The organism is Allobosea sp. Root381 (assembly GCF_001429395.1).
Classification (GTDB): domain Bacteria; phylum Pseudomonadota; class Alphaproteobacteria; order Rhizobiales; family Beijerinckiaceae; genus Allobosea.
The window spans coordinates 54700-107996 of sequence record NZ_LMJT01000016.1 but is presented as its reverse complement, the minus strand read 5'-3'; the positions used below and the strand labels follow the sequence as shown (position 1 = coordinate 107996).

At 66.1% G+C, this 53297-nt stretch carries 61 protein-coding genes, 2 tRNA genes and 2 pseudogenes (1 of these 65 running past the window's edge); 30 read left to right on the top strand and 35 right to left on the bottom strand.

Going from position 1 to position 53297, the window contains the following annotated elements:
- A protein-coding gene (locus tag ASE63_RS15255; RefSeq protein ID WP_056802663.1) for a hypothetical protein crosses the window boundary here: on the top strand, nt 1-213 show its end. The gene continues 222 nt to the left of window position 1, outside the view; only the last 213 of its 435 coding nucleotides appear in the window; its start codon lies off the left edge, out of view; its stop codon occupies nt 211-213.
- Between the two features lie 378 nt (nt 214-591).
- On the opposite strand, the gene ASE63_RS26620 is transcribed toward ASE63_RS15255, so the two are convergent.
- A complete protein-coding gene (locus ASE63_RS26620; protein WP_082609969.1) occupies nt 592-1488 on the bottom strand; it encodes an AraC family transcriptional regulator in 897 nt (298 codons plus the stop codon).
- A 97-nt stretch (nt 1489-1585) separates the two neighbouring features.
- Between ASE63_RS26620 and ASE63_RS15245 the strand changes: the two genes are divergently transcribed.
- A complete protein-coding gene (locus ASE63_RS15245; protein WP_056802658.1) occupies nt 1586-2335 on the top strand; it encodes an SDR family oxidoreductase in 750 nt (249 codons plus the stop codon).
- A gap of 153 nt (nt 2336-2488) precedes the next feature.
- On the opposite strand, the pseudogene ASE63_RS15240 reads toward ASE63_RS15245, so the two are convergent.
- The 10 genes and pseudogenes from ASE63_RS15240 to ASE63_RS15195 all read right to left on the bottom strand — a co-directional run.
- A pseudogene (locus ASE63_RS15240) lies at nt 2489-2782 on the bottom strand (transposase); the annotation flags it as partial.
- A 203-nt stretch (nt 2783-2985) separates the two neighbouring features.
- Nucleotides 2986-3060, bottom strand: a tRNA-Glu gene (locus ASE63_RS15235).
- Between the two features lie 242 nt (nt 3061-3302).
- Nucleotides 3303-5105, bottom strand: a complete 1803-nt coding sequence (gene recJ, locus ASE63_RS15230) for a single-stranded-DNA-specific exonuclease RecJ (RefSeq protein WP_056802652.1) — start codon at nt 5103-5105, stop codon at nt 3303-3305.
- A gap of 150 nt (nt 5106-5255) precedes the next feature.
- Nucleotides 5256-5831: a hypothetical protein gene (locus tag ASE63_RS15225; protein WP_056802648.1), complete on the bottom strand. Its 576-nt coding sequence runs from the start codon at nt 5829-5831 to the stop codon at nt 5256-5258.
- Nucleotides 5832-5997: 166 nt separating this feature from the next.
- Nucleotides 5998-6996: a class II fructose-bisphosphatase gene (gene glpX / locus ASE63_RS15220; protein ID WP_056802644.1), complete on the bottom strand. Its 999-nt coding sequence runs from the start codon at nt 6994-6996 to the stop codon at nt 5998-6000.
- Nucleotides 6997-7042: 46 nt separating this feature from the next.
- Entirely contained in the window at nt 7043-8389 is a 1347-nt protein-coding gene (locus ASE63_RS15215) for a homoserine dehydrogenase (protein WP_056802641.1), read from the bottom strand.
- Between the two features lie 72 nt (nt 8390-8461).
- Nucleotides 8462-9277, bottom strand: a complete 816-nt coding sequence (locus tag ASE63_RS15210; protein WP_056802638.1) for a class I SAM-dependent methyltransferase — start codon at nt 9275-9277, stop codon at nt 8462-8464.
- Between the two features lie 104 nt (nt 9278-9381).
- Entirely contained in the window at nt 9382-9813 is a 432-nt protein-coding gene (locus ASE63_RS15205) for a hypothetical protein (protein ID WP_056802635.1), read from the bottom strand.
- A gap of 315 nt (nt 9814-10128) precedes the next feature.
- Nucleotides 10129-11349, bottom strand: coding sequence for an LL-diaminopimelate aminotransferase (locus ASE63_RS15200; RefSeq protein ID WP_056802632.1), 1221 nt, complete (start codon nt 11347-11349; stop codon nt 10129-10131).
- Between the two features lie 497 nt (nt 11350-11846).
- Complete coding sequence (locus ASE63_RS15195; RefSeq protein WP_210169319.1) at nt 11847-12290, bottom strand: hypothetical protein; 444 nt, start codon at nt 12288-12290, stop codon at nt 11847-11849.
- 34 nt (nt 12291-12324) lie between these two features.
- On the opposite strand from ASE63_RS15195, the gene phaC reads away from it, so the two are divergent.
- Nucleotides 12325-14148: a class I poly(R)-hydroxyalkanoic acid synthase gene (gene phaC / locus ASE63_RS15190; RefSeq protein ID WP_056802626.1), complete on the top strand. Its 1824-nt coding sequence runs from the start codon at nt 12325-12327 to the stop codon at nt 14146-14148.
- 41 nt (nt 14149-14189) lie between these two features.
- Here the strand turns inward: phaC and ASE63_RS15185 are convergent, their stop codons facing one another.
- A complete protein-coding gene (locus ASE63_RS15185) occupies nt 14190-14513 on the bottom strand; it encodes a hypothetical protein (protein ID WP_156410381.1) in 324 nt (107 codons plus the stop codon).
- A gap of 130 nt (nt 14514-14643) precedes the next feature.
- A complete protein-coding gene (locus ASE63_RS15180; RefSeq protein ID WP_162261781.1) occupies nt 14644-15993 on the bottom strand; it encodes an outer membrane protein transport protein in 1350 nt (449 codons plus the stop codon).
- Between the two features lie 427 nt (nt 15994-16420).
- On the opposite strand from ASE63_RS15180, the gene ASE63_RS15175 reads away from it, so the two are divergent.
- Nucleotides 16421-17269, top strand: a complete 849-nt coding sequence (locus tag ASE63_RS15175; RefSeq protein ID WP_056802617.1) for a fumarylacetoacetate hydrolase family protein — start codon at nt 16421-16423, stop codon at nt 17267-17269.
- Nucleotides 17270-17482: 213 nt separating this feature from the next.
- Here ASE63_RS15175 and argC read toward each other — a convergent pair whose 3' ends face one another.
- The 4 genes from argC to ASE63_RS15155 all read right to left on the bottom strand — a co-directional run bounded on the left by argC (nt 17483) and on the right by ASE63_RS15155 (nt 20919).
- On the bottom strand, nt 17483-18418 hold the full coding sequence (argC, locus tag ASE63_RS15170; protein ID WP_056802616.1) for an N-acetyl-gamma-glutamyl-phosphate reductase: 936 nt from the start codon (nt 18416-18418) through the stop codon (nt 17483-17485).
- A 407-nt stretch (nt 18419-18825) separates the two neighbouring features.
- The gene (gene speB / locus ASE63_RS15165) at nt 18826-19782 is read right to left on the bottom strand and encodes an agmatinase (protein ID WP_156410380.1); all 957 of its coding nucleotides are present in this window, start codon (nt 19780-19782) and stop codon (nt 18826-18828) included.
- A 15-nt stretch (nt 19783-19797) separates the two neighbouring features.
- On the bottom strand, nt 19798-20079 hold the full coding sequence (locus ASE63_RS15160; RefSeq protein ID WP_056802611.1) for a hypothetical protein: 282 nt from the start codon (nt 20077-20079) through the stop codon (nt 19798-19800).
- Nucleotides 20080-20163: 84 nt separating this feature from the next.
- Complete coding sequence (locus tag ASE63_RS15155) at nt 20164-20919, bottom strand: SDR family oxidoreductase (protein ID WP_056802607.1); 756 nt, start codon at nt 20917-20919, stop codon at nt 20164-20166.
- Nucleotides 20920-21063: 144 nt separating this feature from the next.
- Between ASE63_RS15155 and ASE63_RS15150 the strand changes: the two genes are divergently transcribed.
- Nucleotides 21064-22041: an SGNH/GDSL hydrolase family protein gene (locus ASE63_RS15150; protein ID WP_156410379.1), complete on the top strand. Its 978-nt coding sequence runs from the start codon at nt 21064-21066 to the stop codon at nt 22039-22041.
- Nucleotides 22042-22133: 92 nt separating this feature from the next.
- On the opposite strand, the gene rpsI is transcribed toward ASE63_RS15150, so the two are convergent.
- Nucleotides 22134-22613, bottom strand: a complete 480-nt coding sequence (rpsI, locus tag ASE63_RS15145; protein ID WP_056802602.1) for a 30S ribosomal protein S9 — start codon at nt 22611-22613, stop codon at nt 22134-22136.
- 2 nt (nt 22614-22615) lie between these two features.
- Nucleotides 22616-23077, bottom strand: a complete 462-nt coding sequence (rplM, locus tag ASE63_RS15140; RefSeq protein ID WP_056802598.1) for a 50S ribosomal protein L13 — start codon at nt 23075-23077, stop codon at nt 22616-22618.
- Between the two features lie 228 nt (nt 23078-23305).
- On the opposite strand from rplM, the gene ASE63_RS15135 reads away from it, so the two are divergent.
- Nucleotides 23306-24082 carry a substrate-binding domain-containing protein gene (locus ASE63_RS15135; RefSeq protein WP_056802596.1) on the top strand — a complete coding sequence of 259 codons (777 nt, stop codon included), beginning with the start codon at nt 23306-23308 and terminating at the stop codon, nt 24080-24082.
- 7 nt (nt 24083-24089) lie between these two features.
- Here ASE63_RS15135 and ASE63_RS15130 read toward each other — a convergent pair whose 3' ends face one another.
- Entirely contained in the window at nt 24090-24839 is a 750-nt protein-coding gene (locus ASE63_RS15130) for a sulfite exporter TauE/SafE family protein (protein ID WP_056802593.1), read from the bottom strand.
- 9 nt (nt 24840-24848) lie between these two features.
- Nucleotides 24849-25277 (bottom strand): PaaI family thioesterase, encoded by a 429-nt coding sequence (locus tag ASE63_RS15125; RefSeq protein ID WP_056802751.1) that lies wholly within the window; start codon nt 25275-25277, stop codon nt 24849-24851.
- Nucleotides 25278-25398: 121 nt separating this feature from the next.
- Between ASE63_RS15125 and ASE63_RS15120 the strand changes: the two genes are divergently transcribed.
- From ASE63_RS15120 to ASE63_RS15100, 5 genes are all read left to right on the top strand, one after another.
- Nucleotides 25399-26211, top strand: a complete 813-nt coding sequence (locus ASE63_RS15120; protein WP_056802590.1) for an enoyl-CoA hydratase — start codon at nt 25399-25401, stop codon at nt 26209-26211.
- Nucleotides 26212-26341: 130 nt separating this feature from the next.
- Nucleotides 26342-26872, top strand: a complete 531-nt coding sequence (locus ASE63_RS15115) for a CoA-binding protein (protein ID WP_056802587.1) — start codon at nt 26342-26344, stop codon at nt 26870-26872.
- A 263-nt stretch (nt 26873-27135) separates the two neighbouring features.
- Nucleotides 27136-28110 (top strand): tripartite tricarboxylate transporter substrate binding protein, encoded by a 975-nt coding sequence (locus ASE63_RS15110; RefSeq protein ID WP_056802585.1) that lies wholly within the window; start codon nt 27136-27138, stop codon nt 28108-28110.
- 19 nt (nt 28111-28129) lie between these two features.
- Complete coding sequence (locus ASE63_RS15105) at nt 28130-29353, top strand: FAD-dependent oxidoreductase (RefSeq protein WP_082609966.1); 1224 nt, start codon at nt 28130-28132, stop codon at nt 29351-29353.
- 72 nt (nt 29354-29425) lie between these two features.
- Entirely contained in the window at nt 29426-30703 is a 1278-nt protein-coding gene (locus tag ASE63_RS15100; RefSeq protein WP_056802579.1) for an O-acetylhomoserine aminocarboxypropyltransferase, read from the top strand.
- A 122-nt stretch (nt 30704-30825) separates the two neighbouring features.
- Here ASE63_RS15100 and ASE63_RS15095 read toward each other — a convergent pair whose 3' ends face one another.
- Nucleotides 30826-31896, bottom strand: a complete 1071-nt coding sequence (locus ASE63_RS15095) for a COX15/CtaA family protein (protein WP_082609965.1) — start codon at nt 31894-31896, stop codon at nt 30826-30828.
- Nucleotides 31897-32022: 126 nt separating this feature from the next.
- On the opposite strand from ASE63_RS15095, the gene ASE63_RS15090 reads away from it, so the two are divergent.
- Complete coding sequence (locus ASE63_RS15090) at nt 32023-32232, top strand: DUF2842 domain-containing protein (RefSeq protein WP_056802575.1); 210 nt, start codon at nt 32023-32025, stop codon at nt 32230-32232.
- Nucleotides 32233-32343: 111 nt separating this feature from the next.
- On the opposite strand, the gene ASE63_RS15085 is transcribed toward ASE63_RS15090, so the two are convergent.
- Nucleotides 32344-33399: a polysaccharide deacetylase family protein gene (locus tag ASE63_RS15085; protein WP_056802574.1), complete on the bottom strand. Its 1056-nt coding sequence runs from the start codon at nt 33397-33399 to the stop codon at nt 32344-32346.
- Nucleotides 33400-33531: 132 nt separating this feature from the next.
- Between ASE63_RS15085 and ASE63_RS15080 the strand changes: the two genes are divergently transcribed.
- Nucleotides 33532-34785: a GNAT family N-acetyltransferase gene (locus ASE63_RS15080; protein WP_082609964.1), complete on the top strand. Its 1254-nt coding sequence runs from the start codon at nt 33532-33534 to the stop codon at nt 34783-34785.
- Between the two features lie 50 nt (nt 34786-34835).
- On the opposite strand, the gene ASE63_RS15075 is transcribed toward ASE63_RS15080, so the two are convergent.
- Nucleotides 34836-35192, bottom strand: coding sequence for a DUF1801 domain-containing protein (locus ASE63_RS15075; RefSeq protein WP_056802569.1), 357 nt, complete (start codon nt 35190-35192; stop codon nt 34836-34838).
- 79 nt (nt 35193-35271) lie between these two features.
- Nucleotides 35272-37440: a GumC family protein gene (locus ASE63_RS15070; protein ID WP_056802566.1), complete on the bottom strand. Its 2169-nt coding sequence runs from the start codon at nt 37438-37440 to the stop codon at nt 35272-35274.
- Between the two features lie 187 nt (nt 37441-37627).
- Between ASE63_RS15070 and ASE63_RS15065 the strand changes: the two genes are divergently transcribed.
- Both ASE63_RS15065 and ASE63_RS15060 read left to right on the top strand, forming a co-directional pair.
- Nucleotides 37628-38188: a polysaccharide biosynthesis/export family protein gene (locus ASE63_RS15065; protein ID WP_056802563.1), complete on the top strand. Its 561-nt coding sequence runs from the start codon at nt 37628-37630 to the stop codon at nt 38186-38188.
- Nucleotides 38189-38207: 19 nt separating this feature from the next.
- Complete coding sequence (locus tag ASE63_RS15060) at nt 38208-39371, top strand: glycosyltransferase family 4 protein (protein WP_056802560.1); 1164 nt, start codon at nt 38208-38210, stop codon at nt 39369-39371.
- A gap of 12 nt (nt 39372-39383) precedes the next feature.
- On the opposite strand, the gene mdtI is transcribed toward ASE63_RS15060, so the two are convergent.
- On the bottom strand, nt 39384-39722 hold the full coding sequence (mdtI, locus tag ASE63_RS15055; RefSeq protein ID WP_244491417.1) for a multidrug/spermidine efflux SMR transporter subunit MdtI: 339 nt from the start codon (nt 39720-39722) through the stop codon (nt 39384-39386).
- A complete protein-coding gene (locus tag ASE63_RS15050; RefSeq protein WP_056802557.1) occupies nt 39719-40090 on the bottom strand; it encodes a multidrug efflux SMR transporter in 372 nt (123 codons plus the stop codon). The genes mdtI and ASE63_RS15050 overlap by 4 nt, the downstream gene beginning before the upstream one ends.
- Before the next feature lie 546 nt (nt 40091-40636).
- Here ASE63_RS15050 and ASE63_RS15045 point away from each other — a divergent pair.
- Genes ASE63_RS15045 through ASE63_RS15035 form a run of 3 tightly spaced genes read left to right on the top strand, consistent with a single transcriptional unit; the run spans nt 40637 to nt 44573 of the window.
- Nucleotides 40637-42190, top strand: coding sequence for an undecaprenyl-phosphate glucose phosphotransferase (locus ASE63_RS15045; protein ID WP_056802554.1), 1554 nt, complete (start codon nt 40637-40639; stop codon nt 42188-42190).
- Entirely contained in the window at nt 42187-43461 is a 1275-nt protein-coding gene (locus ASE63_RS15040) for an O-antigen ligase family protein (protein WP_056802551.1), read from the top strand. The genes ASE63_RS15045 and ASE63_RS15040 overlap by 4 nt, the downstream gene beginning before the upstream one ends.
- 17 nt (nt 43462-43478) lie before the next feature.
- Nucleotides 43479-44573, top strand: a complete 1095-nt coding sequence (locus tag ASE63_RS15035; RefSeq protein ID WP_056802548.1) for an acyltransferase — start codon at nt 43479-43481, stop codon at nt 44571-44573.
- 74 nt (nt 44574-44647) lie between these two features.
- Here the strand turns inward: ASE63_RS15035 and ASE63_RS15030 are convergent, their stop codons facing one another.
- Nucleotides 44648-45472, bottom strand: a complete 825-nt coding sequence (locus ASE63_RS15030; protein WP_056802545.1) for a methyltransferase domain-containing protein — start codon at nt 45470-45472, stop codon at nt 44648-44650.
- A gap of 202 nt (nt 45473-45674) precedes the next feature.
- On the opposite strand from ASE63_RS15030, the gene ASE63_RS15025 reads away from it, so the two are divergent.
- A tRNA-Pro gene (locus tag ASE63_RS15025) sits at nt 45675-45752 on the top strand.
- A 146-nt stretch (nt 45753-45898) separates the two neighbouring features.
- Here ASE63_RS15025 and ASE63_RS15020 read toward each other — a convergent pair.
- Together ASE63_RS15020 and ASE63_RS15015 are read right to left on the bottom strand one after the other, a co-directional pair.
- The gene (locus tag ASE63_RS15020; protein WP_056802542.1) at nt 45899-46360 is read right to left on the bottom strand and encodes a GIY-YIG nuclease family protein; all 462 of its coding nucleotides are present in this window, start codon (nt 46358-46360) and stop codon (nt 45899-45901) included.
- Nucleotides 46353-46628 (bottom strand): hypothetical protein, encoded by a 276-nt coding sequence (locus tag ASE63_RS15015; protein ID WP_156410378.1) that lies wholly within the window; start codon nt 46626-46628, stop codon nt 46353-46355. The genes ASE63_RS15020 and ASE63_RS15015 overlap by 8 nt, the downstream gene beginning before the upstream one ends.
- An 88-nt stretch (nt 46629-46716) precedes the next feature.
- Between ASE63_RS15015 and ASE63_RS15010 the strand changes: the two genes are divergently transcribed.
- Genes ASE63_RS15010 through ASE63_RS15000 form a run of 3 tightly spaced genes read left to right on the top strand, consistent with a single transcriptional unit; the run spans nt 46717 to nt 47746 of the window.
- Nucleotides 46717-47004, top strand: coding sequence for a hypothetical protein (locus ASE63_RS15010; RefSeq protein WP_156410377.1), 288 nt, complete (start codon nt 46717-46719; stop codon nt 47002-47004).
- An 11-nt stretch (nt 47005-47015) separates the two neighbouring features.
- Nucleotides 47016-47384 carry a hypothetical protein gene (locus ASE63_RS15005; RefSeq protein WP_156410376.1) on the top strand — a complete coding sequence of 123 codons (369 nt, stop codon included), beginning with the start codon at nt 47016-47018 and terminating at the stop codon, nt 47382-47384.
- On the top strand, nt 47381-47746 hold the full coding sequence (locus ASE63_RS15000; RefSeq protein WP_056802531.1) for a hypothetical protein: 366 nt from the start codon (nt 47381-47383) through the stop codon (nt 47744-47746). Before ASE63_RS15005 ends, ASE63_RS15000 begins: the two co-directional genes overlap by 4 nt.
- A 5-nt stretch (nt 47747-47751) precedes the next feature.
- On the opposite strand, the gene ASE63_RS27300 is transcribed toward ASE63_RS15000, so the two are convergent.
- Nucleotides 47752-47922, bottom strand: coding sequence for a hypothetical protein (locus tag ASE63_RS27300; protein WP_156410375.1), 171 nt, complete (start codon nt 47920-47922; stop codon nt 47752-47754).
- Between the two features lie 58 nt (nt 47923-47980).
- Between ASE63_RS27300 and ASE63_RS14995 the strand changes: the two genes are divergently transcribed.
- From ASE63_RS14995 to ASE63_RS14965, 7 genes are all read left to right on the top strand, one after another.
- A complete protein-coding gene (locus ASE63_RS14995; RefSeq protein ID WP_056802528.1) occupies nt 47981-48514 on the top strand; it encodes a hypothetical protein in 534 nt (177 codons plus the stop codon).
- Nucleotides 48511-48771 (top strand): hypothetical protein, encoded by a 261-nt coding sequence (locus ASE63_RS14990; RefSeq protein ID WP_056802525.1) that lies wholly within the window; start codon nt 48511-48513, stop codon nt 48769-48771. The genes ASE63_RS14995 and ASE63_RS14990 overlap by 4 nt, the downstream gene beginning before the upstream one ends.
- A gap of 16 nt (nt 48772-48787) precedes the next feature.
- Nucleotides 48788-49063, top strand: a complete 276-nt coding sequence (locus tag ASE63_RS14985) for a helix-turn-helix transcriptional regulator (RefSeq protein ID WP_056802521.1) — start codon at nt 48788-48790, stop codon at nt 49061-49063.
- On the top strand, nt 49056-49274 hold the full coding sequence (locus tag ASE63_RS14980; RefSeq protein WP_056802517.1) for a hypothetical protein: 219 nt from the start codon (nt 49056-49058) through the stop codon (nt 49272-49274). The genes ASE63_RS14985 and ASE63_RS14980 overlap by 8 nt, the downstream gene beginning before the upstream one ends.
- Nucleotides 49264-49917, top strand: a complete 654-nt coding sequence (locus ASE63_RS14975) for a hypothetical protein (RefSeq protein ID WP_056802515.1) — start codon at nt 49264-49266, stop codon at nt 49915-49917. The genes ASE63_RS14980 and ASE63_RS14975 overlap by 11 nt, the downstream gene beginning before the upstream one ends.
- Nucleotides 49907-50161 carry a hypothetical protein gene (locus ASE63_RS14970; RefSeq protein ID WP_056802512.1) on the top strand — a complete coding sequence of 85 codons (255 nt, stop codon included), beginning with the start codon at nt 49907-49909 and terminating at the stop codon, nt 50159-50161. The genes ASE63_RS14975 and ASE63_RS14970 overlap by 11 nt, the downstream gene beginning before the upstream one ends.
- 227 nt (nt 50162-50388) lie before the next feature.
- On the top strand, nt 50389-50721 hold the full coding sequence (locus ASE63_RS14965) for a hypothetical protein (protein ID WP_156410373.1): 333 nt from the start codon (nt 50389-50391) through the stop codon (nt 50719-50721).
- Between the two features lie 207 nt (nt 50722-50928).
- Here ASE63_RS14965 and ASE63_RS14960 read toward each other — a convergent pair whose 3' ends face one another.
- The 3 genes from ASE63_RS14960 to ASE63_RS14955 are packed head-to-tail and all read right to left on the bottom strand — an operon-like array spanning nt 50929 to nt 52293.
- Entirely contained in the window at nt 50929-51651 is a 723-nt protein-coding gene (locus ASE63_RS14960; protein ID WP_056802506.1) for an SOS response-associated peptidase family protein, read from the bottom strand.
- The gene (locus ASE63_RS27295; protein WP_156410372.1) at nt 51644-52039 is read right to left on the bottom strand and encodes a hypothetical protein; all 396 of its coding nucleotides are present in this window, start codon (nt 52037-52039) and stop codon (nt 51644-51646) included. The genes ASE63_RS14960 and ASE63_RS27295 overlap by 8 nt, the downstream gene beginning before the upstream one ends.
- On the bottom strand, nt 52036-52293 hold the full coding sequence (locus ASE63_RS14955) for a hypothetical protein (protein WP_056802503.1): 258 nt from the start codon (nt 52291-52293) through the stop codon (nt 52036-52038). Before ASE63_RS14955 ends, ASE63_RS27295 begins: the two co-directional genes overlap by 4 nt.
- 58 nt (nt 52294-52351) lie before the next feature.
- Between ASE63_RS14955 and ASE63_RS14950 the strand changes: the two genes are divergently transcribed.
- Complete coding sequence (locus ASE63_RS14950; RefSeq protein ID WP_056802500.1) at nt 52352-52606, top strand: hypothetical protein; 255 nt, start codon at nt 52352-52354, stop codon at nt 52604-52606.
- Nucleotides 52607-52891: 285 nt separating this feature from the next.
- Here the strand turns inward: ASE63_RS14950 and ASE63_RS28435 are convergent.
- Nucleotides 52892-53297: pseudogene (locus tag ASE63_RS28435) on the bottom strand (ATP-dependent DNA ligase); the annotation flags it as partial.

The window sequence follows — 53297 nt, the reverse complement described above, 5'->3', positions numbered from 1 at the left end:
GGCTACGACCGGGGCTACGACCGCGGTTATGATCGCGGATATGATCGCCGGCGTGGCAGCTATGATGACGGCCCTCGCGGTCGCCGCGGCGGCCAACGCCTCAGCGATTTTTGCGCGACCTCGCGCGGCCCATGCCGGTCGGCTCCGCTTCCGGTTGGCAGCAACTGCCGCTGCACAGTCGACGGCATGCTCAAGCGCGGAGTCATCCAGTAGCCGCACCGCCGCATGCCGGCCGTGCATGGTATGGAAAACGGGCTCTAAGCTCATGAAAGAGCAAGAGTTCCAGAGCGTCTCCGCGTTTCTCCGAATCGCGGAGACGCTCCAAATGTCTATTTTTGCGCATTGCTCTTCACGCGAATCGGTACCCGGTTCGCTCGAAAATGCTCTGGCTGTGCAAGCGCTCGCAAAGAGTTCCGGGCCCTCCCCGCGGCGCGGCGGGAATGCAGGTGCGATCGCAGCTTCGAAGCTGCAGTGACGATGGCGTGACGCCGCTTTCCCAGGGCTAGTGCCAGAAAACGGACATTCCCTGCCGGGCAATAGGCAGCCCCCGACCCAACGCAGCCGCACGTGGCGGCAATCTGCAGTGCTAGACTAAGTCAGTCTGCGAGCAAATTTTCCGGGCGGGCATCCAACATGCCTGCGAAACGCCGTGCTGAACGCGCTGGCTGATTCGTACCCGATTTCGTCTGCAATCCGTTCCAGGGACTTTGCGCCCCGTGCCAGGGCATCTTTCGCAATAGCCATTCGCCAGCGGGCCAAATACTGGATCGGTGCGCATCCCAGTGCCTCGCCGAAACGAGCGGAAAAAGCCGATCTCGACATGCCTGCAGCGTTGGCGAGGTCAGCAACTGTCCAACTGGCGCGAACATCTGCATGGATGGCTTTCAGGGCGCGAGCGAGCGCAGGTTCCTGCAGGCCGCGAAGAAGTCCTGCCTGCATTTGGCTATCGAGATCCTGCCAGCGCAGCGCTTCTACAAGCAGCACTTCCAGCATCCGGTGAACGACCAACTCCGTACCTGGAGAGTCGGCTGCGCACTCCTCCGAGAGCAGTTCAATCAGCCGGCTGAACCTCGTCGCGCGACCATCAGATGCAGGAATGAATATCAGCTTCGGCAGCAAAGCCATGAGGAGCGCGTCGTTGACCGCCTCAAACGTGAAGCTGCCTCCCAGGGCAACGAAGTCCGGCTCTCCATCGCGCTCGCCGTGCCGAACAGCTTCGCTGCGGGGGGAAACGGGATCACATGACACGCCGACCTCGCTACTTAGCGTGAACGCAGGCGTTACAGGCAGAAGAAGAAAGTCGCCCCGAGACAGCCGAAGCGGTTCGCATTCGTCGATCGCCAGCCAAGCCTCGCCTGTGAGGATGATCGTGAAGCCCGGCGCGTCATAAGCGTCGTAACGCACGCCCCATCGACCTTTGGCCGAAATCGGCTTTGAGATCGCTGCGCTTGGTCGCAGCAGCGAGACGATGTCGCTCAGAGGATCCATTGTTTTGGACGATCAATAATAAAATTCGGATTTCTGATTATGGATCGTACGAGGCGCCTTGTCTAACCGTTCGGCATTACCGTTCAGGAGACACGAAATGACCAAGACGATCCTCATCACCGGCACCTCCTCTGGCTATGGCAAGGCCATCGCGGAGCACTTCCTAGAAAACGGCTGGAACGTGATTGCGACGATGCGGCGGCCCGAGGACGCGTGCTTCGATGGCGATGCAAGCCGATTGCGCGTACTTCCGCTTGATGTGACGAGCGAGAATAGCATTGCCGAGGTGATCAAAGCCTCTGGGCCCGTAGACGTTCTGGTCAACAATGCGGGAGTAGGCGGCGTCGGCGCCTTCGAAGTGACGCCGATGTCCCTGGTAAGAGCGCTGATCGAGACTAACACGATCGGTGTGATGGCCATGTGCCAGGCCGTCATCCCGCAGATGCGCGAGCGCCGCTCGGGCGCAATCGTCAATGTCACTTCGAGTGTCACGCTCGGCGCTTTTCCGCTCGCCGCTGCCTACACCGCGAGCAAGCAGGCAATAGAGGGCTTTACTGGGTCGCTCGCCCACGAGATGGCGTACTTCGATATCCGCGCGAAGCTGGTCGAGCCGGGCTATGCGCCAACCACGCGGTTCGGCGCGAATGCCATCGTACCTCTCGAAAGACTGATCCCTGCGGAGTATGCCGACTTCGCAACGCCGATCATGGAGGCCTTCGCTAAGCCAGCGTTGACCACCACGGAATCGGACGTCGCCGATGCGGTCTGGAAGGCCGTCCATGACAATGAGGGTCAGCTGCGCTTCCCGGCGGGGCCTGACGCGGTCGCGTTGGCCGGCGCGCACTGAGCCGCTCCCGCGCCGGCGGCGTCAAAAGCGGCATCACAGTAGTGCCGGTAACCAGCAGACGTCGCGATGACTGCAATGGGCGATTGTGTTGAAAAAATCGGCCTGCGAGCGATGAGATCACGAGCTGCGATTGCCTGCGGGCGCGTTCGCCCTTTACGCGGGCCTGATCTGCGGTCCGTTCGGCAGAAGCTTCGCGAGCGTCCTGGGGTTCTGGGCTGCCGCGGCGAGGTGGAACTCGTCTCTGGCGCCGTTGGGTCCGCGTAGTCGCGGCCGGTCGAGCCTCAGAATGCGCTTGAGATGGGCGAAGAGCATCTCGACCACCTTCCGCTCGCGCCGCGAGGTGACATAGGCGTCGGTCTGCGTGATGTCCCTGGCCATATCGCGGGCGCCTTTGGATCGAGCGCAGGATTTTGCGGGCCGGGATCTTGGGCAGCACTGCGGCTTCAACGCCCAGGGTCGCAGGCAAATTTGCTCACGTGTTGGATCGCGCAGATTTCCGCGTCAGTTGTCAGCGAAGCTCAACGCTGCCGGCGGGGTTGGACAACCCATCCAAAACCGGGGTCCACCCACGACACAATGTCGGGTTCATCAAGAATTCCGATCGCCAATTTCTGATTGTTTTCAATGGCGTTACGCCACCCCAAAAGGAGTGGCGCGACCTACGGGAGTCGAACCCGTCTCCCCAGCGTGAAAGGCTGGTGTCCTAACCGATAGACGAAGGTCGCGGGCTTCCGAACCGCTGGCGGCTCGTGTCGAAGCGGGGCGAGGTATAGTGGCAGCTTCCCGGCTCCGCAAGCGCCAGTTTCCGCTTCCTGTGCGCAATCGTCGAAGCGACGCTGGAATTTGTGGCGCTTCCCTGGCGCGTCCCCTGTGGCATAGGTCGCCGACCGACGCCGGCCCGCGATTTTCCCACCGCACCCGAGACGCTTGCGAGGGAAGCAACGGCCGGATGCCGGCCCGAGAACTCTCAGGTCGGCCGGGCCAGGTCGAGAACGCGTAGCTCTGCTGTTTCTTTGCCGCCCCAGCGGTTGAGGGTGAGCGTGGCGGCCAAGTGCACGCTCTCGCCCCGCGCGGCCAACAGGGCGCGGCCGAGCGGCTCCTGCGCTGCCCGGAAGGCGACGCCGCCAACCGTCGCGCCATCGCCGCCGCGCAGCTTGACGCGGACATGGCCGCCGCTGCCGATCTCGACGGCATCCGTGAGGCGATGCGCCGGGAAGACGAAGACCGGCTCGGGGCTGCCGGCACCGAAGGGCCCTGCCCGCTCGATCTCCGTCAGCAGGCGCGGTGTGGCACCGCCGGCGCTGAGCGCCGCATCGACCATCAGCGCCTCGGACGCTGCGACCGCGCCGACCTCGCTGGCCAGGCGCTCTGTGAGGAAGCCATGGAAGGCCTCCGCCTGCCCCGCGGCCAGCGTGACCCCGGCAGCCATGGCGTGGCCGCCGCCCTTGACAGCGAAGCCGGCATCCACCGCCGCGCGCACGGCGCGCCCGAGATCGACGCCGGCGACGGAGCGGCCGGAGCCCGTCGCACCGCCCTCCCCGTTCAAGGCGAGCGCCAAGGCGGGCAGCCGGAAGCGCTCCTTCAGCCGTGCCGCGACCAGTCCGACGATGCCGGGGTGCCAGTCGGCAGAAGCCGCGAGGAGCACGGGCAGGCCGGCGTCGCGCATCAGCGCGTGATCGGCCTGCGAGATCGCCTCCAACACAGCCTGGCGCTCGATCTCCTGGCGCTCCTGGTTGAGGCGGTTCAATTCGGCGGCGATGCCGCGCGCCTCGATCTCGTCGGCGGAGAGCAGAAGCCGCGCGCCGAGCGCGGCATCGCCGATGCGCCCGCCGGCATTGATGCGCGGGCCGAGCAGGAAACCGAGATGCCAACTCTGCACCGGCCCGTCGAGCCCGGCGACGTCCATCAGCGCCGCCAGCCCGGGCCGGGCGCGGCCGCGCAGCATAGCGAGGCCCTGCCGGACGAAGGCGCGGTTGAGGCCTCGCAGCGGAACGACATCGGCGACCGTGGCGAGCGCCACGAGATCGAGGGTCGCGAGCAGGTCCGGCTCTGTGCCCCGCGCGGCCCAGACGCCCTGGCGGCGCAGTTCGGCGCGGGTCGCAACCAACGCCAGGAAGACGACGCCAGCCGCGCAGAGATGGCCGAGGCCGGAGAGATCGTCCTGGCGGTTGGGGTTGACCAGAGCCTCCACCGCCGGAAGCTGCTCCGGCGCCTGGTGGTGGTCGAGCACGACGACATCGAGCCCGAGCCGCTTCGCTTCCGCCAGGGGCTCATGGCTGGTCGTGCCGCAATCGACCGTGACCAGCAGCGTCGCACCCTCGGCCGCGAGCTGGCGGATAGCTTCGCTGTTGGGACCGTAGCCCTCGATCAGCCGGTCGGGAATATGGATGCGCGGACGCGCACCGGCCTCGGTCAGGAAGCCAGCGAGCAGCGCCGCGGAGCAGGCGCCGTCGACATCGTAGTCGCCGAAGATCGCGACCTGCTCGCGCGCCACGACGGCCTGGGCGAGGCGCGCCGCAGCGGCGGCCATGTCCACCAGCGTCGCGGGGTCGGGCAGCAGATCGCGCAGCTTCGGCTCGAGATAGAGCGCGGCCTCATTGGGTTCGACGCCCCGCCCCGCCAGCAGCCGCGCCAGGATGTCCGGTATGCCCTCGCGCTGCGACAGCGCCTCAGCCCGGCCGAGGCCGGCAGCGTCGAGCCGGTCTCGCCAGGGCCGGTCCAGCGCGGAGCTGGAGACGCCGAGGAACAGGCGATGCGGATTCGGAATCATTGCGCAGGGCGTCGCGCGGACAGCCGCCCGCGTCAACCGGCTGGATCACGCATTGCGAGGCGAGACGGCACGCCAGCCGTCATGATGACCATGCTTCGAGAGGCCGGAGGCGGCGCCTCGGGATGGCGGCTGAGAACAGTCCAGCCTCAGTCAGGGGCCAACCACCGTCCCCCGAGCCCTTCCGCCCGCGACGCGGCAGGAGCAGCCGACGCCGATCTCGGAGGGGTCGATCAGTTGGCAGGTCCGTACCGGCGTCGCGCAATAGCCTCCGATTGCGCCGCCATAGACCGGCTGCGCATAGACCGGCGCGCTGTAGACCGGCGCGCTGTAGACCGTGCGGCCATAATAATAGGGATCGTCGTCGTAATAGGGCGAGGCGGCCGCTGCGCCGATGGCCGTGCCGGCGACCAGCCCGGCTGCTCCCCAGGCCCAGGGGTTGCCACCCCAGCCGCGGTAATAGCCGGGATAGCCCCAGCCGGCCCGCGCATAGGGTCGGTTCCAGCCGCCTCCCCAGGCCCCGCCGCGCCAGCCCGCGCCGCGCCATGCCACACCGCCGCCGCGCCAGGCACCTCCCTGCCAGCCGCCTCCGCCGCGCCAAGCCGCACCGCCTCCACCAAATCCTCCGCCATGCCAGCCGCCGCCGCGGCCGCGCTGGGCGGAGGCTTCGTCTGCGGTGGCGATGATGAGGGGAACGACGGCGGCTGCGAGCAGAAGGACGTGACGCATGGCACACTCCTACAACGAGACCGCCGCAGGATAGCGCAAAGTGCCGATTTAGTATCGTCTTTTGACGCACGGCAAGCGCGCATCCGACACCGAAACGGCGATAGCCGGGCAAGGCCCGGCTATCGAGAATTCAACCGCGACGGATCGCGCAGCGGCGTCGTTCAGCTCAGTCGAGCTTGAACTTGGCCAGTTCGCGGTGCTCGCCATAGATGCGACGGACCGTGCCGGTGATCGAGCGATAGACGATCGTCTCGGTTTCGATCACCTCCTTGCCGAACTTCACGCCGGACAGCAGCCCGCCATCGGTGACACCGGTGGCGCAGACGATCACGTCGCCCGAGGCCATGTCCGCCATGTCGTATTTCCGGTTCGGGTCCTTGATGCCCATGGTCAGGGCGCGCTGACGCTTCTCCTCGGTGTCGAGGATGAGACGCCCCTGCATCTGGCCGCCGACGCAGCGCAGCGCCGCTGCCGCGAGCACGCCCTCGGGCGCGCCGCCGATGCCGAGATAGAGGTCGATGCCGGTCTTCTCCGGCTGGGTGCAGAAGATCACGCCCGCGACGTCGCCATCGGTGATGAGGCGGATCGAGCAACCGGTCTTGCGGACCTCCTCGATCAGCTTGGCATGGCGCGGGCGGTCCATGATCAGCGTCGAGATCTCGTGCGGCTTGACGCCCTTGGCCTTGGCCAGCGCGTTGATGTTGTCGGCCGGCGAAGCGTCGAGGTCGATCGCGCCCTGCTGGTAGCCCGGGCCGATCGCGATCTTGTCCATGTAGACGTCGGGCGCGTAGAGCAGGCTGCCGGCGCCGGCCATCGCCATCACCGCGATCGACCCCGGCATGTCCTTGGCGCAAAGCGTCGTGCCCTCGAGCGGATCGACGGCGATATGCACCTTCGGCCCCTGCTTGTTGCCGACCTTCTCGCCGATGAAGAGCATCGGCGCTTCGTCGCGCTCGCCCTCGCCGATGACGATCTCGCCGTCGATCGGCAGGCGGTTCAGCTCGCGCCGCATCGCGTCGACGGCAGCCTGGTCCGCGGCCTTCTCATTGCCGTGGCCGCGCAGGCGGGCGGCGGAGACGGCGGCGCGCTCGGTCACGCGCACGAGTTCCATCGAGAGGTAGCGCTCGATGATCTGGTCGGGGGAGATACGAAGATCGACGGACATGAAATGGGTCCCCTTGCAAAGACTTTGGCTGGATGAGGCGTAAGGCCTATTCCCGCTCTATGCGAATAACTTGCGGCGGTTCCGCGACATGGCCATCCGCGGAGACTTTTTCCAGCGCGGCGCGGATCGCCGCCTCGCTGGTGGCGTAGGTGATGAGCACGACCGGGACGGGAGCGCCGGAACGGCCGGCGGGATCCTGCGCGGCGGCGGCCGCCGAGCGGCGTTGCACGATGCTTTCGAGCGAGATGTCGGCTTCGGCCATGCGGGTCGCGATCGCCGCTGCCGCACCGGGACGGTCTGCCACCGCGAGGCGGACGTAATAGCCACCTTCGTGGCGCTGCATCGGCGCGCGCTCGGCGGCTTCGAGCCGCCCCACCGGCAGGCCGAAGGGCAGGCCTGCCGTGCCGCTCGCGACATCGGCGATATCGGCGACGACGGCGGATGCGGTCGGGTCGCCGCCCGCGCCCGGTCCGACGAGGGTGATCTCGCGCACCGCATCGGCATCGACGGTGACGGCGTTTAGAACGCCCATCACCTGCGCGATGGCGGAGGATTTCGGCACCATGGTCGGGTGGACGCGCTGTTCGATACCGGTCTTGGTCTTCTCGGCGACGCCGAGCAGCTTGATCCGGTAGCCGAGCTCGTCAGCCATCTTCAGGTCGAGCGGGGTGATCGAGGAAATGCCTTCGACATGAATCGCTTCGGCGTCGATCTTCGTCCCGAATGCGAGGCTCGTCAGGATGGCGAGCTTGTGGGCGGTGTCGAAACCCTCGACGTCGAAGGTCGGGTCGGCCTCGGCATAGCCCAGACGCTGCGCGTCCTTGAGGCAGGCCTCGAAGGTCAGGCCTTCCAACTCCATGCGCGAGAGGATGTAGTTGCAGGTGCCGTTCAGTATCCCGTAGAGTCTGGTGACGGTGTTGCCCGCAAGCGCCTCGCGCAGCGTCTTCACGATGGGGATACCGCCGGCCGAAGAGGCCTCGAAGGCGAGCGCGACGCCGTTCTCCTCGGCGAGGGCCGCGAGAGCCACCCCGTGACGGGCGAGCAGTGCCTTGTTGGCAGTGACGACCGACTTGCCCGCGGACAGCGCTGCCTCGACCGCCGCCTTGGCGGGGCCGTCAGCGCCGCCGACAAGCTCCACGAAGCAATCGATTTCGTCCGACTTCGCCAGTGCGACCGGATCGTCGAACCAGGTTAGCCCGCCGAGATCGACGCCGCGATCGCGGTTGCGGTCACGCGCCGAGACGGCGGTGACGCGGATGGTGCGGCCGCAGCGCAGGCCGAGTGCGTTATCCTGCCGGCGCAGGATGCGCAACACGGATGCGCCGACCGTTCCGAGGCCGGCGAGGCCGATTCGCAGGGGCTGGGAGGCGGTCTGGGCAGCGGCGCTTGTCATGGTCGCGGGGTCGCATGGGGCGCGACCCGAGTCAACGGAGAGCGATGCCGCCTGGTCGGTGAAAACGCGCCTTTACGAGTCGCGCTCGGCCGAAACGACGAAGGCGGCGATGCCCCCTTCGATCGCGCCCGAGCCGAAGCGGCGTTCCAGCGCCCTCGCCACGGCCTCGGTCACGGCCTCCAGTCCCGGCGCGCCGCGCGCCTCGATCTCGCCGCGGATGGGCGTGCCCTGGCAGAAACCCGTCGCAACATCGATCGCGGAAGCGGCGCGGGCGCGCTTCTCGACACGCTCGATGACCGGTCTGGCAAAGCCGCCCGCCATCACGTCGAGCTCAATCGTGCCGATGTCGTGATAGCCATGTGGCGTGCGCTCCATGAAGCGTGGTGGATCGGCCGGAAACACTTCGGCAAGTGCCTCCAGCAGCACAGCGGCGAAGTCGTTGCGGGAGACGGCGTCCCAGGCGTTGAACAGATATCGCCCGCCCGGCCGCAAGATACGGCGGACCTCGCGATGGCTCTTCGGCTTGTCGGGAAAGAACATCACCCCGAACTGGCAGGCGGCGACGTCGAAGCTTTCGTCCGCGAAGGGCAATTCGAGCGCGTCGGCCTGCCGCCAGTCGATCCTCTCGTCGTCTGGCATCCGGGCGGCGGCCATGTCGAGCATCGGTTGGTTGAGATCGGTCGCGACGATGTTCGCCCCATCGAGACGGGCCGCCATCGCGCGCGTCAGCGCCCCCGTGCCAGCCGCGAGCTCGAGAATTCGTGCCGGATGCAGGGCCATGACGCGGGCGGCCATGTCCTCGGCATAAGGCTGGAAGATCAGAGGTACGAGCAGCCGGTCATAGACCTGCGGAACGGGACCGGCGAAGACCTTGTCCGTCGCTTCCATGGCAGCACCTTTCGCTGCACCCCCGCCCAGGATAGCTCAGCGACCGCTTTATCGAAACTGCGTTGTCACGGCCTGAGGGCGACAGGAGCGATACGCACTCCGTATCACCCGAAGCGACAGACCACCTCGGCAGCGCTGCGCCTGAGCTTGCCGTCGGCGAAGGTCAGATGGATGCGCAGCAGGTTGTTGCCGAAAGCGGTCGTCTTGATCGTGCGCAGCGCCTCCAGCGTATCGCCGCTCCAGCTCGTGGCGTTCTCGGTCGCGGGCGTCCAGAACCAGGGGCGCGGCGGCACGATCGCGATCGTTTCCAGGATCTTCTCGGCCGCAGGCTGGTCGATGCCGACCGGGATGTGGCGCGAAACGACCTCGGTGGCGTCGCGGCCGCATTCGCGCGCCGTGGTCGTCGCGAGCACGTCGGCGACGAGCGCCGACTGCGTCTGCGGCACCCGGCCTCGCGAGAAGTCATAGGTGGCGACGAGGCAGATGATGGCGAACAGGCCGACGCAGACCCCGACCAGACGACCCTTGCTCAACATCGCGTGCTTCGACCCCGCCCGGGCGGCGCTGCCCGTCGCCTCGGGTTCCCATGTTTCGCGCGCGGGGTCCAGTTTTCTTGCAGCCGCAGGCAGCGACACATCAGTAGCGTAGCAACCCGAATCCGGTGCGGGTTCCTCCACTCCTGAGGAGATGGTCGAAAATTTCCTCAGCCCTCATCCTGAGGAAGCCCAAAGGGCTGTCTCGAAGGATGATCCAGATGATTCGGGAGCCTCCTGGAGCATCCTTCGAAACGCGCCTGCGGCGCTCCTCAGGATGAGGGCTGAGGGAAGGCAGTCACGAGAGACGAGAGCGCCCTACCCCGCCTTCGGCATCTGGATGACGTTGTGCAGCGTCGCGTCGGCGCCCTTCAGGAAGCGGCCGATATTGCGCGCCGCCTGGCGGATGCGCTGCTCGTTCTCGACGATGGCGATGCGGACATAGTCGTCGCCATGCTCGCCGAAGCCGATGCCCGGCGCGACCGCGACCTCGGCCTTCTCGATCAGCAGCTTGGAGAACTCCAGCGAACCGAGATGGCGGAACTTCTCCGGGATCGGCACCCAGGCGAACATCGAGGCGCTCGGAGCCGGGAACTCCCAACCGGCCTTGCCGAAGCTCTCGACCAGCGCGTCGCGACGCTTGCGGTAGATCTCGCGCATCTCGCGGATGCAGTCGTCGGGGCCGTTCAGGGCAGCCGCCGCCGCGACCTGGATCGGCGTGTAGGCGCCGTAATCGAGATAGGACTTCACCCGCGCCAGCGCCGCCAGCAGCCGCTCGTTGCCGACGGCGAAGCCCATGCGCCAGCCCGCCATGGAAAAGGTCTTCGACATCGAGGTGAACTCGACGCAGACGTCGATCGCGCCCGGCACCTGCAGCATCGAGGGCGGCGGGTCGTTCTCGTCGAAATAGACCTCGGCATAGGCGAGATCGGAAAGCAGGATCAGCTCGTGCTTCTTAGCGAAGGCGACGAGGTCACGGTAGAAATCGAGGCTCGCGACATAGGCGGTCGGATTGGCCGGGTAGCAGGTGACGAGCGCGATCGGCTTCGGCACCGAATGGATCATCGCCCGCTCCAGCGCCGGGAACATCGCAGGCGTCGGCTCGGCCGGGACGGAACGGATCACGCCGCCGGCCATCAGGAAGCCGAAGGCGTGGATCGGATAGCTCGGATTCGGCACGAGAACGACGTCGCCGGGGCCGGTGATGGCCTGCGCCATGTTGGCGAAGCCCTCCTTCGAGCCCAAAGTCGCGACGATTTGCGTCTCGGGATTGAGCTTCACGCCGAAGCGGCGCTCGTAATAATTCGCCTGGGCGCGGCGCAGGCCGCCGATGCCCTTCGAGGCGGAGTAGCGATCGGTGCGCGGCTTGCCGGCGGTCTCGACCAGCTTCTCGATGACATGCCTGGGCGCCGGCAGGTCCGGATTGCCCATGCCGAGGTCGATGATGTCGACGCCCTTGGCGCGCTCGGCTGCCTTGATCTTGTTGACCTGTTCGAAAACATAGGGCGGCAGGCGCTTGATGCGATGAAAATCGGCCATTTCGAACAGTTTCCTCGCCGAATTCGGCAATATCGGTCAAAAGCGAGGGGTTGACGCCGCGATCACGGCAGACAGATCGCCCGACCGACCGCACCAGATCGTTGCGCTGCAAACGCCTCACGCCGCATCTTTGGTCACGACAACGCAAAAAACGCAAGAATCAATCAGCATCAAAGCAAGCGATCCCGTCGGGCTGTGGCCATAGGGACTCAGCGGAGCGTTTCGGGAATGGAAGCGCTTTGGAGCTTCGGCCTCGGGCCGCAATGGCGAGGCTCGCAGTTCAACCAGTTGGAGCCAGATGCGCTTACGCTGAAACTAAGCGCGGGTCATCCCGGACAAGCCGCCCCCGGCGGCGCCGATCCGGGATCCATGCCGGAACCTTCATCGGGGAGCGTCAGGCATGGATCCCGGGTCTCCCTTCGGTCGCCCGGGATGACCAATCCAAGTCAATCTCGACTCCAAGTCAATCTCGACGCGAAACGCGCTCCCTGCAGCGATCAGTTCGTCGGGAGCTTCGCGGGCTGGGGCGGCACGGTGGCGCTGCCGAGCGCGCGCGCCTGGTTGCCGGCGGCCTCGTTCGCGAGCCGCTTGGCCTCGAGCTCGGCTTCCACCTTCTTGAAATCATCGACCGGCTTGCGCGGAGCCTGACGCGTCACCGAGGAGCCGACCGGGATATAGGCGGGGTTGGCCGGCCGGGTTTCCTGGACGAAAGGCTTGGCCTCCTGCGCCGTCGTCGCCATTCCTGCGGCTTCGGCCACGACCTTGGTCGCCCCGCCGGCGCAGCCGGCGGCTGCGACGGCTAGCGCGCTCGCGATCAACAGCGACCGAATCGGCATTTTGCGAAGACAATCAAACGACATGGGTAGATCCGGCGCCCTTGCGGAATTCTCATTGTCACCAATATCCGCTACGTCCTTAATAGCACCAAATTGCGAAGCCATCGCCACCCCTCACAACAAGAATGGGGAGAATGTCATGAACCGGCGAGTGGACGAGAAGGTTGCGGGCGCAGCCGCCTCAAGCGAGCCGCCCGTGCCGGATTTCGACCAGCTCGCGCAGAACATGGGCCGCCTCGTCGAGGAGTACGGCAAGGTGACCGCCGCCTATCTGAAGCCGATCGAGCGCGGCGAGGCCAAGGGGGGCCAGGCGGACGAAGCCAGCGAGATGGTCAAGACGCTCGGGCGCGTCGCCGAGAAATGGGTGTCGGACCCGCGCAAGATCATCGAGGCGCAGGCCTCCATCACCGGGGACTTCCTCGCACTGTGGAGCACCATGCTCAAGCGCGCCGGCGGCGAGGAGGCGAAGCCCGTCGCCGAGCCGGACAAGCGCGACGCCCGCTTCGCCGATCCGGACTGGACCGAGCATCCGGTGTTCGACTTCGTCAAGCAGGCCTATCTGATCGGCTCGCGCTGGGCCGAATCGATGGTCGACAAGGCCGAGGACCTCGACCCGCACACCCGCGAGAAGGCGCGCTTCTACGTCAAGCAGATCGCCAGCGCGCTGTCGCCGTCCAACTTCGTCGCGACCAATCCCGAACTCCTGCGCGAAACGCTGCAGCAGAACGGCGAGAACCTCGTGCGCGGCATGAAGATGCTGGCCGAGGATGTCGAGGCCGGCGGCGGCGAGCTCAAGATCCGCCAGTCGGCGCCGGGCGCCTTCAAGGTCGGCGTCAACATCGCCTCGACGCCCGGCAAGGTGATCTTCCGCGACGAGATCATGGAGCTGATCCAGTACGCGCCTTCGACCGAGACCGTGCTCAAGCGCCCTCTCCTGATCGTGCCGCCCTGGATCAACAAGTTCTACATCCTCGATCTCAACGCCGAGAAGAGCTTCATCCGCTGGTGCGTCGCGCAGGGGCTCACCGTCTTCTGCATCTCCTGGGTCAATCCGGACGAGCGCCACGCGGCCAAGGATTTCGAGAGCTACATGCGCGAGGGCGTCTTCGCCGCGCTCGATGCGATCGAGCAGGCGACGGGCGAGAAGAAGGTTTCGGCGATCGGCTACTGCGTCGGCGGCACGCTGCTGGGCGTAACCCTGGCCTATATGGCGGCGGTGAAGGACAGGCGCATCGACAGCGCCACCTTCTTCACCACGCAGGTCGACTTCACCAAGGCGGGCGAGCTCTCCGTCTTCGTCGACGAGGACCAGATCCGCGCCCTCGAGGAACAGATGGGCAAGAGCGGCTATCTCGACGGCGCGCGCATGGCCGGCGCCTTCAACATGCTGCGCCCCAACGACCTGATCTGGTCCTATGCGGTCAACAACTACCTGAAGGGCAAGGCCCCGGCGCCGTTCGACCTACTCTACTGGAATTCGGATTCGACGCGGATGCCGGCGGCGAACCATTCCTTCTACCTGCGCAACTGCTACCTCGACAACAAGCTCTCCAAGGGCGAGATGCGGATCGGCGGCAAGACGCTCGACCTGGAGAAGGTGACGATCCCGGTCTACAATCTCGCCACGCGCGAGGACCATATCGCGCCCGCGCAATCCGTCTTCATCGGCTCACAGCGCTTCGGCGGCCCGGTCGATTATGTCGTCGCCGGCTCGGGGCATATCGCCGGCGTGGTCAACCCTCCCGCCAAGACGAAGTACCAGTATTGGACCGGGGGGAAAGCCGAAGGCTCTTATGAAGGGTGGATGGCGAAGGCCGAGGAGCATCCCGGCTCCTGGTGGCCGCACTGGCTCGCCTGGCTGGAGAAGCAGGCGCCCAAGCGGGTCAAGGCCCGCATCCCCGGCGAAGGCAAGCTGCCGGCGCTGGAGGATGCTCCTGGAACCTATGTGCTGACGAGGGCGTGAGGGCACTGCAGTGGGTGGTGGTCGCTCACGCCCCCTTCCGGTCATTCGTCGCCCTTTTGGCGCACCATTTCAAGAGTATCTGTGAATGTGAAGGTCTGCTGGGCGCGGTCGGGCGCGGAGCCTGCCTTCAGCACGAGATGGCCCCTCCGGCCCGTCGAGGGCATCAAGGTGTCGAAGGCGAGCATGATCCGATCATAAACAATGCTGGAAACTTCGTAGGGTTCACCATCAACGAAATCTATCGCTGCGACTTTCAAAGCTCCCGCGTCAACTGAAATGCGATACTCGGAGCGACCATCTTCATTGTCGGAGCGCCAACGCCCCAGCAGCGCGAACGGAATGTTGAGGTGGATGACGTTGGTCATGACGTAGGTTCGCAGCAGCAGGTTAAGGTCCGCTTTCGGCCCTAAGCCGACACTGCAAGCCCGCCCGCCACGTCGCATAAGAAAGCCGGCCCGAGGGCCGGCTTTCTCGAGCTAATCAGGCGTCGCGCCGTCAGAACTTCCGCACCACCGGCTGGACCGGGATCGTCTCCGCCGGATTGTCCCAGCGATAAGTCAGGCCGGCCGAGACGATGTGGATGTAGGGCTTGGCCTCGGCTGCGAAGATGACCGGGCCCTGCTGCGGATGCGTCCCACCATAGTTCACCGTCGCCTTGTTGACGTGAATATAGGTGTAGCCGACATCAAGCTTCAGCTTCTCCATGACCTGGTAGCTGGCACCGGCCGACAGCCAGAGGCGGTCATTATCGGAGATGAACACCGTGCGGTTGGTGTCGTTCACCGCGGAGAGCTCGTAGGCGACACCGGCGCGCAGCGTCAGGTCGCGGTTGTACTTATATTCGAGACCCGCGCTGAAGTACCAGCTGTCGTCATACTCGAAGTTCAGGCTCGGCAGCCCAGGGAACGGCGTGCCGGTGTTCTCATTGACGATCGGGATGCGGCGGAAGCGGCTCCAGTTGGTCCATTCCACGCCGAGATGGGCCTGCCACTGGTCGTTGATGACCTGCGACAGGCCGACGACAACCGAGTCCGGCAGGTTGAGATTGGCCTTGATCGGCGTCACGCCAGCAACCGTCGAGATCGTGCCGTCGAGGGTCTGCCGGATCGAGGAGCGATAGGCCAGACCGATGGTCGTGCCCTGCCACGGCGTCAGCGTCGCGCCGACGCGGAAGCCGTAATCGATCGAATCACCCTTGAGAATCTGGCTCGGCGCCGACGGGCCGACGGCCTGGAAGATGCTCGCGCCGGTTGCGGTCTTGAGCGTGGTCTTGAGGTACTGAATCTGGAAGGCCGCACCGACGGACAGCCAGTCATTCACCTTGTAGCCGATCGTCGGCGACACGTTGTACGAACCGAGCTTCGCGGAGCGGCCATAGATCTGACCTCCGTAAAACTGGTTTTCCGGCTTCGAGCGCAGGCCGAAGGGCGCGCCGGTGGTCAAGCCAATCCAAAATCGATCGGTGAGCTGCCAGTTCGAATAGGACGCGGGGATGAAGGCGCCATCACCACCAATGTTGCCGGTGCCAAGCGGGCTGCCGCCAAGCGCCTGGATCGGGACGCCTCCGACCGTGGTCGGGCGCGTCGGCTGATAGTCGCCGTTGGCATAGAGATAGGTGAAGTTCCAGTTGCTGTTGCGACCGGGGAACATTGTGATGGTGGCCGGGTTCCAGGCCATCGAGCCCATGCCGATGCCGCCCGAGGCCGCACCCGCATAGGCCATGCCCAGGCCCTCGGCGCTCTGTCCGCTCCGGATGGCGAAGGAACTCGCCGACGCTGCTCCCGCAGCGAGGAGAGCCGCCACCGAGACCGTCGCGACGGCAGCCGTACGAACGAAACGCTTCATCGAATCCATCCCGTCAATCGCTTATTCGGGACTACTCCGCCCCGCTGATTTGCGACCATGAACCGCGGCCCCGTCCGCCGCAATCCCGCCTTCAACGCCACAAATCGGCCATGTGGCCGACGCTCCGCTACCGCGCAGTTGAGAGAATCGCCCGAAATCGACGGTTTTTCGCATCCTAGACGTCACTTGCCAGCAAAACGGATCGTTTATATAAGAACTATCGCCGGTTTTGCGGGGAGTAGCCCCTAAGGATCATCTGAAAGCCTGCTTTTAACCGCATTGCTTTGAGAATACCCGTTGCATTCGCGCAACAATTGCCCCGGCCGCGGCATGCAGCGGCCCCATGCGTGCGAACAGGCTTGTCTTTACGCGCCGCATCCGCTCAGTTTCGCGCCTCAATTAGATCGTTTGAAACGGGGGAAACCACGTGAAACTGCTACGCTACGGTGCACTGGACCAGGAAAAGCCAGGCCTCCTCGATTCGAAGGGCGTCCTGCGGGACCTCTCGGGCACCATCCCGGACCTCGCCGGCAAGGCGCTGACCTCGGCCTCGCTGGCCAAGATCAAGGCGCTCGACCCCGAATCGCTCCCTGCGGTTTCGGGGTCCCCGCGCATCGGCGCCTGCGTCGGCGACGTGCGCAACTTCATCGCGGTCGGCCTGAACTTCGCCGACCACGCCGCCGAGACCGGCGCCGAGATCCCGAAGGAGCCGATCCTCTTCAACAAGGCGCCGAACTGCATCGTCGGCCCGAATGACGACGTGATCATTCCGAAGGGCTCGAAGAAGACCGACTGGGAAGTCGAGCTCGCGATCGTCATCGGCGACGGCGGCTCCTACATCCCGGAAGACAAGGCTTTTGCAGCGATCGCCGGCTTCGCCGTCTGCAACGACGTCTCGGAGCGCGAGTTCCAGATCGAGCGCGGCGGCCAGTGGGCCAAGGGCAAGGGCTGCCCCACCTTCGGTCCCCTCGGCCCCTGGCTGGTGACGACCGACGAGGTCAAGGACGTCCAGAATCTCGGCATGTGGCTCGACGTCGACGGCGAGCGCGTCCAGAACGGCTCGACCAAGACGATGATCTTCGGCGCCGCCTATCTGGTGCACTACATCAGCCAGTTCATGCGGCTCGATGCGGGCGACGTCATCACCACCGGCACGCCTCCCGGCGTCGGCCTCGGCTTCAAGCCCCCGCGCTTCCTGAAGGGCGGCGAGGTCGTGAAGCTCGGCATCGAGGGCCTCGGCGAGCAGCAGCAGAACTTCAAGGCCTATCAGGGCTGAGGGTTCGCTCACCCAATACGAGAAAGGGCCGCGCAAGCGGCCCTTTTTTGTTGGTCGTTATTCCGGGGCAGGCCGCAGGCGTGAACCCGGAACTCAGAACCGATGCCCTCTGCGAACGAAGCTCAACGTGCCGAGGCAGACAGGCAAGATCGCTCAGCGGTTATGGTTCCGGGCTCTTCGCTTCGCGAAGCCGCGGAAAGACGACGAAAGCTGTCAGCCCTCCGCCAACCCCAGCATCAGCCGGATGTTCTGCACGGCAGCCCCCGAGGCGCCCTTGCCGAGATTGTCGAGCTTCGCCACCAGCACTGCCTGCCGCAGGTCGTCGTCGCCGAAGACACGCAGCTCGAGCTTGTTGGTGTCGTTCAGCGCCTCCGGCTCGAGCTTGCCGCCCGCCTTCGCCGCCGGCACGACGCTCACATAGGTCGAGCCGGCATAATGCTCCGCCAGCGCATCCTGGAGATCGGCGGCCTTCGGCTTGCCCGGCAGCTGGTCGAGATGCAGCGGCACCGAGACCAGCATGCCCTGCCGGAAATTGCCGACCGACGGCACGAAGATCGGGCGCCGCGTCAGCCGCGCATATTCCTGCAGCTCGGGCAGGTGCTTGTGATGCAGACCGAGCCCGTAGAGTTCAAACGCCGGCGCCGTGCCGGCCTCATAGGCCTCGATCATGCTCTTGCCGCCGCCGGAATAGCCGGAGACCGCGTTGATGGCGATCGGATGGTCCTGCGCCATTATCCCGGCATCGACGAGCGGCCGCAGCAGCGCGATCGCGCCGGTCGGGTAGCAGCCCGGATTCGAGACCCGGTTGGCATTGGCGATCTTGGCCGCATGGCCGGGCGCCAGTTCCGCGAAGCCATAGACCCAGCCCGGCGCGACGCGGTGAGCGGTCGCGGCATCGACGATCTTCGGGGCGCTGCTGCCAAGTTCGTCGGCGAGCGCGACGGATTCCTTCGCCGCATCGTCCGGCAGGCAGAGCACGACGAGGTCGACGCCGGCCATCATCTCCTTGCGGGCGGCCGGGTCCTTGCGCTTGTCGGGGTCGATGCTCTTCACCACAACCTCGGGCACGGCCGCGAGGCGGTCGCGGATACCCAGGCCGGTGGTGCCGGCCTCGCCGTCGATGAAGATGGATTTCAGGTTCTGGCTCATCTGGACCCCCGATGGGTGCGAAAGCAAAATGCCGGACCTCGAGATATTTGGTCGGCTTCAGGCATAAAAAAACCGCGCTCCGGGCGCGGTCGCGGACGATCTGGCCTCAGGCCGAGCGTCATCGCGATCGCGCGGTGGCGACCGTGACAGGGCGACGTCGGGACAGGGTCATCGTCATGGAAACGGATATGAGGGAGGTGGGGCGTGCTGTCAATTGGTGAGCGGAGGGTGTCCTCCCCGTCATGCTCGGGCTTATCGCGACCATCCATGTCTTCGCTGGTTGGATAAAGTGGTCAAGGCGTGGATGGTCGGGACGGCCCGAGCATGACGGGTAAGCCAAACGCCAAAGAGATGAATCGTTTGCGAGCGATACCTGCCAAACCGATTCAGCTCCCTCACATCCCGATTCAACCGCGCAGCTTCAGGGCTAGCGCCTGGATATAGTGCTGGACCAGCGCCGAGCCGGCGATCGCCGTCGCATCGGCGTGGTCATAAGGAGGCGAGACCTCGACCACGTCCATACCGCGGAAATCAAGGTCGCGGATGCCCCAGACCATGCGCAGCGCCTGGGCGGACGAGAAGCCGCCAGCCACCGGCGTCCCCGTCCCCGGCGCGAAGGCCGGATCGATCGCATCGATGTCGAAGGTGAGATAAGCCGGCCCGCTGCCGACGCGCTCGCGAATGCGGGCGATCGTCCCCGCGACCCCGAGCTCATGGGCCGCATAGGCGTCGAGCACCTCGATGCCGCAATCGCGCGGCGCCACCGTACGCAGGCCGACCTGGATCGAGCGCCCGGCATCGATCAGCCCCTCGCGCACCGCTTCCAGCACGAAGGAGCCGTGGCTGATCGCGCCGACGCCATCATCCCAGGTGTCCTGATGGGCGTCGAACTGGACCAGCGCCAGTTTGCCGTGGCGGGCGACATGGGCGCGCAGCAAAGGCAGGGTGATGAAATGGTCGCCGCCGAGCGTCACGAGATGCGCGCCTGAGGCGATGATGCCTGCGGCCTCGTTCTCGATCGCGCGCGCGCAGCCCTGCAGGTCGCCGCGCGGCAGCAGGCAGTCGCCATAGTCGACCGCCGTCAGGTGCTCGAACGGGTCGATCCGCGAGGGATATTGCGCATCGCCGTCGAAGATCGTGCTGGCCCGGCGCAGCGCCTGCGGGCCGAACCGCGTGCCCGGCCGGTTGGAGACGGCAAGATCGAAGGGCACGCCCCAGATCGCGAGATCGCAGCCGGAAACGTCCTTGGAATAGCGCCGGCGCATGAACGAGAGCGCGCCGGCATAGGTCGGGTCCATCGCCGGCCCTCGCCTGTCACCGGTGAAGGCGTGGTCGATCGGCGGGGTATCGGCGGGCTCGGTCATGTCGGACATCCAGTGTCAGCGGCGCGAACCCGCGAGCCAGACATAAAGGCACCAGGGCAGGATCAGCGCGAGGGCGGAAAGGACGAGGCGCAGCGTCGTCCACGCGATCGGGTTTTGCAGGGCTCGGCCGTCGAGCTCGGGAACGCCATGGATCAGCCCCAGGGCAAAGGCCGGGGCGAGGAAGATCACCAGCGCATGGGCGATGCGCCGCGCGCGCGGCAGAGCCGGGTGGGCGAGCGCCAGCAGCGCCGGGATTGCGATCATGCCGAAGGCGATCAGGATCAGGAGGACGCGCATGGCTTTCCGGTCGACGGATTCGCGTCAGGATTTAGCACGAAGTGCCGAACGTATCAGCCGGAGGCTTGCGGTGCCGCCTCGCCCCTACCGCCCGCCACCAACCCGCAGGATCGAGCCGATCATGTAGGACGAGGCCTCCGACAGGGCGAAGAGCACGGCCTCGGCGATCTCCTCGGGCTGGGCCGCGCGCTTCAGCGGAATCGTCGGCGCGATGCGGGCGACGCGTCCGGGCTCGCCCGAGGACATGGCGTGGATGTCGGTCTCGGTCATGCCCGGAGCGACCGCATTGACCCGGATGCCGGAGGGCGCCAGCTCGCGGGCAAGGCCGATGGTGAGGGAATCGATCGCGCCCTTCGAGGCCGCATACCAGACGAACTCGTCGGCCGAGCCGATGCCGGCGGCGATCGAGGAGATATTGACGATGGCCCTGTCCTTCGCCGCGCCATTGGCGAGGAGCGCGCGCGCCGCCTCGCGCGCGACCAGAATGGCGCCGGTGACGTTGACGTCGATGCAGGTGCGGATGGTCTGCGGGTCGGCGTCCGCGAGCCTGCCCGCCGGCCCGGTGATCCCGGCATTGTTGACGACATGGCTCAGCGGCCCGAGCGCGGCCGCCACTTCAGCGAAGACCCGCGTGATGTCGGCATCCTTGGCCATGTCGCCCTTGATCGCGATGGCCTTGGCGCCGGCGGCCTTGCAGGCCGCGACGACCTTCTCGGCCGCCTCGGCATTGGATTGGTAGTTCACCGCGACATCGTAGCCGCGCTGCGCCGCCATGATGCAGATCGCGGCGCCGATGCCCCGGCTGCCGCCGGTGACGAGGAGAACGGGTCGGGCAGTCATCAGCAGATTCCTGTTTTGTGAAGCCGGCACATACTGCAACAAGCGCGCAGCGGCGCCACAACCAAAACACGAAAACGATTCGACAAACCGGACGGCTCGCGCTTTCCATGCTGACGCAACGTCAGCAACAGGGAGGTATCGCCCATGCCGGCAAAACGAAGCGGGAAGGAACGGGCGCCAGCCAATAAACGGATCGGACGCGGATTGGCATGGGCGCGCTATGACGACCTGATCGTGCCCGTCGCCGGCCGCACCGCGGATTTGGCCGATCTCGGGCCCCGCTATCTGAACATCTTCGACGCGGGCCCTAGCCCCTGCCTGGTGAACGCTGATCCTGGGGAGATTCTCGCCGAAGGCGACTCATGGTTCTGCCTGTCCATCTACGGCAACCAGGTCACCATGGTGCAGCACCTCAACAAGATGGGCTATCAGGTCAGCAACGTCTCGCGCTACTCGCGGACCATCGCGCAGGTGTTCGCACGCCGTGACGATCCAACCGGCTATCGCACCTGTCTCGCGAACAAGCCGAAGGCGTTCCTGCTTTCCGCCGGCGGCAACGACTTCCTCGGAGAGACAATTCCGACATGGCTGAAGCAGCGGGCCTCGGGAGATCTGGATCCAGCCAATGCCCGAAAATACGTCAACAAGAACTTCGACCACATCCTCGCCTCGGTGAAATACACCTACAAGCAGATCCTCGAAGACGTCGCGAAGATCTCGCCCCGCACGCGGGTGGCTCTACAGACCTACACCTACGGCGCCGTACCGACCCATGACGAGGGCATGCATCTCGGGCGCTACTTCAAAGCCAGAGGCTTCGAGCCGATCAACCCAGCTCACCGCCCTTTAATCGCGGCCATCGTCGAGTTGCTGATCGACCGCTTCGAGGACGTGCTGTCGAGCGTGCAGCGCAAGGCCAAGGTCAAGGTCGAAATCATCGATTTCCGGTCCGCCTTGCAGAGCGCCGACATGCGCGACGAGATCCATCCGAAATCGACCAAGGCACCTGCCATGGCCGAAGCCTACCTGCCCTTCCTCAGGCGGGCCAGAGTAACGCAACCCACGGCATTTCTCAGCAAAGCGGGCGCCGGTTCGCGGGACGAGAATGCACCAAGAATATAGCTGGAGCGCACCGGCGACGAACCGCGCTCACCAAGCGAAAAGGGCGGCTCTTGCGAGCCGCCCTTTCCACATATCGGATGATCGGAAAACGATCAGCGCTTCGAGAACTGGAAGCTGCGGCGGGCCTTGGCCTTGCCGAACTTCTTGCGCTCGACGACGCGCGAGTCGCGGGTCAGGAAGCCGCCCTTCTTGAGCGGGCTGCGAAGCTCCGGCTCATAGAAGGTCAGCGCCTTCGAGATGCCGTGACGGACAGCACCTGCCTGGCCCGAAAGCCCGCCGCCCTTGACCGTGACGACGACGTCGTACTGGGTCAGGCGCTCGACCAGGATCAGCGGCTGCTGGAGGACCATGCGCAGCACGGGGCGCGCGAAATAGACCTCCTGGTCACGGGTGTTCACCGTGATCTTGCCCGTGCCCGGCTTGATCCAGACGCGAGCGATGGCGTTCTTGCGCTTGCCGGTGGCATAAGCGCGGCCCTGCGCATCGACCTTCTTGACATGGACGGGAGCGTCCGGCTGCGCGGTCTTGGCGACCTGGCCGAGCTGCTCGAGAGACTGGAGAACTTCAGCCATAGTCAGACCCTCGCATTCTTGCTGTTGAGCGCGGCGACGTCGAGCGCCTCCGGCGACTGGGCTGCGTGGGGATGCTCGGCGCCCTTGTAGACGCGCAGGTTGCCGAGGATCTGGCGGAACAGCGGGCCGCGGGGCAGCATGCGCTCGACGGCCTTCTCGACGATGCGCTCAGGGAAGCGCCCTTCGAGAATGAACTTGGCGGAGCGCTCCTTGATGCCGCCGGCATAGCCGGTGTGGTGATAGTAGACCTTCTGGTCGCGCTTGCGGCCGGTCAGGACGACCTTGTCGGCATTGATGACGATGATGTTGTCGCCGCAGTCGACGTGGGGGGTGTAGGCGGCCTTGTGCTTGCCGCGCAGACGCATCGCCACGACGGAGGCGAGACGGCCGACGACGAGCCCGGAGGCGTCGATCACAACCCACTTCTTTTCGACATCGGCGGGCTTGAGCGAGATGGTCTTCATCGCGAGCGCCTTTCGAGCTTGGAGAAACGACAAGCCGCCGGCTCTAGCCAGCGGCGATGTGAGGCGGTGGATAGGCGGCAAGCCGGCTCCTGTCAAGCAAGCAGAAGCTCTGTTTACGCCAAAAAACGCAGCTATTTGAGATGGATGGCAGAAAAGGTATCCAGATACCGTACGTCACGCTTGCGAACCTGCCGTCACTTCGATCAGCATGAGCCAGGAGGATGCGCCATGAAACGGAAACATCGTTCCGCAGTGCTCGCTTTCGCCGCGATGCTGGCCCTTCCGGCCCATGCGCTGGCAGAGGTTCACGTTCTCAGCTCCGGCGGCTTCACCGCCGCTTATAAGGACCTTCTCGCCGGCTGCGAGCTGAAGATCGGGCAGAAGGTCGTCAGCGGCTACGGCGCCTCGATGGGCGCGGCGCCGGACGCCATCCCCAACCGGCTGGCACGCGGCGAACCGGCCGACGTCGTCATCCTGGCGGCAGAGGCGTTCGACAAGCTGGTCGATGACGGCAAGGGCCAGGCCGGAACGCGGGTGGACCTGGCCCGCTCCGCGATCGGCCTTTCGGTCAAGGCCGGCGCGTCCAAGCCGGACATCTCGACGGTGGCGGCGCTGACCAAAACGCTGATGGAGGCGAAGTCCATCGCCTATTCCGCCAGCGCCAGCGGCACCTATCTCTCCGAGGAGCTGTTTCCCAAGCTCGACCCGAGCGGGGCGGTGATGGCCAAGTCGAAAAAGATCTTCTCCGAGCGCGTCGGCACGATCGTGGCGCGCGGCGAGGCCGAGCTCGGCTTCCAGCAGGTGAGCGAGCTGGTCCCGATCGAGGGGCTCGACTTCGTCGGCACGCTGCCGGAGGAGATCCAGCGCGTCACCGTCTTCTCGGCGGGCCTCGCCGCGGGCGCGAAGGAGCCAGCGGCGGCGAAGCAACTGATCGCCTGCCTGGGCTCGAGCGAGGCGGCGCCGGCGATCAGGAAGACGGGGCTGGAGCCGATCCCGGCGAAGTAGCGGCCCGTCAGCTCGCGGCGCGCAGCCCCTGCACCAGGAGCAGCGTGCCGCCGAGCACCACGACGCCGTCCAGTATCCAGGCATGGGCGGCCAGCGTCAGCCCGCCCGTCAAGCGCCTTGCGACGAAGGCGCCGGGGACGGCGGCGAGGCCGATGACGCCGGCCATGATCCAGGCGGCAGGCGGCAGCGCGCCCTGCCACAGGAAGACCGCGCATTTGACGATGCCCACCGGCAGCGAGATCGCCGCGTCGGTCGCGATCACCGCCATGCCGGAAAGCCCGGCGGCGAGCAGCATCGAGATCAGGAACACGCCCGAGCCCGAGGTGCCGCCGACGAGCAGGCCGTAGCCGCTGCTGGCGAGGGCGAGCCCGCCATCGCCGAGATGGCCGAGCCGGCGCGCCATCAGCCGGCGCGCCGGCACGAGCACGATCAGCACGGCCCCGATCAGCAGCAGCGCGCCACGCCCCGAGAGAAGCGTGTAGCCATAGGCGCCGAGCGCCGAGAACGGCAAGGCGAACAGCGAGACGATGCCAGCCCTTCTCAGGTCGAGATGTTCGCGGAAGGCGACGAGCCGGCTGCCATTCGTGAAGAGGGCCGAGAGTCCGATCACCGGCACGACCGCTTCGGCGCCGATCAGCGGGATCAGCACCGGCGGCAGCAGCAGCCCCGTGCCATAGCCGGCGACGCCGCCGACGATCGAGGCCAGAAGCGAGGCCAGGCCGACCAGCGCATATTGCAGCAGGGTCACATCGGCCATCAGCGGCGGCTACCGCTCGGCCGGGATCGAATAGGTACCCGTCGCGTGGGCCACCATCTCTCTCTCGCCCTGCGAGAACAGGGCGACCTCGCCGACGGCCAGCCGCTTGCCGAGCTTGAGCAGCCTCGCTTCCCCGATCAACGCGGCCTTGCCGGGCTTGCGCAGGAAGTTGAAGTTCAGGCTCGTGGTCACGGCCAGCGCCACCGGCCCGATCTGCGCGAGGATCGCGGCGTAGAGTGCGAGGTCCGCCAGCGCCATCATGGTCGGCCCGGAGATCGTGCCGCCCGGGCGCAGATGCTTCTCGTGATAGTCGCAGCGCATGCGGGCCGTCATCAGGCCGACTTCCTCGACGAAATAGGTGCGGCCACCGATATGGAGCTGCGGAAAAACCTCATCGAGATAGGCCTCGAGTTCGGAAACGGTCATGCGGGTGGTCATCTCGGGGCGATCCGGCACAGCATGGGTTGAGGTCATTCCCCTTGCAGCACGCGGGCGCCCGCCCGACAATAAGCCAAAGCGCCAATCGAACGGCCGCAGTCGAAAAGTCGAAGGTCCTGCCATGAACGTTCACCACAGGTCCGATCCGGCCCCCGTTCTCCGGCGCGAGGATGCGGCGGGTGTCGTCACGCTGACGCTCGACCGACCGCAGTCGCGCAACCCACTGAGCGAGGCGCTGATCGCAGCCCTGAGCGATGCCTTCTCCGCCCTCGCCGAAGAGCGGAACGTCAAGGCGGTGGTGCTGGCGGCGGAAGGACCGGTGTTCTCGGCCGGCCACGACCTCAAGGAGATGACCGCGCATCGCGCCGATGCGGATCGTGGCCGGGCCTACTTCACCGACATCCTCGGCCGCTGCTCGGCGCTGATGCAGCAGATCACCGCCCTGCCCCAGCCGGTGATCGCAGCCGTCGAAGGCACGGCCACGGCCGCCGGCTGCCAGCTCGTCGCGAGCTGCGATCTGGCGGTGGCCGGCGAGGCTGCCCGCTTCTGCACGCCTGGCGTCCATATCGGGCTGTTCTGCTCGACGCCAATGGTAGCGCTGACGCGCAACCTCGCGGCCAAGCACGCGCTGGAGATGCTGCTGCTCGGCGAGATGGTGCCGGCCGAGGAAGCGGCGCGGATGGGCCTGGTCAACCGCGTCGTGCCGGCAGGCGGCGCGCTGGCGGAGGCGCAACGCCTCGCAGCGGTGATAGCCTCGAAATCGCCGGCGACGATCAAGATAGGCAAGCGCACCTTCTACGAACAGCGCGAGATGGGGCTCGCCGCGGCCTATGACCATGCCAGCGCCGTGATGGTCGAGAACATGCTTGCGCGCGATGCGGAAGAAGGCATCGGCGCCTTCGTTGAGAAGCGTACGCCGGTGTGGACGGACTAGCGTATCGTCGGCTTCACCGTCATTCTCGGGCGCAGCGAAGCGGAGCCCCGAGAATCTCCGGCCGAAGAGGGTCGGGTCAAGCCCGACCATGACGTTCCATGCCCCCCTTCAATTCCGAGCTTTCGAGTCAATGAACCACGACGCCTATCCTGACCGCCTGATCCGCGACATCCTGAAGTCGACGAAGCGCATCGCCCTCGTCGGCGCTTCGGCCAACGAGGCTCGGCCGAGCTGGATCGTGACGAAATACCTGATCGATCGCGACTACGACGTCGTCCCGGTCAACCCGGGACTCGCCGGCCAGACGCTGCTCGGCAGAACCGTCTATGGCTCGCTCAGGGAGATTCCGGGCGCACTCGACATGGTCGAGATCTTCCGCAACTCGGAAGCCGCCGGCCCGATCACCGACGAGGCGCTGGCGCTCGACCCGCTGCCGAAGGTGATCTGGATGCAGCTTCAGGTCCGCAACGACGAGGCCGCCGCGCGGGCCGAGGCAAAGGGCGTCACCGTGATCATGAACCGCTGCCCCAAGATCGAGTACGGCCGACTCTCCGGCGAGATCGGCTGGCAGGGCATCAACTCGCGCATCCTCTCGTCGAAGAAGCCGGTGCTCGCCGGCAAGGGCTTCCAGAAGCTGACGATCAACCGGCCGGGAACGTAAGTGCCGCGCACGTCCTGCTGAGCCGACCCCGTCATTGCGAGCGTGCGCCAAGCAATCAAGGGGGACGTAGAGCACTTACTCCCCCTGGATTGCTTCGTCGCCGACGCTCCTCGCAATGACGGGAGCGGCGGTACGCAGCGTCAGCCAGCCAACCCGACCGCCCGATCCTTGACCATCCCATGTATTCGGGGAACTCTGGCGGCGCCTCTTGCTGCCGCGATCGCACGACGCGACCAGCGCCTCCCCGGTCTCATGGGATACCGATGCCACGACTCGATCGCCGCACCATTCTCCTCGCCGGCCTCGCCAGCGCGCTCGGTGCGCGGCCCGCCAGCGCCGCCTTTCCCGAGCGGCCCATCCAGCTGGTCGTGCCCTTCGCGCCGGCCGGCGGCACCGACATCGCGGCGCGGCGGCTCGGCGAGACGCTGTCGCGGGGGCTGGGGCAGTCTGTGATCATCGACAACCGGCCGGGCGCCAACGGCATCGTCGCCGGCCAGGTCGCGGTCAAGGCGCCGGCCGACGGCCATACCCTCCTCGTCGCGACCGCAGCGAGCTTCGCCGCCGCGCCGGCGCTCGGCCAGAAACTGCCCTACGACGTCGGAAGCGACTTCGTGCCCGTCGCCATGCTCGGCCTGTTCCCGCTGGCGCTCAACGCCTCGCCGACACTGCCGGTCAATTCGCTCGCCGAGTTCATCGCCTATGCGAAGCAGCGGCCCGGGCAGCTCAACTTCGCCTCGGCCGGCATCGGCGGCACCAATCACCTCGTCTTCGAGATGATCATGCAGGCGACCGGCCTCAAGCTGGCGCATGTACCCTATCGCGGCGCAGGGCTTGCGGCGGCCGACCTGATGTCCGGCCAGGTGCATGTCATGATCGACAGCCTCGCCGCCAGCCTCGGCAACATCCAGGGCGGCAAGCTGAAGGCGCTCGCCGTCACCACCGAGGGCCGCCAGCCGCAGCTGCCGGACCTGCCGACGCTGAAGGAACAGGGCGTCGCGGTGGTCTATCCCGGTTGGGCCTCGATCGTCGCCCCGGCGGGCATCGCGCCCGAGACGCTGCGCATCCTCAACACGGCGATCAATGCGGCGATGGGCGACGCCGAGCTCGTCGCCCGCTATCGCGAGCTGGTGATCGAGCCCGTCGCCTGGAGCCCGCAGGAGACCGGCGCCTTCATGGCCGGGGACCGTGCGACCCTGACGGATCTGGTGGCGAAGACCGGCATCAAGCTGACCGAATGACACGCAGCAAGGCAAAGCCATGAGCCAGGAGAGAACCACCTGCTGCATTGCCGGAGGCGGCCCGGCCGGGATGATGCTGGGCTTTCTGCTCTCGCGGGCCGGCGTCGACACGATCGTACTGGAGAAGCACGCCGACTTCCTGCGCGATTTCCGCGGCGACACCATCCATCCCTCGACGATGCAGCTGATGCAGGAACTCGGCCTGCTCGACGACTTCCTCAAGCTGCCCCACACCAAGGAGGACGACATCGTCGCCCGTTTCGGCGGCGATGACGTCACCATCGCCGATTTCAGCCATCTGCCGGTGGCCGCGCCGTACATCGCCTTCATGCCGCAATGGGATTTCCTCGACTTCCTGGCCGATCGCGGTCGGGAGCAGCCGCGCTTCCAGCTGCTGATGCAGGCGAAGGCGACCGGGCTGCTGAGAGAGAACGGGCGCGTCGTCGGGCTCGAGGCCGAGACCGCCGAGGGCGAGGTCACGATCCGCGCCGACCTCGTCGTCGCGGCCGACGGGCGCAGCTCCGACATCCGCAAGGCGGCAGGCTTCGAAGTCGAGACGCTCGGCGCGCCGATGGACGTGCTCTGGTTCCGCATCTCGCGCCGCGAGAGCGACATGAACCAGACCTTCGGCCAGATCGCACGGGGCCGCTTCGCCGTCATGCTGAACCGCGGTGATTATTGGCAATGCGCCTATGTCATCCCGAAGGGCGCGCTGGAGACTCTGCGCGCGGCGGGGCTCGACGCTTTCCGCCGCGGGCTCGCCACGCTGCTGCCGCTGCTTGCCGACCGCGTGGGCGAACTCCGCGACTGGGACGACATCAAGCTGCTCTCGGTCGCGGTCGACCGGCTCACCCAATGGTGGAAGCCGGGCCTGCTTTGCATCGGCGATGCCGCGCATGCGATGTCGCCGATCGGCGGCGTCGGGGTGAATCTCGCCATCCAGGACGCGGTGGCGGCGGCGAACCTGCTGGCGGCCCCGCTACGGGAGAAGCGGCTGACCGATGCCGACCTCGCCGCCGTACAGCGACGCCGGACCTTCCCGACGCGCGCTACGCAGGCCATGCAGGTCGCGATCCAGAACCGGGTGATCAACCCGCTCCTGACCGGCAGCGGCGAGGTGCGCCCGCCCCTGGCCGTGAAGCTGCTGGGCCGCTTCCCGCTCCTGCGGCGCATCCCTGCCCGTCTGATCGGCATGGGCTTCAGGCCCGAGCATATCGGCGCCGCGCTCGCGCCCCGCCCCTGAATTGACGCTCGCAGGCGCGTTCGTTAAACCGAACGCAATGTCTCGCCGTCAGAAGATCGCAGGGAGTATGCCATGACCGACCGCGTACCGGGCTTCCACACGCTCGCCATCCATGCGGGCGCTGCGCCCGATGCGGCTACCGGCGCACGCGCCACGCCGATCTACCAGACGACGAGCTTCGTCTTCGATGATGTCGACCACGCCGCCTCGCTGTTCGGCCTGCAGGCCTTCGGCAACATCTATACGCGCATCGGCAACCCGACCAACGCCGTGCTGGAAGAGCGCGTCGCTGCGCTGGAGGGCGGCACGGCGGCGCTCGCCGTGGCGTCCGGCCATGCGGCCGAGTTCCTCTGCTTCCATGCGCTGATGCAGCCGGGCGACGAGTTCGTCGCGGCGCGCAAGCTCTATGGCGGCTCGATCAACCAGTTCAACCACTCCTACAAGAACTTCGGCTGGAACGTGATCTGGGCCGATTCCGACGATCTCGACGCCTTCGCCGCCGCCGTGACGCCGAAGACCAAGGCGATCTTCATCGAGTCGGTCGCCAATCCCGGCGGCGTGATCGTCGACATCGCCGGCATTGCCAAGATCGCGAAGAAGCACAACATCCCGCTGATCGTCGACAACACCATGGCGACGCCCTACCTGATCCGCCCCTTCGAGCACGGCGCCGACATCGTCGTGCATTCGCTGACCAAGTTCCTCGGCGGCCATGGCAACTCGATCGGCGGCATCATCGTCGATGGCGGCTCGTTCAACTGGGTCGGCGACGAGCGCTACCCGATGCTGTCCAAGCCCCGGCCGGAATATAACGGCATGGTGCTGGGCGAGACCTTCGGCAACTTCGCCTTCGCCATCGCGGCGCGGGTGCTCGGCCTGCGGGACATGGGGCCGGCGCTCTCGCCCTTCAACGCCTTCATGATCCTGACCGGAATCGAGACCCTGCCGCTGCGCATGCAGCGCCATTGCGAGAGCACGCTCGCGGTCGCGACGCATCTTTCGAAGCATCCGGCTGTCGCGTGGGTCAGCTATCCCGGACTGGCCGGCGACAAGTATCACGAGCTCGCCAAGCGCTATTCCCCGAAGGGCGCGGGCGCGGTCTTCACCTTCGGGCTGAAGGGTGGCTACGACGCCGGCGTGAAGCTGGTGACCGAACTCAAGCTGTTCTCGCACCTCGCCAATATCGGCGACACCCGCTCGCTGGTGATCCACCCGGCCTCGACCACGCACCGTCAGCTCAACGACGAGCAGAAGACCGCTTCGGGCGCCGGCCCGGAGGTGATCCGCCTGTCGATCGGGCTGGAGGACGTGCAGGATCTGATCGACGATCTGGACCAGGCGCTGGTCTGAGCGCGAGCGTCATTCTCGGGCGAAGCGAAGCGCAGACCCGAGAATCTCTTGCCGGGATGCGCGGTCCGCGCGCGCTGGCCGTGACAAGATGCTCGGGACAAGCCCGAGCATGACGGAAGCGGTTACGCGCTCTCGGCCCCGCGGGTCCGCGTCACATGCACCACCGCCATCGCCAGCACGACGAAGGCGAGCGCCTGATGCGCCAGCCCCGCCCAGAGCGGGACGACCAGCAGCAAGGTGACGATGCCCAGCACGGCCTGCGCCAGCGTCAGGCCGGCGACGACGGTCGCGCGCTTGGCGGCGCCGGTCCCTGGCGCGCTCCGGCGCATCGCAAGTGCGTGCCAGAGCGCCAGCGCCAGCAGCAGATAGGCGCCGATGCGGTGGTTGAACTGCACCAGCACCGGGTTGTCGACGAAGTTCTCCCAGAGCGGCAGTGACTGCGAGAACAGGCTCGCCGCCGGCGGGACCAGCGCCCCGTCCATCAGCGGCCAGGTGTTGTAGGTCAGCCCCGCCTTCGAGCCGGCGACGAGCCCGCCGAGCCCGATCTGGACGAAGAGGAGGACGAGCAGGGCGATCGCGGCGATACGTCCGCCGCTCGCCTCCCGGTGCCGCGACGGCGTCAGCCAGGTCGCGAAGGCGATGACCGAGACGAAGAACAGCGCCGCGAAAGTAAGATGCAGAGTCAGCTTCACCGGCGCGACCGCGACCATGCCGGGCTCCAGACCGGACGCCACCATGATCCAGCCGATCGTGCCCTGCAGGCCGAGCAGCAGCCCCATCCCGAACAGGACGAGCGTCTGGCGCCACGGCAACATGCGGCGCGCCGCCACCACGAGGAAGCCGAGCAGATAGACCGTGCCGATGAAGCGGCCGAGCTGGCGGTGGCCCCATTCCCACCAGTAGATGAACTGGAACGCGCCGAGGCTCATGCCCTCGTTGAGCAGCTTGTATTGCGGGCTCTCGCGGTATTTCGCGAATTCGCTGGCCCAGCTCTCGGCCGAGAGCGGCGGCAGCGCGCCGGTGATCGGCTTCCATTCGGTGATGGAGAGGCCCGAGCCGGTCAGCCGCGTCGCGCCGCCGACGACCACCATGACGAAGACGAGCGCCGCCACGGCCCAAAGCCAGCGCCTTATGCCGGCATGTTTCCCGCCCTGCAGGATGATCGGGGCTGGCTTTTCGATTGCAATCGTCACGGAAGCGGGGCCTTCGGTCGCATCGGACGCGCTTCACAAGCGCACTGGCAGGTGACAGATAGTCGGCGCGCCGGGACCGGACAACACCCGCATTGCCGCAGGCAGCGGAGCGCAGGAGATCACAGGATGAGGCAGACACACCGCAAGCTGATCGGGACCGTCGCCATCCTGGTGTTCGTCTGTGTCTACGCGCTCGTTGCGATGGCGCTGGCGCAGGGACGCATCACCGAGGCGCCCAAGCTCGTCCAGACCGTCGCCTATATCGTGCTCGGCCTCGCCTGGGTGCTGCCGCTGCTGCCGCTGATCAAGTGGATGGAGCGGAAGGACGGGCCGTGAGGGTGCCGTCATTGTCGGGCGAAGCGCAGCGCAGACCCGAGAATCTCGAGCAGGACGTGGCTCCGACGTCTCCCCGTCACGAGATTCACGGGACAAGCCCGAGCATGACGGCTACCCCGCCACATTCACCTTCCGCCCCCGGTTCCACAGCAGAAACGGCAATCCAGACAGCAGCGCGCGTAGCGCCGCCTCGCTCTGGTGCAGGCCGTTGAGCGAGACGCGCGGCAGCGCGTGCGGATGCTCGGAATGCTCGGCAAAGAGATGGCCGGGCCGCGTCGTCACGGCGCTGGTGAAACCCGCCTCCCGCGCCAACGCGAAGTCGCGCGGTCCGGCTGAGGTCGGATCGCCGACCGGGTAGGCGAAATGGCGGATCGGCATGTCGAGTTCCGCTTCCAGCCGCGCCTTGCTCTCGACAATCTCAGCCCGCGCGAATGCGGCATCATGCTTCGCCAGCATCGGGTGGGTCAGCGTATGCGCGCCGATCGTGACGCCGGGTGCGCCGGCCAGCGCCCGCAGCGTCTCCCAGGGCAGGCATTCGCGCTCGACGAGCGCTGCGGCGTCGATTCCTGCACGGGCGGCGAGATCGGAAATCGCTGAGAGCAGAATCGCTTCCGGCTGCTTGCGCAGGCGCCAGTAGAGCTTGTCGAAGACGCTCTGCTTCTCGTCGTCGCTGCTGCTTCGGGCGCCGAAGCGACCATCGGGGAGCGCGACGTCCAGTTGCGGCAGCGCCCGGATCGCCTCTTCCAGCTCCAGCCACCAGAGTCTCGCCGTGCGGTCGGCAAAGCCGGTCGTGACGAAGAGCGTCCAGGGCGCGCCGTGCTTCGCCAGCACCGGCCAGGCATGCTCGACATTGTCGCGATAACCGTCGTCGAAGGTCAGTGCCACGAAGAAGCGGCCGTCGCGCGGCGCGGACAGGCGCGCCAGCGCCTCGTCGAGCGAAACCAGATCGTAGCCCTCGGCCCGGATCAGGCCGAGCGCCCGGTCGAGGAAATCGGGCGTGATCTCGAGCAGGGCGTTGGGACGGAAGCCGTCTTCGCGCTTCGGGCGGACATGATGCAGGGTCAGGATGACACCCACACCCCGCGCGAGGCCCCTGGCCCAGCGGTCGGCGCCGGTCGCCGAGATCGCCGCGAAGCCGGCTGAGAAAAGGTGATGGCGCAGGTTCATCTGTCCGGTCCGCAGCAACCGCTCGCTAACGCTGTTCGCCGATCCCGGCGGCGGGCAAGGCGACCTTGCCTGATCCGTTCACAATAGCGGGTTAAGGAGGCGCGACTGTCCGCGCCCGAGGCCTTGTCGCCCATGTCCGCCCCCGCAATGTCGGCACGCGCCGAAAGCCCGCCGCCGGCCCCGATCTCGCAGGAGAGCCGCAGCCCCGCCATGGCAGTCCGTCCCTGGCAGGCGACGACCATTCATGACGACATCGCTGCGGTCGAGCGCGAATGGCGCGCGCTCGAGGCGCGGGCGCTGGTCACGCCTTATCAGGCCTATGGCTGGGTCCGCCCCTTCATCGAGACGGTGGGCGCCGCCGAGCGCATGGATGTCCGCTTCGCCGCCGTCAGGGATGCGGACGGCGCGGCCCTCGCGATCCTGCCGCTGGTCATCACCCGCCGCAATGGCATCCGCTTCGCCGAATTCATCGGCGGCAAACATGCCAACTACCATATGGGGCTCTACGCGCCGGACTTCGCCGCCAAACTCGATCCGGCGGCGGCGCGGCTGCTGCTGACCGAAATCGGCGTAGCGATCGGCGGGCTCGACGCCTTCATCTTCGTCAACCAGCCGACGCATTGGCAGGGACAGGCCAATCCGCTGGCGTCCCTCGCCGCGGGGCCGAGCCCGAGCGGAGCCTACAAGCTCGCCCTCGCCGCGGGCGACTGTGATGGCTCGCTGCGCCGTTCGATGAGCAGCCATGCCCACAAGAAGCTGAAGAACAAGCGCAACCGCTTCGCGAGCTACGGGCCATCGGAGTTCCTGCGGGCCCGCGAGCCGGCCGAGATCGCACGGGTGCTCGACGCCTTCCTATTGCAGAAATCCGCGCGCTTCCGCGCGATGGGCGTTGCCGACCCTTTCGCGCAACCCGGCATGCGTGGCTTCATCGAACGGGCAGCTCAGGCGGATGGCCGGCACGCCCCCGTACTGGAGCTCTATTCCCTCGACCTCGCCGGCAGCCCGGTTGCCACCTATATCGGGGCGATGCAGGGCGGGCGCTTCTCGGGCATGGCGACCTCCTTCGACATGGAGAGCGAGGCGGCCAAGACCAGCCCGGGCGAGATCCTGCTGATTGACCTGATCAAGCTGAAATGCCGCGAAGGAACCACCGTCTTCGATCTCGGCGTCGGCGAGGCGCGCTACAAGACCACGATCTGCGACGAGCGCGACGAGCTGGTCGACAGCTTCCTGCCGCTGACCGCGAAGGGCCATGCCTTTGCAGGCGTCGCTCGCGCCAAGCGCTGGGCCAAGCGCAGAATTAAGGCTTCGCCGCTGGCGCTGAAGCTGGCGCATCGCGTCTCGGGCTGGCTGAAGCGCGGGCGCAGCAACGCCGTGGACGATTAGGGCAGGCACCTGCGGGTCGCGGGGCGAGCTTTGGTGACGGGAGACCGTCGCTAAAAGCCCTTCTTGCTGCGCGAACTGATTGCCAGCTTCTCGACCAGTGCGGCCGTGATGGGATTCTTCACCGAGAACGTGACGCCAGTCTTGGTCGCCTTCAGTTTCGACGACGCGATTTCGTCGGCATGGGCAGCAATTGCAGCCGGATCAACGTATAAACCGCATTGCTTACTGAAGGCGGCATAACCCGCGACGATCGTTCCCTCGATCTGAAATCCAGGCATGTCGTGTTTGATGATTTCTTCGGCGTCGGGCAGCGCCCGCGATAGCTGTGCGCGCAGTTGATCCAGAAGGGCTCGAAACTGCTCCGGCGCCGCCGCGATATAAGCTTCATGGCTATCTGTTCTCGTCATGCCGGCAGCATGCCTTCCGGCATGCCCGACGGCAACGAACGGGGCGCGAAGGCTCTCGAAGCCGCGGCCCGCATCGAGGCTAGACCACAGCCGTGTCCGGCTCGCGCAGGCCGCGCGACGGGGTTTCCTCCGGCGGGTCCAGCATCAGCGTGACGGGGCCGGTGGCGAGATCAGCCAGCCGATAGGCCGTCTCGACGGCGTGGCCATTGCCGACCTGGCCGGCCATGACGAGGCCGCCCTGGGCGCGGCGGGCGAGCGGTTCGAGCACGGCAGCCGCATCATTCGAGGCGACGGCGACCAGCACCCAGTCATAGGTCTCGCACAGCGCATCCAGCGCGATGTCGACGAGATCGGGCGCGGCGAGCACGGCGTTGCGCCCGGCGCGGCCGGGGCCGATGCGGTGCAGCCGCGAGCCCGGCGCGCGGCCGATGATGTCGGAGAACATGGCTTCACCGGCGAGGAGCTCGGAGAAGCCGGGCTCGCGGCGGCCGTCATCGGCCGCGAGATCGACGATGATGCAACGGCAGCGCTGCGACAGGAGCTCGGCGAGGTGATGGGGCGTGGTTGCGCCCTCGCCCGCTCCGTCGAGTACCAGCACGAGAGGCGCCATGCCGCGCGCCGGCTCATCGGTGCGCTCGGCGAGATCGGCCAGCGTCTGCTCCGGCCGGTCGCGATCGAGCGTGATCTGGCCAACGCGCCCGGCATGGGTCAGGAGGCCGGCGACGCGCTCACGCCGCTGATCCGCCGCCGTTTCACTGTCCTTTGGGGCCGCTGCGCCGCCGACCCAGCCCGGCGTGCGCCGCGGCGGCGGCGGCGCAGGCGGTTCGCCGCGGCCATTGAGCAGCTCGCGCGACACCACCGTCGCCAGGGAGGCCAGGAAGGTCGCCAGCGTCGTCACCAGCACGATGGGCAGCTTCTTCGGGAAGGACGGTTCGGGCGGCTCGATGGCGCGCGAGATCACGCGCGCATCCGCCGGCGTCGCATTCTGGGTGTCGCGGGCCACCGCCTCGCTATAGCGCAGCATGTATTGCTCGAGCTGCTCGCGCAGCGTGCGCGCCTCGCGCTCCAGCGCGCGCAGCTGCACTTCGCTCTCGTTGCCGGAGGAGACGTTCTTCATCTGCCCCTCGAGCGCCGCGTTGAAGCTCTCGACGCGCTGGCCGGCGATCTTGGCCTCGTTTTCCAGCGTCCGTACGGTGCGCTCGGCGGCGGCGCGGAGCTGTCCTTCGAGATCGGCGAGCTGGGCGTTGAGCTCCTTGATGCGGGGATGCTCGGAGAGAAGGTTGCGCGATTCAAGCGCGATCTGGGCGCGCAGGTTGACGCGCTGCTCGATCAGCCGGCGCACCAGTTCGTTGTTGGCGACGTCGGGGATTTCGAAGGTGCGGCCCTGCCTGATCGCATCGCGGATCAGCCCGGCCTTGGCCTGCGCCTCGGCCTGCTGGCTGCGGGCCACCGAGAGCTGGGTCGAGAGGTCGCCAAGCTGCTGGGCGTTGAGCGTGGTGTTGTTGGCGCCGACGAACAGCCCGTGGCGCGAGCGGAACTCCTCGACCTTCGCCTCGGCGTCCGCGACGCGCTTGCGCAGCGGCTCGATGGTGGTCGAGAGCCAGGAGGAGGCGCTGCGGGCGGAGTCCTGCTTGGCGGCCTCCTGAAGCTCGAGATAGGTGTTGGCGATGATGTTGGCGCCCTTAGCCGCCAGCGCCGGGTCCTGCGAGGTAAACTCCACCGCGACGATGCGCGAGCGCCCGACCGGATAGACCAGGAGCCGGTCGAAATACTTCTCCAGCACACGATCCTCGGGCGAATGGTCCGCCGGGTGGCCGCCTATGCCGACCATGACGGCGAGCTTGCGCAGCGAGCTCAGCGCACCGGCGCCGGAATCGAACTCGGAATTGCCGACGAGGCCGATGCGCTTGATCGCCTCGCGAGCGAGATCGCGCGACATCATCAGCTGGACCTGGCTCTGCACGGCCTCGCTGTCGAACTGGCCGGTCGTATCGGGCGAGGACTGGCCTGGCAGCGTGAAGAAGCCGCCGCGGCTCTCCAGCAGGATGCGGGCCTCGCCCGTATAGCGCGGGGTGACGAGATTGACCGCGACGAAGGACAGGCAGCACGCGGCCAACGTCGGCCCGACGATCCAGGCCTTGCGCCGCTTGATCGCGACCCAGAGTGCAGAGAGATCGAGCATCTCGCCACGCCCCTCACCGTCGCGCGCGGTATCCTCCCTCGCGGGATTCTCGGTCTGGCCGGTCATGTCGCATCCATTCACGCAGAACTCTCGCGCCCGGAGCAGGACGCAAGCGTGATGAAAGCGCAGTAAGGTTAGTGCGGGGTTAAGATCACGCAGCGTCAGGAAACCTGGCACCGGCGAGCCTGCCCGGAAGGCTTTGTTAACCATATCGCGGCAATGTCGGCGCGTTTCCGCACGGATACTGCTGGTGATGCGCCTTCGTCTTGTCTCCCTCGCCCTGGCTGCCGCAATGGCGGCCGGCGCCTGCGCTCCTCGCTACGAAGCGGCGGATTATGCGCTCGCGCAGGCGAGCGGGCCGTACCGGCTGGCCAGCGGCGACCGGCTGCGCATCATCGTCTTCGGACAGGACAATCTCTCCAACATCTACGCGGTCGATGCGTCCGGCCGGATCTCGATGCCGCTGATCGACACGGTGGAGGCGCAGGGCCGCACCACCCAGCAGCTCGAGAAAGCCATCGAGGCCCGGCTGCGCGCCGGCTTCATCCGCGAGCCCAAGGTTTCCGTCGAGGTGGACACCTACCGGCCGTTCTTCGTGCTCGGCGAGGTGACGAATTCCGGTCAGTTCCCCTTCGTGCCCGGCATGACGGTGCAGACCGCGGTGGCGATCGCCGGCGGCTTCACGCCGCGCGGGCAGCGCGCCTCAGCCGAGGTGACGCGGCAGATCGACGGCCAGCTCGTCACGGCGAGCGTGCCGATCACCTATCCGGTCCAGCCCGGCGACACGATCGTCATCAAGGAACGCTGGTTCTGAACACGATCGGAACCCGCCGATGACGGACCCGTCCCTGCCGCGGCTGCGGATCCTCCACGTCTTCCGCGCGCCGCTCGGCGGCCTGTTCCGGCATGTGCTCGATCTCGCGCGCGGCCAGGCCGCACTCGGCCACGAGGTCGGCATCTTCTGCGACTCGACCACGGGCGGGAAACGCGCCGACGACGTCTTCGCCGAGCTGTCCGCGACGCTCACGCTGGGCATCACGCGCGTGCCGATGTCGCGCTATCCGAGCCTCACCGATGCACGCGCGCAGCTGAGCGCGATCACGGCGCGCGCGCGGCTTGCTCCCGATGTGGTGCACTGCCACGGCTCGAAGGGCGGGCTCTATGGCCGCCTGCCGGCGCTCTTCAGCCCGCAGCGGCGCTACGTCACCGCCTATACGCCGCATGGCGGAAGCTTCAACTACAAGCCCGGAAGCGCGGAACACCGGGTCTACATGGCGGTCGAGCGGCTGCTCGAGCGCGCCACCGACATGTTCCTATTCGAAAGCCGCTTCATCGCCGGGCGCTTCGAGGCCCATATCGGCCATCCCCCGCGCACCGACCACCGCATCGTGCTGAACGGCATCTCCGAACCGGAATTCGAGCCGATCGACCATACTGATGCGGATTTCGACCTCGTCTATCTGGGCGAACTGCGCTCGGCCAAGGGCATCGACACGCTGATCGATGCGGTCAGCCTGCTCGGCAGACGCGACGGCTCGAGGCCGCGCCTCCTGATCGTCGGCTCAGGACCTGACGAGGCGGCACTCCGCGCCATGACGGTGTCGCGCGGCATCGCCTCGCAATGCGCCTTCGAGCCGCCGGGGCCGATCCGCAAGGCGCTCTCGCGGGCGCATGTCATGGTGGTGCCGTCGCGAGCGGAGTCGCTGCCCTATGTCATCCTGGAAGCGGCAGCAGCGGCTCAGCCGCTGGTTTCCACCGATGTCGGCGGCATCAACGAGATCTACGGGCCGCGCCACAGGGACCGGCTGATCCCCACGAACGATCCGATCATCCTCGCGGACGCGATCCGCCGGACGCTGTCCACGCCGGACGCCGAGCGCCGGGCGGAAGCCGCCGATCTGGCGCAGCATGTGCGGCAGAACTTCCGGCTCGACACGATGATCGACGGCGTGATCGAAGCGTACCGTATCGCGATCCTGCGCCGCGCGAAGGCCTGAACGGCCGCCCGCTCAGAGCAGCTTGAGCGCCACCACGCCGGCCAGCACCAGGCCGATGCCGGCCCAGCCCGTCGGCCGGATGCGCTGGCCGAAGACGAGCGCGCCGATGATGGCGGTCACGACCAGGCCCGCCCCGCCCCAGACGGCATAGGCGACGGAAAGATCCATACCCCGGATGGCCTGGGCGAGCGCCGCGAAGGCACCGACCACCAGCACGATGCCGGCCAGTCCCGACAGGCGGTGGCGCATGCCGTCGGAAAGCTTGAGCAGGCAGGAACCGGCAACCTCCAGCCCGACCGCGAGAGCAAGCCAGGCGATGGCGAGCACCGGTGGTGTCAAAGCGAAGGTCACACCGGCCTCCCATCGACTCCAGCATTGCGGGGCTGATCGGCATGATCGTCGCCGACACCCCGTTCCAGGAGAAGGATGCCGGCAAGGATCGCGGCGAGCGCAACCAGGCGCCCAGCGCTGAGATGCTCGCCGAAGAGTAGATGACCGACGGCAGCAATGCCGACGATGCCGAGCCCCTCCCAGACCGCATAGGCGACCGCGAGGGGGATGACGCGCAGAGCGACGCTCAACAGCGCAAAGGAGAGGCCGATCAGGCCGAGCGGCAGGAGCGCCACCAGCCAGGGCGCCGCGACGAACGACTTCAGCGCGGCCGTCGCGACGATCTCGACGGCAATGGCCGCGAGCAGGAAGAACCAATGGGTAGACATGTTGCACACGGGCGAAGCCGGCCACGGGCGTCGCGGGGGCGACGCCAGGCAGCTAGGCAAGAGCTTGAGTTGAGGTCAGAGTCAAAAGAGAAGAGCCCGCAGCGCAGGCCGCCGCGAAGGCTGAATGGCGACGATGCCCTGACCGCGAAAGTCAGAAGGAATGGTCGCCTGAAAATGTGCTTCTCATACACTCATCACGGATTGATATAGCCTCGATAATGCCTTGCGTCAACCTGAGAACAACTTCGGCGCAATTTAAAACATTGAAATACAGGCTGAATCGAAACCCTGAAAAGGTATCCAATACCTTGATCGGCCGAGGAAAAATCCGAATTTCCGAGTGAGCCCTGCGGATCGATTTCGGAGCCTTGCGTCCGAACCGTTCCTCGCATCCAGCGGATGCATGACGTACCCTCCCCCGTGCTGAAACAGCGAATGGTCGGATTAAGCCTTCCGTGAGCATTTTCCGGTAGGTCAACGGCAAGTTCGACGGGGCGGTAGAGACGGAAAGCCGGTAGCGCCGACCGCGATCAGGGGTTGAGTTTCATGGCTGGCGCGTTCGACGTCCGGGATATGATGAAGGCGGACGCTGCCGCCTCGGCCACGCCCGACATGCTCGGTAAGACGAAGAGCGGCACGCGCGCCTTCCATCCGCTGGCGGAGAAGATCGCCGCGATCCCGGTCAAGCCGACGCTCTCGCCCGTGATGATCGAAGGCGTGGTGCGCTTCCTCGACATGCTGGCCGTCGCCGGCACCGGCGGGCTGATCTACTGGCTCTACGCCGCCGGCAGCGTCGGCAGCACCCTGCCCTACCAGATCACGATCCCGGCGCTCGCCGTCGGGGCGCTCGCCGCGTTCCAGGCCTTGCACCTCTATCATGTCGGTGCGCTGCGGAATTTCCTGGCGACGGCCGTCCGGATCGTCAGCGGCTGGACGCTGCTCTTCCTGATCACGCTCGCGGTCTTCTTCTTTCTCAAGATCGGTGATCAGGTCTCGCGCGTCTGGCTACTGGGCTTCTATAGCGCCGGCGCGGCCGTTCTGCTCGCTGAGCGCCTCCTGGTCACATTCGGCGTGCGGCACCTGACCCGGACGGGGCGGTTGGAGCGGCGCACCGCCATCATCGGCGGCGGCGAGGCCGGCGAGGCGCTGATCAAGGCGCTCGAGGCGCAGCGCGACACCGGCCTGCAGATCTGCGGCGTCTTCGACGACCGCAACGACGACCGCTCGCCCGATCTGGTTGCAGGCTATCCGAAGCTCGGCACCATCGACGATCTCGTCGAGTTCGCCCGCCGCACCAAGCTCGACCTCGTGATCTTCACCCTGCCGATCTCGGCCGAGGCACGGCTGCTCGGCATGCTGCGCAAGCTCTGGGTGCTGCCGATCGACATCCGCCTCTCGGCGCATATGTCGAAGCTACGCTTCCGGCCGCGCTCCTATTCCTATCTCGGGGCCGTGCCGGTGCTCGACGTCTTCGACCGGCCGATCGCCGATTGGGACATCGTGGTCAAATGGCTCTTCGACAAGGTCGTCGGCACGCTGGCGCTGATCGCGCTCTCGCCGCTGATGATCGCGACCGCGATCGCGATCAGGCTCGACTCGCGGGGGCCGGTGCTGTTCCGCCAGAAGCGCTACGGCTTCAACAACGAGCAGGTCGAGGTCCTGAAATTCCGCTCGCTCTATCATGAGATGAGCGACCACAAGGCCGCCCAGCAGGTCACCAAGGACGATCCGCGGGTCACGCGCGTCGGCCGCTTCATCCGCAAGACCTCGATCGACGAGTTGCCGCAGCTCCTGAACGTCGTGTTCAAGGGCGATCTCTCGCTTGTCGGCCCTCGCCCGCATGCGCTCCACGCCAAGGCCTCGAACCGCGCCTATGAGCAGGTGGTCGACGGTTATTTCGCCCGCCACAGGGTCAAGCCCGGCATCACCGGCTGGGCTCAGATCAACGGCTGGCGCGGAGAGACGGACACCGAGGACAAGATCCAGCGCCGCGTCGAGCACGACCTCTACTACATCGAGAACTGGTCGGTGCTGCTCGACCTCTACATCCTGGCGAAGACGCCGTTCTCGCTGTTGACCAAGAACGAGAACGCGTATTGAGCGCGCTGACGGAGCGGGATCGCGGAAGAGCGGCAGGGCAAGGCCGTTTTGCCGTATCCTATGCCGCCATCAAGCGCGGCTCGCTGTGGCTGCTCACGGCGTCGAGCTTTCTCGTGCTGGTCGAGCCGGCGCCCTACGAGATCGCCTTTCTCGTCGTCCTCCTCGTCTTCGCGGTGACGGGCATCCGTTTCTCGCCGAGGCTGCTTCCGCTCGCGCTTCTGCTTCTCGCATTCAATCTCGGCGGCTTCTTCTCGCTGATCCCCTGGATGAGCGATTCGGACGCGGTCCGCTTCATGGCGGTTTCCGTCTATCTGATGATCACGGCCGTCACCCTGGCGGCGATCATGGCCGAGGACGCGTTCGGGCGCCTGGAAACGCTGCTGAAGGGCTATCTGTTCGCCGCCTGGTGCGCGAGTCTCGCGGCCATCGCCGGCTATTTCGACATCGCCGGAACGGGCGAGACCTTCACGCTCTACGGCCGGGCCTCCGGGACGTTCAAGGACCCCAACGTGCTCGGCCCCTACCTGGTCGTGCCGATCATCTTCGTGCTTCAGAACATCCTGATCGGCCGATGCGGCCTGATGCGCGGCCTCTTCCTGCTCAGCGTTCCGATCGCGGCCCTCTTCCTGACCTTCTCGCGCGGCGGCTGGGGCAATCTCGCCGCATCGGCGCTGCTGATGGTGTCGCTGACCTTCCTCACCGCCTCGAGCGCCGCCGGACGGGCGCGTATCGTCGCCCTGACGCTGGCCGCGTTCGGGCTCCTCACCGTGGCGCTCCTGGTGGCATTGTCCTTCGAAAACATCCGCAGCGTCTTCGAGATCCGCGCCAGCCTGGTGCAGGACTATGACGGCGGGGTCACCGGACGCTTCGGCAACCAGCTGCGCTCGATCCCGATGCTGCTGGAGGAGCCGAACGGCTTCGGGCCACTGCGCTTCCGCTGGATCTTCCAGCAGGCCGACCCGCACAACGTCTACGTCAATGCCTTCGCGTCCTATGGCTGGCTCGGCGGCTTCTCCTGGCTGGCCCTGATGGCGTCCACCGCCTATGCCGGCTGGTGGCTCGTCTTCCAGCGCACACCGACGCAGAAGCACGCGATCGTGCTGTGGTCGGTGCTGTTCGTCACGATCCTCCAGGGCGTGCAGATCGACACCGATCACTGGCGCCATGTCTACCTGATGCTCGGCCTCGTCTGGGGGCTGGCCGCCCAGGCCAAGATGCAGCGCGTGACGGCCCAGCGCCCGAACGCCGGCCACCAAGAGCACAGAGCCTGAGACCGACGAGCCGACGCATGGCGACGACAACCAAGCACAACCTCAACATTCAGGTCCTGCGAGCCATCGCGGCCTTTCTGGTCGTCGTCGGGCACGCCGCGCGTGAAACCGAGCACATGGCCGCGACCACCGGCAGCAGCCCGGTCGACTGGTCGGTCATTCGCTGGGGAGCCGGGGTCGATATCTTCTTCGTGATATCGGGCTTCATCATGGTCTACACGTCGAAGGACCTGTTCGGCCGAAGCGGCGCGTGGCGCGTCTTCCTCGCCCGCCGCATCAGGCGGATCGTGCCGCTCTATTGGCTGCTGACGACGGTGCTGCTGCTGGGAGGGCTGGTCGCGCCGCGGCTGCTCAACGTCCCGATCGGTGACTGGCAGCATATCCTGTCATCCTACCTGTTCATTCCGAGCCTGCGCGTGCCGGGCGAGATCCGCCCGGTCATGGCGCTGGGCTGGACGCTGAACATGGAGATGTTCTTCTACGCCCTCTTCGCGGGGGCACTCTTCCTGCCCTTCCGCTACGGGATGAGCGCGCTCGCGCTTTTCCTGCTGGCACTCGCCGCGTTCGGCATCATGTTCGAGCCCGCGCAGGTCCAACTGGCCTTCTGGAGCCAGTCCCTGATCCTGGAGTTCCTGTTCGGCTGCCTGCTGGCGATCGCCTATCTCAAGGGTGCCCGCCTGACGGCACGAGCGGCGGTCCTGCTCGGCGCTCTCGGCTTCGCAGGCTTGCTCGACATCGAGGCACTGGCCGGCCTGTCTGGCCTGCCCGACGGCCTGCGCTGGGGCATCCCAGCGCTGATGATCGTCGCTGCGGCAGCACTCGCGCCAAGCTCGACGTCCCGCATGACGGCGTGGCTCGCCATGGTCGGCGATGCGTCCTACAGCCTCTATCTTGCCCACCCCTTCATCCTGCGCCCGCTCCGGAACATCTGGACAGCGCTGGTCGGCGGCGAGTTGCCGCTCGCGGCCTATGTGGTGACAGCCTCGCTGGCGGCGACCTTCGCGTCGATCCTGGTCTATCTCTGGGTCGAGCGCCCCTTGCTGCGCTGGGTCCAACCCCGCAGCGAAACCTCGCCGCGAACCGTTCCGGCGCCCGCCTCCGCCCTGTCATGATGCAGGTTCAGCAGCCGGGCGCCGATGCTGGAACAGAGCGATAGATTGACCGCCTCCGAAGGACGGTAGTCGCCCTAGCGCGCATCCTTGCGGACGACGACATAAGCGTAGGTCGTCACGAAGTCCCAGCCGATCTTCGCCGCCAGCGCGTTGAAGGCGTGGTCGGCCTGTTTCAGGCCGGGCATGCGGTCGAAATAGCCGTGACCCCAGAAGCGCTGGACGTGCACGTCGTTGAAGCCGGCGCGGTTCAACATCGGGCCGAGCCTGGCGCGGCTGCCGCGGCACCAGTCGTAATGCGCCGGGAATTTCGGATCGCCGCCACCGTCGCGCCGCTGCGGGAACAGCGTATGGACGATGGCGCGCGAGGCCTTCTCCGGCAGCACATGGTTCAGCGCGAAGACCGGCGCCCAGAGCGTCGGGAAGAAGGCGAGCGCAACGCCTCCCGGAGCAAGCAGCTCATGGATGTTGGTCCAGGCGCGCTCGACATCGGCGACATGCTCGAAGACCATGCGCGACACCATCAGATCGTAGCCGCCGCGCGCGATGTCCGGCTCCGACAGATCGCCCGCGATGTCGAAGCGCGCCGTCTTGAGCCCGGCCGGCGTCAGCGCGAGTTCGTTCTCGTCGATGTCGTTGACGATCAGGTCGATGCCGCGGCGGGCCGCCTGCTCGGCGGTGAAGAGCGGATCGCGCCCGCCGCCGATCTCGCAGACGCGACGCAGGCCGAACTGCCGGGACAGGGCGAGAATCGTCTCCTCGTAATTGTCCCAGGCCCATTGCGAGTGCCAGTCCGGCGCAAGCTCGCCGAAGAACGTCCCGAGCGAACCGCCAGGATGCACCGATGCGCGCGTAATGTCCCCCGCAGGGGCTGCGATCACCGTCGCCAACGACATGGTCATCTCCGTCTCGACACCCTTCCCGTCCCGCCAATGACCATGGGGGCATCGCGCCCGGCAGGCAATCGAAGCCCTGAGCCACAGTTAATCGCCTACGCATCGATCTCTGCCTGAGTGGCGCTGGCGGAGATAATCGAGGAAGCGGTGAAACAACCTGTCGAAGCCGATTGCATCCGTTGCGCCCCGCCACTATAAGCCGACGCGTCGGAGCGTAGCGCAGCCCGGTTAGCGCACTTGTCTGGGGGACAAGGGGTCGGAGGTTCGAATCCTCTCGCTCCGACCATAAAACCCACTAAAATCAATAGGTTAGAACGTTCGCGTTTGTTCGAGCGGCGAAACCATCTTGCGCGCAGTGCCGCGATTCTGCGCCTTACGGTGCAAGAGCCCCCGTACAACCCCCCGCAAAGCGTTCCCCTCGCGTTCTCAGAATCACTTTCCGCGTCGCGCTTCATTCGCCAGCGCCTGATCGACCAGCATTCGGATCGCCTCCGACTTGCTGGGGATCTTCGTCTGCTTGCGACGCCACTCTTCGACGCGCGCCATCATGCTGGCCGGTGCGATGACCGTGGCGCGTTCGACTTCCTTCGGCTCAGCATATGGCGCGCGGTCGCCGGCAGCGAATGCCAGCACGGCTTGCTCAACTTCCTCAGCAGCCGCACTCGGTGTGATGTTGAACCACTCGCCTTCCAACCGCAGATCGCGCAGCCGCCAATGAGCGAGCCGCTCAACCGCGTAGACATCGACAGCGCTGACGGCCGCGTAATGGTGGAGCTTGAGCCGCTTCGCGGTCACGCGGGCCAGGAACGCGCGCCGGTTCGGCGGATACCACGAGAGGCCGATTTTCTGCGGCCCGTCGTCTTCGCCAATCACATAGACGTAGCGCTCACGCATCGTCACGCTCCTCAGCCCAGTGGATCAGCTCCTCTTTGGCCGGTTGAGGCAAACGCTCCCACGCTAAAATCGCGAACATCACATATCGGGGCGTGCCTGACTGCCACTTGCCGCGCAGCTGCTGCGACATGGTGTTTTCCGCGACGCCCAGTAGCCGCGCGAGCGTTTTTTGGCTCAGTCCTGCCAGCTTCGCGCGCTTCTGCCACGGCTCATTGTCCATGGCGTTCGCTAACGCACCTTCCGTCGAGTCGCAATCAATCAATGTCACGTTGATTTTCCGCTTGACCAGATAATCAACGCAACATATATTTTTCTCGACGCAAATGCAAATTACACCCTACAACGAGGGCAAGCAGATGACCGACTTGGACCAAATCATCGCGGCTGGGACGCTGCTGATTATCGAGACGGGCGAATACAGCGACCAGCGATGGAGCGGGCCTGTGCGCGTGCTGCGCGACGTGAAGCGCTCATATCTCGCTGAGCACTACCGATTTTCGTGGAAGCCCCAAGCTGAACGGCCTTGGGTCGATGGCCCCGACCCCGATGGCTTCCTGCCGTGGCTCGTTAGCGCCGGCCATGCGGAAGATGTCGAGAACGTTCAGGCTTGGCACGTCGGCAACTACAGCGAGTTCGAGCCGTGAGCATCTCCCCCATGGCTGAGAGCAAGCACACAGAGGGGCCGTGGCATGTCGAGTATTCGCCGAATTTCCGATCCCGCGGCAACACCCATATCGTCCTCAACGGCGACCGGTATCCAGCTGCGATGGTCCCCGCGTGGGACGCGCCCGAAGACGGTGAGGAGTACGCGGCGGAGGAGGCGCTTGCCAACGCCCGCCTGATCGCCGCTGCGCCCGATCTGTATGAGGCGTTGAAGGAAGCTCGCGGCTGGGTTGTCCTCGCCGAGGACCTTTGTCGCGACAATTCAAAAGCCCTCGCTCTGATCGACTCCGCCCTCTCCAAGGCCTCGTCCCTCGCCGAATCTAGCTCGGTCACTTCCTCTCGCCCGGAGGAAGAGGAATGAACGGTCCTGATACGCAATCCCTCATCGCATTTCTCAATGAAGCGGCGGCGTATTTCGAGCGCCGCGACATTCACGGCGAGGATGGCGCTTTCTGGTCGAATGTGGCCAACGCGGCGAACTGCCGAAAGGTGGCTGCACGGCTCTCCCAAGTCGACGCGCTCGACCAGGAGCGCGACGGCTTCGCAAGCCTTTGTGCGGGCCTGAGGGCTGACCTGGCGGGCATTAAAAGCGCAGCCAAGGCCCTGTCTGACCCTGATTGCTGCTTCGACGGCAACAATATCGTCATCCGGTGCGAAAGCCACGGCGATGCGATCAAGCGGATGCGCGTGCTTCGGGATGCCATCGAAAGGGCGCCGCGATGATGCCCCTACGCGCTCCCCGCCGGCTCTGCGAATTCCAGTTCGACCTCCTCTCGGATGCCAACCATCATCCGCAGGGTCTCGATGTCTTCGGCCGCCTGCTTAAGCAGTTCAGCGAGATCAGCCGGCGCATTCTCGGCCGCCGCCACCAGGCGCGAAACGATGTCGATGTCCGTCATCGGCAAGCCCTCCCTACCGCACGATCTCACAGATTGAGAATGGCTCCAAGGAGGCAGCATGACCGCCCCTGAACCCGCAACCGATGGTGAGGTCGAGGCGCTGAGGCGCGGGCTGGACGGCGTGACGCCGGGGCCTTGGGAGCCTGGATACGCACTATTCTGTGAAATCTTCGCAGGCGAAGATCACGTGGCGTCGGTCAAGACCGGCCGGGAAACGTCCGCCCACATCGCCCGCTGCTCCCCCGACGCGATAGCCCGCCTCCTCTCCCGCCTCACCCTAGCCGAAGAGACCGCCCGATCCGAGAAAGAGCGGGCGGATAAGGCGGAGGCGGGAAAAGCGTTTCTCAAGGCGTCATATGAGGCGCTTGCTGCTCGCGCGGACGATTACTCCGCAAAGCTCACCGCCGCCGAATCCACCATCGCGTCCCTCCAGTCCCAAGTCGAGGCGATGCGTAGTGGCTTGGAGCAATTCGCAAACTTGGCCGATTTCTACAAGGCCCGCAGCGATCTTGATGTCGTTTACATCCAGATAAGCGATCTCCGCCGCGCCCGCTCCACCCTAGCCGCAGTCGAGAAGGAGGCCGGCGAATGAGCCGTCGTTTCGTGAGGGCAAAGCCGGGGCAGCTCGTCGCGCGCTTCGGCAAGGCAGACCGATGGGACAAACCCGCCATCCAATACGCTTACGGCGGCGCCGGGGCTGGGCGATCCGAGGGCCGCATCCTCTCCGACGCTCTTGAAGGGGTCGGCATCCACGACGGCAAGACGTTGGCGCAACTACTGGAAGAAAGGGGTTTCGACATGTCGACGCTCAGTTTCAGCGTGCAAATGAAGGACCCCGCCGATGTCTGACCCGCGCGCGTCTGAGATGGTGGCGAGGCTGCAAGCCGGCGCCGCCGAATGGGACATCGCCACAGGAGGAGGGATGATGGCGCCGCTTTTCAACGCTGAAGCTTTCGCGACACAGGTCCGCGTGCTGATGGCCCGCAAGCATATCACGATGAGAGAGGCCGCCGTCGAAATCGGCTGTGGCCATGCGACGGTCTCGCGAGTCTGCAACGGCAAGACGCCGGATGTCGAGAACTACCTTCGCATCAGCAAATGGCTCTCCGAAGCCACCACACAGGAGCCCCGCAATGGCTGAGATCGAGATCGACGAGAAGGCTATCCCGACGATTCACCTACAGGACCTTGAGCGGGCGGTCGGTAAGTTAAACGCGCTCGTTGCCGAACTCATCGAGCGGCACGGCGCGGATTACGACATCCGCATGTGGCCGCGTGTCCCAGAAGACGAGCCGCCTCGTGTCGAGGTTTCCATCACCCGTGTTTTCGCGAGGTTCGGTGATGCAGATTGACGAAAGGGCGCTTGAGGCAGCTTACGCGGACGAGAACACCCCGCATCAGTTCCGCTTAAGCCGGAAGGCCTTCGTCCTCGCCTACGAGACCGCCAAGGCCGCGCCCGGTGAGGCGTGCTGCCGAGGGCTTGCACCTAGCTGGGATTGCCGTTGCGAGCAGGAAAGGACCAAACCCATTGTAGCGCGGGGTAAAACAACTTTCGGCCCACGCTTTTTCGAAGATGTTGGGCGAGACCCAGATAAGTGGGTTGCTGCTGTGCGAGTGCGCCTCGGCACCGACGCCCCGAGCGACCAAATTCTCAGGGACTTCTTCGAGGCAGCGCTCTACGCCTCCCCCGCACCGCTGCCGGATGCGACCGCTGGCGGGGTGGATGCGGTGCGGGAGGCGATGGCGAAACTCGACGAAGCGCGCATCAGCATATTCAAGAGCTATCGGCACCTCGCCGCTCGCGACCTTGCACGTTTGAATGACGCTTACGATCTGCTCGCCGCCCTCGCGTCGCCCGCCCCGAGCGAGACGGGTAGGGAGGCAGCCCTACGGGAGATTGCGGATCAGGATGTTACCGAGATCGCCCTTGATCCTGACTGGCCACGACGGATCGCCAGCGCAGCCCTGACCAAGGAGCGAAGCGATGAGCGGTGAGAAGATGACAGGGCTGACCAGCGCGCACATGAAGGCGTTGGAGATGGCAGCCGAGCCCAACGCTGTACTCTGGCCGGCGGCGGCGTCCGACAAGCCCCGCGTCTACAACACCGGCGCGGACGGGCGAGTCCACATTGGGTTTCGTGATGCCCCCGACCTGTTCCTGGCCGGGCTGATCGACCGCCACGGCGTCATCACCCCCGCCGGCCGCGCCCTTCTCTCCGCGGCGGGAGGAACGGAATGAGGGGCTTCTTTGCAGGCCTATCGTTGGAACAGAGAAACGCGGCATTATCGTACCGCGGCCCTGAAAATCACGGAGCCTCCCCCATGACTAGCCCCGCCCCTGCGATGCCGAGCGCAACGTGTGCAAAAAATGCACAGGTTGGGTTGCCTAGCACGGAGGAGGTCGCGAGGGTGCTTTGCGAGGCCCGACATCAGATGCCCGTATCCCTTGGTCAGTGGGATGCTGAGATGGCGCACATCAGAGAGATGGAAGCCAAGCACCCGACCTACATCACCGTATTTTCAACGGGCACCGATGCCCTTCGCCAAGCCCGCGCCGTGCTGGCCCTCTTCGCGCCGGTCCTGGCGGAGAAGGAGCGGGAGATCCACGACCTTCGCATGCAGATGCTTGCCGACGAAGGGCAAGCAAGGGAGGCGGCCGCCACACCAGTCGCGTTCATGGCCGCAGACGAGTTGAGGGCCATCACGCAACGAGAACTGGACAGCATCCCGGAGGAAAAGGGGCGCCGCGACAGGTGCAAGGCGCTATATCCGATAGCTCTTTATGCGGATCGCCCCTAATGCGCTACGGCCCTTCCAACGCGAAGATGGTGGTAACGGCTATAGGGCTGGGTCTTATTGCTCTGTGGGGGTGGTTCAGGTGAAAGAGCCCTACCCATCATTCGCAGCACGCTGGATATGGCCCACGGTAGCAATGCTTGTCGTCGGCGCAGGCGCCTATCTCATGCTCGCCGGCAATGCCTATAAGCTCTGGTCGATGCTGTTCAGCTAGGCCGTCTCGCCATCTTTCTTGACACCGCGCGCCACGATCTGGAGCGAGCCATCCGTCAGCGGGCGTTGAAGCACCCTCGCCTGCTCCCACGGCGCCGTCATCCACGCCTCGCACTCTTCCGGCGTGGTCAGGATAACCGGCATTGCCTTCGGGTGGATCGGCCCGACCTCAGCGTTCGGCTCAGTCGTCAGGAAGGCATAGAGGTCGGCCGTCTCCTCACCGTTCTTGATCTTGCGCACGCTCGTCCATTGCGGCGCCCAGATGCCCGCGAAGAATGCCGTTGGCCGATCGTCTCCGAAGGCGAACCATACGTCCTGCTTGGAACCCCAATCGAACTCGCTGAAGGACGTGAACGGCACCAAGCAGCGGCTCTCAACGCCGAGCCAGCGCTTCCAGTGCGAGCTCGAGGTGTTGCGCACATTGGTCGTCCCCTTATCGGGCTCCATGCGCAGGAGCAGGTCGAAATCGACCTCCTTGCCCTTCGCTCGCAACTTGTCTGCCCGCGCGGTCGCCGCATCGAAGATCGCCTTCTTCGATGAGGGCATGCCCCAGCGCGTCATGGCGAGGCGCGCGCCGCCGTCCCCGTTGCGGATGATCGGCGCGTCATAGTCAGGGAAGATGCCAGGCTGCACCGGCAGGTTCGCGCCGGCGTCGTCGAACTTGGCGAAGAGCTTGCGCATCGCCTCGACGTTTCGCGTGTGGCTGTAGAGATTACACATCAGCGTCGCCCACCCTGCGGCGGCGCTCGACAGGCGCCGGCTCGGCGGGCAGCATGTCCGCCTTGCCACCTTCGATCAAGGACAGGCCCGTCATCGAGGGGGGATGATCGGGCGGCCTGCCCGAGTTCAGATCGGGCAGGTAGGCTCCGCACTTGCGGCCGTATTTCTGCGGTGGACTGCGGGATTGGTCGTATGGATCGTGCGGGCAGCCGGACATGAATGCGTGCAGCAACCGATCCAGGGTCGCGAACCTGCCGAATTGAGCGACGCAGGCAGCAAGACGGGAGTTGCCACCCCGCTCGCAGAAGTGACAACGGAACCGGATCACGACCCACGGATAGTCGATCAACCTCGTGCCCGGGTCGGGCGGCTCGTCACGGCGGCTCACGGCTCATCGTCGACCGCTACGGGCCGCGCCCCGTCCGAGAAGAGCCCTCGCAGGAAGCCGCGCGAACACGATCGGTCGGCATCGACCTTCAACCTGTCGCTCTCAGTCAAAAGCAACAGATAGCTGCGCGCCAATGCCCGCAGCGCCGCCCGCTCGAACCCCTCATGCTCGTCCACCAGATCCTCAATCAGCGCCGTGATCTCGGCGTCGAGCGAGGTGTCGTCGACCTGCTGATCAGCTGGCTGCGCGGACATGATTGCGTTCCCTGAAATGAGAACGTAATGAGAACATACAGATCTCGGGAGTCAAGCCATGGCCAGCGTCGAAACGTTCTTCCTCCAGCCCTTCAAGACGCATCGGAAGCGTCTGGTTCCAGGCCAGCGCGTGCCTGCCAAGACGAAGCATCACGCCCTCAACGAAGGCGAGCGGCTGGGCCGCACGGCGGAAGGGGTCGCGGTTATCCACGTCACCGCCGACGACGAAACCGGCGAGGTCAGCGCGCTCGACGTGCTTGCGCGTCACGGCGCGATCCCGGAGGAGTTTGAAGAGCAAATCAGGGCGCTATGAATCGGAGTCCCCGACGGGCCTATCGGAGCGACGGGACCGAAATCCCACCAGCGACCGTCGGCAGCGTTATGGCCCTTGGCCTCTGCCGCATCGAGATTTTCTGCAACGACTGCGGCCACTACAGGAACGGTATCGATGTCAGTGGGCTCCCGCATGAGACGCCGATACCCGACATCTGCCTGCGCTATTTCTGCTCCCGCTGCGGCTCCAAGAATCTGATGAGCCGCGGTGATACCCACGAGTTCTACGATTCGGTGACCGCTACGGCTGGTCGCGCTGATGGCCCTATCCGATCTCGAACACTGCGGCCTCGTCCGCGTCCTCGCGGAGGCCCTTGAACGATGCGTGCCGCAGCTTGCCGTCGTCGGTCCAGCCGCGGAACGCGATCTCGGCCGGCAGTTCCGGCGAAACCCACACTACTCGCTTTCGCTTGAGCGCCACGGCGGGTCTGTCGACCTTGAGCCTTGCCAGCAGGAACCGAAGGGCGGTGGCGCTGGCATGGGTGAAGCCCGTCCCCACGTTGCCGATATAGACGAGCTCGGCGCCTTTCCGTGCTGCCAACAGCAGGCCACCAATCCCGCCCAGCGCTGCGGTCGACGGCTCATAGCCGACGATGACGAAGGTCTCGCTCTGCACGCATTTGATCTTGCGCCAGTCGCCGCCGCGGCCCGGGCGATAAGGCGCGTCCCGG

Coding starts and splice junctions, on each gene's coding strand:
- ASE63_RS15135 (WP_056802596.1), top strand. CDS start 23,306: ATGAAACGGAAACATCGTTCCGCAGTGCTCGCTTTCGCCGCGATGCTG.
- ASE63_RS15035 (WP_056802548.1), top strand. CDS start 43,479: ATGGCGACGACAACCAAGCACAACCTCAACATTCAGGTCCTGCGAGCC.
- ASE63_RS15075 (WP_056802569.1), bottom strand. CDS start 35,192: ATGACGAGAACAGATAGCCATGAAGCTTATATCGCGGCGGCGCCGGAG.
- rplM (WP_056802598.1), bottom strand. CDS start 23,077: ATGAAGACCATCTCGCTCAAGCCCGCCGATGTCGAAAAGAAGTGGGTT.
- ASE63_RS15045 (WP_056802554.1), top strand. CDS start 40,637: ATGGCTGGCGCGTTCGACGTCCGGGATATGATGAAGGCGGACGCTGCC.
- ASE63_RS15020 (WP_056802542.1), bottom strand. CDS start 46,360: ATGCGTGAGCGCTACGTCTATGTGATTGGCGAAGACGACGGGCCGCAG.
- ASE63_RS14995 (WP_056802528.1), top strand. CDS start 47,981: ATGACCGCCCCTGAACCCGCAACCGATGGTGAGGTCGAGGCGCTGAGG.
- ASE63_RS26620 (WP_082609969.1), bottom strand. CDS start 1,488: ATGGATCCTCTGAGCGACATCGTCTCGCTGCTGCGACCAAGCGCAGCG.
- ASE63_RS15005 (WP_156410376.1), top strand. CDS start 47,016: ATGGCTGAGAGCAAGCACACAGAGGGGCCGTGGCATGTCGAGTATTCG.
- recJ (WP_056802652.1), bottom strand. CDS start 5,105: ATGATTCCGAATCCGCATCGCCTGTTCCTCGGCGTCTCCAGCTCCGCG.
- ASE63_RS15060 (WP_056802560.1), top strand. CDS start 38,208: ATGACGGACCCGTCCCTGCCGCGGCTGCGGATCCTCCACGTCTTCCGC.
- speB (WP_156410380.1), bottom strand. CDS start 19,782: ATGACCGAGCCCGCCGATACCCCGCCGATCGACCACGCCTTCACCGGT.
- ASE63_RS15080 (WP_082609964.1), top strand. CDS start 33,532: ATGTCCGCCCCCGCAATGTCGGCACGCGCCGAAAGCCCGCCGCCGGCC.
- ASE63_RS15065 (WP_056802563.1), top strand. CDS start 37,628: ATGCGCCTTCGTCTTGTCTCCCTCGCCCTGGCTGCCGCAATGGCGGCC.
- ASE63_RS15070 (WP_056802566.1), bottom strand. CDS start 37,440: ATGACCGGCCAGACCGAGAATCCCGCGAGGGAGGATACCGCGCGCGAC.
- ASE63_RS27300 (WP_156410375.1), bottom strand. CDS start 47,922: ATGACGGACATCGACATCGTTTCGCGCCTGGTGGCGGCGGCCGAGAAT.
- ASE63_RS15185 (WP_156410381.1), bottom strand. CDS start 14,513: ATGACCAACGTCATCCACCTCAACATTCCGTTCGCGCTGCTGGGGCGT.
- ASE63_RS15100 (WP_056802579.1), top strand. CDS start 29,426: ATGACCGACCGCGTACCGGGCTTCCACACGCTCGCCATCCATGCGGGC.
- ASE63_RS15085 (WP_056802574.1), bottom strand. CDS start 33,399: ATGAACCTGCGCCATCACCTTTTCTCAGCCGGCTTCGCGGCGATCTCG.
- ASE63_RS14965 (WP_156410373.1), top strand. CDS start 50,389: ATGGCGCACATCAGAGAGATGGAAGCCAAGCACCCGACCTACATCACC.
- ASE63_RS15090 (WP_056802575.1), top strand. CDS start 32,023: ATGAGGCAGACACACCGCAAGCTGATCGGGACCGTCGCCATCCTGGTG.
- ASE63_RS15130 (WP_056802593.1), bottom strand. CDS start 24,839: ATGGCCGATGTGACCCTGCTGCAATATGCGCTGGTCGGCCTGGCCTCG.
- ASE63_RS15210 (WP_056802638.1), bottom strand. CDS start 9,277: ATGGAAGCGACGGACAAGGTCTTCGCCGGTCCCGTTCCGCAGGTCTAT.
- ASE63_RS15050 (WP_056802557.1), bottom strand. CDS start 40,090: ATGTCTACCCATTGGTTCTTCCTGCTCGCGGCCATTGCCGTCGAGATC.
- ASE63_RS15110 (WP_056802585.1), top strand. CDS start 27,136: ATGCCACGACTCGATCGCCGCACCATTCTCCTCGCCGGCCTCGCCAGC.
- ASE63_RS15115 (WP_056802587.1), top strand. CDS start 26,342: ATGAACCACGACGCCTATCCTGACCGCCTGATCCGCGACATCCTGAAG.
- ASE63_RS15245 (WP_056802658.1), top strand. CDS start 1,586: ATGACCAAGACGATCCTCATCACCGGCACCTCCTCTGGCTATGGCAAG.
- ASE63_RS15155 (WP_056802607.1), bottom strand. CDS start 20,919: ATGACTGCCCGACCCGTTCTCCTCGTCACCGGCGGCAGCCGGGGCATC.
- ASE63_RS15180 (WP_162261781.1), bottom strand. CDS start 15,993: ATGAAGCGTTTCGTTCGTACGGCTGCCGTCGCGACGGTCTCGGTGGCG.
- argC (WP_056802616.1), bottom strand. CDS start 18,418: ATGAGCCAGAACCTGAAATCCATCTTCATCGACGGCGAGGCCGGCACC.
- ASE63_RS15200 (WP_056802632.1), bottom strand. CDS start 11,349: ATGGCCGATTTTCATCGCATCAAGCGCCTGCCGCCCTATGTTTTCGAA.
- ASE63_RS14960 (WP_056802506.1), bottom strand. CDS start 51,651: ATGTGTAATCTCTACAGCCACACGCGAAACGTCGAGGCGATGCGCAAG.
- glpX (WP_056802644.1), bottom strand. CDS start 6,996: ATGTCCGTCGATCTTCGTATCTCCCCCGACCAGATCATCGAGCGCTAC.
- ASE63_RS14950 (WP_056802500.1), top strand. CDS start 52,352: ATGGCCAGCGTCGAAACGTTCTTCCTCCAGCCCTTCAAGACGCATCGG.
- ASE63_RS14970 (WP_056802512.1), top strand. CDS start 49,907: ATGAGCGGTGAGAAGATGACAGGGCTGACCAGCGCGCACATGAAGGCG.
- ASE63_RS15150 (WP_156410379.1), top strand. CDS start 21,064: ATGCCGGCAAAACGAAGCGGGAAGGAACGGGCGCCAGCCAATAAACGG.
- ASE63_RS15030 (WP_056802545.1), bottom strand. CDS start 45,472: ATGACCATGTCGTTGGCGACGGTGATCGCAGCCCCTGCGGGGGACATT.
- ASE63_RS15000 (WP_056802531.1), top strand. CDS start 47,381: ATGAACGGTCCTGATACGCAATCCCTCATCGCATTTCTCAATGAAGCG.
- ASE63_RS15205 (WP_056802635.1), bottom strand. CDS start 9,813: ATGTTGAGCAAGGGTCGTCTGGTCGGGGTCTGCGTCGGCCTGTTCGCC.
- ASE63_RS15195 (WP_210169319.1), bottom strand. CDS start 12,290: ATGGCTTCGCAATTTGGTGCTATTAAGGACGTAGCGGATATTGGTGAC.
- ASE63_RS15120 (WP_056802590.1), top strand. CDS start 25,399: ATGAACGTTCACCACAGGTCCGATCCGGCCCCCGTTCTCCGGCGCGAG.
- ASE63_RS15105 (WP_082609966.1), top strand. CDS start 28,130: ATGAGCCAGGAGAGAACCACCTGCTGCATTGCCGGAGGCGGCCCGGCC.
- ASE63_RS15010 (WP_156410377.1), top strand. CDS start 46,717: ATGACCGACTTGGACCAAATCATCGCGGCTGGGACGCTGCTGATTATC.
- ASE63_RS14980 (WP_056802517.1), top strand. CDS start 49,056: ATGGCTGAGATCGAGATCGACGAGAAGGCTATCCCGACGATTCACCTA.
- ASE63_RS15125 (WP_056802751.1), bottom strand. CDS start 25,277: ATGACCACCCGCATGACCGTTTCCGAACTCGAGGCCTATCTCGATGAG.
- ASE63_RS14975 (WP_056802515.1), top strand. CDS start 49,264: ATGCAGATTGACGAAAGGGCGCTTGAGGCAGCTTACGCGGACGAGAAC.
- rpsI (WP_056802602.1), bottom strand. CDS start 22,613: ATGGCTGAAGTTCTCCAGTCTCTCGAGCAGCTCGGCCAGGTCGCCAAG.
- phaC (WP_056802626.1), top strand. CDS start 12,325: ATGAACCGGCGAGTGGACGAGAAGGTTGCGGGCGCAGCCGCCTCAAGC.
- ASE63_RS14990 (WP_056802525.1), top strand. CDS start 48,511: ATGAGCCGTCGTTTCGTGAGGGCAAAGCCGGGGCAGCTCGTCGCGCGC.
- ASE63_RS14985 (WP_056802521.1), top strand. CDS start 48,788: ATGGTGGCGAGGCTGCAAGCCGGCGCCGCCGAATGGGACATCGCCACA.
- ASE63_RS15225 (WP_056802648.1), bottom strand. CDS start 5,831: ATGCGTCACGTCCTTCTGCTCGCAGCCGCCGTCGTTCCCCTCATCATC.
- ASE63_RS15160 (WP_056802611.1), bottom strand. CDS start 20,079: ATGCGCGTCCTCCTGATCCTGATCGCCTTCGGCATGATCGCAATCCCG.
- ASE63_RS14955 (WP_056802503.1), bottom strand. CDS start 52,293: ATGTCCGCGCAGCCAGCTGATCAGCAGGTCGACGACACCTCGCTCGAC.
- ASE63_RS15215 (WP_056802641.1), bottom strand. CDS start 8,389: ATGACAAGCGCCGCTGCCCAGACCGCCTCCCAGCCCCTGCGAATCGGC.